47 protein-coding genes and 1 tRNA gene (1 of these 48 running past the window's edge) are annotated in these 57,671 nt (G+C 62.0%); 18 read left to right on the top strand and 30 right to left on the bottom strand.

What is annotated here, in order from left to right; all coding sequences use genetic code 11:
- Window positions 1-171: the 5' portion of a chemotaxis protein gene (locus BLS51_RS16745; protein WP_090184849.1), read on the bottom strand. Its footprint begins 795 nt before the window's first position; 171 of the gene's 966 nt are visible here — the first part of the coding sequence; it begins with the start codon at window positions 169-171; the stop codon falls past the left edge of the window.
- A 134-nt stretch (window positions 172-305) separates the two neighbouring features.
- Window positions 306-381 (bottom strand) — tRNA-Gly (locus tag BLS51_RS16740).
- A 121-nt stretch (window positions 382-502) separates the two neighbouring features.
- Between BLS51_RS16740 and BLS51_RS16735 the strand changes: the two genes are divergently transcribed.
- The 5 genes from BLS51_RS16735 to BLS51_RS16715 all read left to right on the top strand — a co-directional run bounded on the left by BLS51_RS16735 (window position 503) and on the right by BLS51_RS16715 (window position 5,598).
- Window positions 503-2,137 (top strand): Na+/H+ antiporter, encoded by a 1,635-nt coding sequence (locus tag BLS51_RS16735; RefSeq protein ID WP_090184847.1) that lies wholly within the window; start codon window positions 503-505, stop codon window positions 2,135-2,137.
- A gap of 3 nt (window positions 2,138-2,140) precedes the next feature.
- A complete protein-coding gene (locus BLS51_RS16730; RefSeq protein WP_090184845.1) occupies window positions 2,141-3,196 on the top strand; it encodes a sensor histidine kinase in 1,056 nt (351 codons plus the stop codon).
- On the top strand, window positions 3,184-3,900 hold the full coding sequence (locus BLS51_RS16725) for a LytR/AlgR family response regulator transcription factor (RefSeq protein ID WP_090184842.1): 717 nt from the start codon (window positions 3,184-3,186) through the stop codon (window positions 3,898-3,900). Before BLS51_RS16730 ends, BLS51_RS16725 begins: the two co-directional genes overlap by 13 nt.
- 31 nt (window positions 3,901-3,931) lie before the next feature.
- Window positions 3,932-4,294, top strand: coding sequence for a VOC family protein (locus tag BLS51_RS16720; protein WP_090184838.1), 363 nt, complete (start codon window positions 3,932-3,934; stop codon window positions 4,292-4,294).
- Between the two features lie 95 nt (window positions 4,295-4,389).
- Window positions 4,390-5,598, top strand: coding sequence for an acyltransferase family protein (locus BLS51_RS16715; protein WP_090184833.1), 1,209 nt, complete (start codon window positions 4,390-4,392; stop codon window positions 5,596-5,598).
- Here the strand turns inward: BLS51_RS16715 and BLS51_RS16710 are convergent.
- Both BLS51_RS16710 and BLS51_RS16705 read right to left on the bottom strand, forming a co-directional pair.
- Complete coding sequence (locus BLS51_RS16710; RefSeq protein ID WP_090184829.1) at window positions 5,534-7,903, bottom strand: penicillin acylase family protein; 2,370 nt, start codon at window positions 7,901-7,903, stop codon at window positions 5,534-5,536. The genes BLS51_RS16715 and BLS51_RS16710 overlap by 65 nt on opposite strands.
- A gap of 62 nt (window positions 7,904-7,965) precedes the next feature.
- Window positions 7,966-8,916, bottom strand: coding sequence for a bifunctional helix-turn-helix transcriptional regulator/GNAT family N-acetyltransferase (locus tag BLS51_RS16705; RefSeq protein WP_090185908.1), 951 nt, complete (start codon window positions 8,914-8,916; stop codon window positions 7,966-7,968).
- A 153-nt stretch (window positions 8,917-9,069) separates the two neighbouring features.
- Here BLS51_RS16705 and BLS51_RS16700 point away from each other — a divergent pair, with 153 nt between their 5' ends.
- Window positions 9,070-9,573 (top strand): GAF domain-containing protein, encoded by a 504-nt coding sequence (locus BLS51_RS16700; protein WP_090184826.1) that lies wholly within the window; start codon window positions 9,070-9,072, stop codon window positions 9,571-9,573.
- Window positions 9,566-9,985, top strand: coding sequence for a DNA-binding transcriptional response regulator (locus BLS51_RS16695; protein ID WP_090184824.1), 420 nt, complete (start codon window positions 9,566-9,568; stop codon window positions 9,983-9,985). The genes BLS51_RS16700 and BLS51_RS16695 overlap by 8 nt, the downstream gene beginning before the upstream one ends.
- Before the next feature lie 35 nt (window positions 9,986-10,020).
- Here BLS51_RS16695 and BLS51_RS16690 read toward each other — a convergent pair whose 3' ends face one another.
- The 19 genes from BLS51_RS16690 to BLS51_RS16600 form a co-directional block, all read right to left on the bottom strand.
- Complete coding sequence (locus BLS51_RS16690) at window positions 10,021-10,959, bottom strand: LysR family transcriptional regulator (protein WP_090184821.1); 939 nt, start codon at window positions 10,957-10,959, stop codon at window positions 10,021-10,023.
- A gap of 56 nt (window positions 10,960-11,015) precedes the next feature.
- Window positions 11,016-11,957, bottom strand: a complete 942-nt coding sequence (locus tag BLS51_RS16685) for a glycoside hydrolase family 43 protein (protein WP_090184818.1) — start codon at window positions 11,955-11,957, stop codon at window positions 11,016-11,018.
- Between the two features lie 46 nt (window positions 11,958-12,003).
- The gene (yjfF, locus tag BLS51_RS16680; protein ID WP_373994332.1) at window positions 12,004-12,981 is read right to left on the bottom strand and encodes a galactofuranose ABC transporter, permease protein YjfF; all 978 of its coding nucleotides are present in this window, start codon (window positions 12,979-12,981) and stop codon (window positions 12,004-12,006) included.
- An 8-nt stretch (window positions 12,982-12,989) separates the two neighbouring features.
- Window positions 12,990-14,021, bottom strand: coding sequence for an ABC transporter permease (locus BLS51_RS16675; RefSeq protein WP_090185905.1), 1,032 nt, complete (start codon window positions 14,019-14,021; stop codon window positions 12,990-12,992).
- A 112-nt stretch (window positions 14,022-14,133) separates the two neighbouring features.
- The gene (locus BLS51_RS16670; protein ID WP_090184813.1) at window positions 14,134-15,786 is read right to left on the bottom strand and encodes a sugar ABC transporter ATP-binding protein; all 1,653 of its coding nucleotides are present in this window, start codon (window positions 15,784-15,786) and stop codon (window positions 14,134-14,136) included.
- Window positions 15,787-15,791: 5 nt separating this feature from the next.
- The gene (locus BLS51_RS16665) at window positions 15,792-16,757 is read right to left on the bottom strand and encodes an ABC transporter substrate-binding protein (protein ID WP_090184809.1); all 966 of its coding nucleotides are present in this window, start codon (window positions 16,755-16,757) and stop codon (window positions 15,792-15,794) included.
- Between the two features lie 110 nt (window positions 16,758-16,867).
- The gene (locus BLS51_RS16660; protein ID WP_090184806.1) at window positions 16,868-19,336 is read right to left on the bottom strand and encodes a glycoside hydrolase family 127 protein; all 2,469 of its coding nucleotides are present in this window, start codon (window positions 19,334-19,336) and stop codon (window positions 16,868-16,870) included.
- Complete coding sequence (locus BLS51_RS16655) at window positions 19,336-20,349, bottom strand: arabinan endo-1,5-alpha-L-arabinosidase (protein ID WP_090184803.1); 1,014 nt, start codon at window positions 20,347-20,349, stop codon at window positions 19,336-19,338. Before BLS51_RS16655 ends, BLS51_RS16660 begins: the two co-directional genes overlap by 1 nt.
- Window positions 20,350-20,361: 12 nt before the next feature.
- Complete coding sequence (locus BLS51_RS16650) at window positions 20,362-21,936, bottom strand: glycoside hydrolase family 43 protein (RefSeq protein ID WP_090184800.1); 1,575 nt, start codon at window positions 21,934-21,936, stop codon at window positions 20,362-20,364.
- A gap of 4 nt (window positions 21,937-21,940) precedes the next feature.
- Window positions 21,941-23,482, bottom strand: coding sequence for an alpha-N-arabinofuranosidase (locus tag BLS51_RS16645; RefSeq protein ID WP_090184797.1), 1,542 nt, complete (start codon window positions 23,480-23,482; stop codon window positions 21,941-21,943).
- Window positions 23,483-23,498: 16 nt separating this feature from the next.
- On the bottom strand, window positions 23,499-25,511 hold the full coding sequence (locus BLS51_RS16640; RefSeq protein ID WP_229208068.1) for a glycoside hydrolase family 97 protein: 2,013 nt from the start codon (window positions 25,509-25,511) through the stop codon (window positions 23,499-23,501).
- A gap of 90 nt (window positions 25,512-25,601) precedes the next feature.
- Window positions 25,602-26,369 (bottom strand): SDR family NAD(P)-dependent oxidoreductase, encoded by a 768-nt coding sequence (locus BLS51_RS16635; protein WP_090184793.1) that lies wholly within the window; start codon window positions 26,367-26,369, stop codon window positions 25,602-25,604.
- Window positions 26,370-26,404: 35 nt separating this feature from the next.
- Window positions 26,405-27,973 carry an aldehyde dehydrogenase (NADP(+)) gene (locus BLS51_RS16630; protein ID WP_090184790.1) on the bottom strand — a complete coding sequence of 523 codons (1,569 nt, stop codon included), beginning with the start codon at window positions 27,971-27,973 and terminating at the stop codon, window positions 26,405-26,407.
- Window positions 27,970-28,962, bottom strand: a complete 993-nt coding sequence (araD1, locus tag BLS51_RS16625) for an AraD1 family protein (protein WP_090184787.1) — start codon at window positions 28,960-28,962, stop codon at window positions 27,970-27,972. The genes BLS51_RS16630 and araD1 overlap by 4 nt, the downstream gene beginning before the upstream one ends.
- 51 nt (window positions 28,963-29,013) lie before the next feature.
- The gene (locus tag BLS51_RS16620; RefSeq protein ID WP_090184784.1) at window positions 29,014-30,756 is read right to left on the bottom strand and encodes an IlvD/Edd family dehydratase; all 1,743 of its coding nucleotides are present in this window, start codon (window positions 30,754-30,756) and stop codon (window positions 29,014-29,016) included.
- A 132-nt stretch (window positions 30,757-30,888) separates the two neighbouring features.
- Window positions 30,889-31,944 (bottom strand): aldose epimerase family protein, encoded by a 1,056-nt coding sequence (locus BLS51_RS16615; protein WP_090184781.1) that lies wholly within the window; start codon window positions 31,942-31,944, stop codon window positions 30,889-30,891.
- Window positions 31,945-32,037: 93 nt separating this feature from the next.
- Window positions 32,038-32,985 carry a glycoside hydrolase family 43 protein gene (locus BLS51_RS16610; RefSeq protein WP_090184779.1) on the bottom strand — a complete coding sequence of 316 codons (948 nt, stop codon included), beginning with the start codon at window positions 32,983-32,985 and terminating at the stop codon, window positions 32,038-32,040.
- Between the two features lie 16 nt (window positions 32,986-33,001).
- Window positions 33,002-34,354: an MFS transporter gene (locus BLS51_RS16605; RefSeq protein ID WP_090185901.1), complete on the bottom strand. Its 1,353-nt coding sequence runs from the start codon at window positions 34,352-34,354 to the stop codon at window positions 33,002-33,004.
- A gap of 73 nt (window positions 34,355-34,427) precedes the next feature.
- Window positions 34,428-37,070: a TonB-dependent receptor gene (locus BLS51_RS16600; protein WP_090184776.1), complete on the bottom strand. Its 2,643-nt coding sequence runs from the start codon at window positions 37,068-37,070 to the stop codon at window positions 34,428-34,430.
- Window positions 37,071-37,311: 241 nt separating this feature from the next.
- Between BLS51_RS16600 and BLS51_RS16595 the strand changes: the two genes are divergently transcribed.
- Genes BLS51_RS16595 through BLS51_RS16585 form a run of 3 tightly spaced genes read left to right on the top strand, consistent with a single transcriptional unit; the run spans window position 37,312 to window position 41,469 of the window.
- Window positions 37,312-39,414 (top strand): TonB-dependent receptor, encoded by a 2,103-nt coding sequence (locus tag BLS51_RS16595; protein WP_175472601.1) that lies wholly within the window; start codon window positions 37,312-37,314, stop codon window positions 39,412-39,414.
- A 13-nt stretch (window positions 39,415-39,427) separates the two neighbouring features.
- The gene (locus tag BLS51_RS16590; protein WP_229207614.1) at window positions 39,428-41,158 is read left to right on the top strand and encodes a PepSY-associated TM helix domain-containing protein; all 1,731 of its coding nucleotides are present in this window, start codon (window positions 39,428-39,430) and stop codon (window positions 41,156-41,158) included.
- The gene (locus BLS51_RS16585) at window positions 41,155-41,469 is read left to right on the top strand and encodes a DUF3325 domain-containing protein (RefSeq protein WP_229207613.1); all 315 of its coding nucleotides are present in this window, start codon (window positions 41,155-41,157) and stop codon (window positions 41,467-41,469) included. The genes BLS51_RS16590 and BLS51_RS16585 overlap by 4 nt, the downstream gene beginning before the upstream one ends.
- On the opposite strand, the gene BLS51_RS16580 is transcribed toward BLS51_RS16585, so the two are convergent.
- Window positions 41,447-42,949 carry an AMP nucleosidase gene (locus BLS51_RS16580; protein ID WP_090184773.1) on the bottom strand — a complete coding sequence of 501 codons (1,503 nt, stop codon included), beginning with the start codon at window positions 42,947-42,949 and terminating at the stop codon, window positions 41,447-41,449. The two genes, BLS51_RS16585 and BLS51_RS16580, sit on opposite strands and share 23 nt — an antisense overlap.
- Before the next feature lie 126 nt (window positions 42,950-43,075).
- Between BLS51_RS16580 and BLS51_RS16575 the strand changes: the two genes are divergently transcribed.
- The 4 genes from BLS51_RS16575 to BLS51_RS16560 are packed head-to-tail and all read left to right on the top strand — an operon-like array spanning window position 43,076 to window position 49,054.
- Window positions 43,076-47,155, top strand: coding sequence for a Pls/PosA family non-ribosomal peptide synthetase (locus tag BLS51_RS16575; protein WP_090184770.1), 4,080 nt, complete (start codon window positions 43,076-43,078; stop codon window positions 47,153-47,155).
- A complete protein-coding gene (locus BLS51_RS16570; RefSeq protein ID WP_090184767.1) occupies window positions 47,152-47,733 on the top strand; it encodes a 4'-phosphopantetheinyl transferase family protein in 582 nt (193 codons plus the stop codon). Before BLS51_RS16575 ends, BLS51_RS16570 begins: the two co-directional genes overlap by 4 nt.
- A 56-nt stretch (window positions 47,734-47,789) precedes the next feature.
- Window positions 47,790-48,515 (top strand): polysaccharide deacetylase family protein, encoded by a 726-nt coding sequence (locus tag BLS51_RS16565; protein WP_090184764.1) that lies wholly within the window; start codon window positions 47,790-47,792, stop codon window positions 48,513-48,515.
- Complete coding sequence (locus BLS51_RS16560) at window positions 48,512-49,054, top strand: YdeI/OmpD-associated family protein (RefSeq protein WP_229207612.1); 543 nt, start codon at window positions 48,512-48,514, stop codon at window positions 49,052-49,054. Before BLS51_RS16565 ends, BLS51_RS16560 begins: the two co-directional genes overlap by 4 nt.
- A 22-nt stretch (window positions 49,055-49,076) precedes the next feature.
- Here the strand turns inward: BLS51_RS16560 and BLS51_RS16555 are convergent, their stop codons facing one another.
- The 6 genes from BLS51_RS16555 to bla are packed head-to-tail and all read right to left on the bottom strand — an operon-like array spanning window position 49,077 to window position 52,364.
- A complete protein-coding gene (locus BLS51_RS16555; protein ID WP_139168716.1) occupies window positions 49,077-49,652 on the bottom strand; it encodes a DUF6624 domain-containing protein in 576 nt (191 codons plus the stop codon).
- A complete protein-coding gene (locus BLS51_RS16550) occupies window positions 49,639-50,136 on the bottom strand; it encodes a GNAT family N-acetyltransferase (RefSeq protein ID WP_139168715.1) in 498 nt (165 codons plus the stop codon). Before BLS51_RS16550 ends, BLS51_RS16555 begins: the two co-directional genes overlap by 14 nt.
- Entirely contained in the window at window positions 50,133-50,534 is a 402-nt protein-coding gene (locus BLS51_RS16545; protein ID WP_090184754.1) for a GFA family protein, read from the bottom strand. Before BLS51_RS16545 ends, BLS51_RS16550 begins: the two co-directional genes overlap by 4 nt.
- Window positions 50,534-51,271: a hypothetical protein gene (locus BLS51_RS16540; RefSeq protein ID WP_090184751.1), complete on the bottom strand. Its 738-nt coding sequence runs from the start codon at window positions 51,269-51,271 to the stop codon at window positions 50,534-50,536. The genes BLS51_RS16545 and BLS51_RS16540 overlap by 1 nt, the downstream gene beginning before the upstream one ends.
- Complete coding sequence (locus BLS51_RS16535) at window positions 51,268-51,486, bottom strand: DUF7661 family protein (protein ID WP_090184748.1); 219 nt, start codon at window positions 51,484-51,486, stop codon at window positions 51,268-51,270. Before BLS51_RS16535 ends, BLS51_RS16540 begins: the two co-directional genes overlap by 4 nt.
- Window positions 51,483-52,364, bottom strand: coding sequence for a class A beta-lactamase (gene bla / locus BLS51_RS16530; RefSeq protein ID WP_090184744.1), 882 nt, complete (start codon window positions 52,362-52,364; stop codon window positions 51,483-51,485). Before bla ends, BLS51_RS16535 begins: the two co-directional genes overlap by 4 nt.
- A 106-nt stretch (window positions 52,365-52,470) precedes the next feature.
- Between bla and BLS51_RS16525 the strand changes: the two genes are divergently transcribed.
- The 4 genes from BLS51_RS16525 to BLS51_RS16510 all read left to right on the top strand — a co-directional run bounded on the left by BLS51_RS16525 (window position 52,471) and on the right by BLS51_RS16510 (window position 57,531).
- The gene (locus tag BLS51_RS16525; RefSeq protein ID WP_090184741.1) at window positions 52,471-53,973 is read left to right on the top strand and encodes an FAD-dependent monooxygenase; all 1,503 of its coding nucleotides are present in this window, start codon (window positions 52,471-52,473) and stop codon (window positions 53,971-53,973) included.
- Between the two features lie 78 nt (window positions 53,974-54,051).
- Window positions 54,052-55,890: a DUF885 domain-containing protein gene (locus tag BLS51_RS16520; protein WP_090184737.1), complete on the top strand. Its 1,839-nt coding sequence runs from the start codon at window positions 54,052-54,054 to the stop codon at window positions 55,888-55,890.
- Between the two features lie 49 nt (window positions 55,891-55,939).
- Window positions 55,940-57,199, top strand: coding sequence for a D-amino acid dehydrogenase (locus BLS51_RS16515; protein ID WP_090185882.1), 1,260 nt, complete (start codon window positions 55,940-55,942; stop codon window positions 57,197-57,199).
- A gap of 11 nt (window positions 57,200-57,210) precedes the next feature.
- Window positions 57,211-57,531: a tetratricopeptide repeat protein gene (locus tag BLS51_RS16510; protein WP_090184734.1), complete on the top strand. Its 321-nt coding sequence runs from the start codon at window positions 57,211-57,213 to the stop codon at window positions 57,529-57,531.
- Window positions 57,532-57,671: the final 140 nt, after the last annotated feature.

The following is a 57,671-nucleotide window of genomic DNA, read 5'->3' as shown; positions in this document are numbered from 1 at the left end:
AGCAGTTACTTCGGGCATTGCAACGATTTCGCGGATTTTGAAGACGTTAATACCGAACAACTCAGAATGTTCGCCATTGGCGTCGCCGCCGAGACGGAACAGGAGGAGTTCGAATTTGTTGGAGTTGGTCAGGTTGCTACGCTCATCAACTTCCTGTTGCACAGATTTCATGGATTCGTCTCCTTCGGTGGTCCTCACCTAGTATAACGTTTGCAACGGGAAGATGTTGTGTTGGAGAACGATAAACAACAAAAAAGGAAGCCCTTGGGCTTCCTTTTAGGTACTACGCATATGCTACTGAATTCTGGAGCGGGAGAAGAGTCTCGAACTCTCGACCTCAACCTTGGCAAGGTTGCGCTCTACCAACTGAGCTACTCCCGCAGAAGGCATGCATTATGCCAGAAAGATTTCCATTCCGCTAGTGCTGTGGCCCAACTTCTTACCGAACTTCCAATAGTGTAAGCTTAGTCCGTTTTAGTATTTACGTAGGAAAAGGAAGGGAATGGATTCAATAGAAGTCGTGCTGATCATGTTGCTGGCGGTCGTCGCCAGCGCTTACCTGCGCAAGGTGCTGCCCGGTTCGATACCGCTGCCACTGGTACAGATCGGCCTGGGCGCGCTGATCGCCGCCAAATCTACGCATGGCGTGGACCTGGACCCGGAATTATTCTTCCTGGTGTTTCTGCCGCCGCTGCTGTTTCTCGACGGCTGGCGTATCCCGAAAAGCGGCCTGCTGCGCGACAAGGGCACGATACTTGAACTGGCGCTCGGCCTGGTAGTGTTCACCGTGATCGGCGCCGGCTTCCTGATTCATTGGATGATACCGACCATGCCGCTGGCGGTGGCGTTCGCGCTGGCCGCCATCGTCTCGCCGACCGACCCGATTGCGGTCAGCTCGATCGCCGCCAGTTCGCCGATCCCCAAGCGGCTGATGCACATCCTGGAAGGCGAATCGCTGCTGAATGACGCCTCCGGCCTGGTGTGCTTCCGCTTCGCCGTGGCAGCCGCCATGACCGGCGCCTTCTCGCTGCAAAGCGCCGCCCTGACCTTCGTCTGGGTGGTGATCGGCGGCATTGCCGCCGGCGTCGGCGTTACCATGCTGATCACCTGGGTGCAGCGCTGGCTGACGCGCCACTTCGGCGAACCACCCGGTTCGCCCATCCTGGTCAACCTGCTGATCCCTTTCGGCGCCTATCTGGTGGCCGAGCGTCTGCACGCCTCCGGCATCCTGGCGGCGGTGGCGGCAGGCATCACCATGAGCTACGTGGAACTGAGCGGCCACGCAATGGCGGCCACCCGCATCCAGCGTTCGGCCGTGTGGGACACGGTGCAGTTCTCGCTTAACGGCGTGATGTTCGTGCTGCTCGGCGAACAGTTGCCGGAGATCTTCCGCCTCGCCGGCACCTCGCTGGAAGAAAGCGGCCATATGAACCGCTGGTGGCTGCTGGTGTACGCCGTGGCCATCACCGCCGGCCTGCTGGCGCTGCGCTTTGTGTGGGTGTGGGCCTCGCTGCGCCTGACCATCTTCAAGCAGAAGTACCGCCACCAGCCGCGCCACAAGATCAATCCGCGCCTGCTGATGGCCACCACGCTGGCCGGTGCGCGCGGCACCATTACGCTGGCTGGTGTGCTGACGTTGCCGCTGGCACTGCCGGATGGCTCGCCATTCCCGGCGCGCGCGCTGACCATTTTCCTGGCCTGCTCGGTGATCCTGCTGTCACTGCTGATCGCCAGCATCGCCCTGCCTCGCCTGCTGGCCGGCATGACCTTCCCGGCCGAACCGGAAGAACAGCAGGAAGAGGATCTGGCGCGCCGTGCCGCCGCCAACGCCGCCATCTCGGCGATCGAGAAAACCCAGGTGGAGCTGATGGAGTCGGATGCCTGTATCGATCCCGAGGTGTATCCGCAGGCGGCAGCGCGCGTGATCGCCTTCTATGAGCACAAGCTGAAGGAAGTCGATCCGGAAAGCGAACAAGCCTGGCGCAAGACCGACTCCGCCGAGAAGGAACTGCGCCTGGCGGCGCTGGCGGCCGAACGCCGCACGGTATTTGACCTGGCGCGGCACGATCACATCTCCGATGAAATCTCGCGCAAGCTGGTACGCGAAATCGATTTGATGGAAGCACGCTACCGCTGAGCCATGCAAAGAACCCGCACCGTTATCGCGATCGCCTGGGTATTATTCTGGACGCTGATGATTACCACCTCAGTCCAGGAATACCTGCGCGATCACGATCACGGCGTGTGGAAGCCGATCTTATGGGAATCCTCATCGGCGCTGACCGGCACCTTGCTGCTGCTGGCGCAGCGCCGCTACACGCGCAAGCACGATCATCTCTTGCATTCACCGCTGCGCTGGTTCGCCCGGCAACTGGTGTGGCTGCCGGTGTACTGGGTGGCGTTTGTGCCACTGGCCTTTGGCATGCGCCACGCGGTGTACGCGCTGGCAGGCGAGCGCTATCCGCACGGCGGCTGGGCCTCCATCTATCTGTACGAAGACATCAAGATGACGGTGTTCTTCTGCATCTTTGCCACGATTACTTTTGGAGTACTGTCCTTCCACGCCATGCTGGAAGAGAAGCTGCGCGTCGAACGCGCCAACGCATCGCTGCGCGAGGCGCAACTGCTGCGCCTCAGCCAGCAGATGCAGCCGCACTTCCTGTTCAATGCACTCAACACCATTTCATCGCTGATGTACAGCGACGTGCAGCGCGCGGACGCCATGCTGGTGCAGCTGTCCGACGTGCTACGCGCCACTCTGGACGTCGGCGAACGCCACCTGGTGCCGCTGGAAACCGAACTGCGCATCCTGCGCGGCTATGCCGCACTGATGGCCGAACGCTTCTCCGACCGCGTCACCATCAGCTGGCACATCGACGATGCACTAAAGGCTTGTCCGGTGCCGGTGATGAGCATGCAGCCGCTATTGGAGAACATCTTCAAGCATACCGTGGAAAAGCGCCGTCAGCCCACCGCCATCAGCATCACCGCGCAGCGCGCCGGCCATGAACTGGTGCTGCGGCTTGAAGACGATGCAGGTGCGCTGCCGACCACCGGCACGGCCTGCGGCGGCATCGGCGTGCGAAACCTTCGCGAGCGGCTGGATGCGCTGTATGGCGGCCGCGCCGCGTTCGAACTGGTCGCCCTGTCGCCGGCGGGCGTGCGCGCAGAAGTGAGGTTGCCATGCGCGTCCTGATCGTCGATGACGAGCGCCCGGCGCGCGACAAGCTGCGCCGCATGCTGTCGGCAGAACCGGACATCAGCGCTATCGAAGAAGCGCGCGATGGCGTTGAGGCGCTGGAACTGCTGCCATCGTTCGCCCCCGACCTGCTGCTGCTCGACATCCAGATGCCTGAGATTACCGGCCTGGATGTCGCCGCCTCGCTGCCGGCGCCGGCGCCGCTGGTGGTGTTCGTCACCGCCTTCGACGAGTACGCGATTCGCGCCTTCGACGCCAACGCCATCGACTACCTGCTCAAGCCTTACGACCAGTCACGCTTGCAGCGCGCGCTGCAACGCGCACGCGAACGCCTCGCTGCGCAACGTCCGGCAGCGTCCGTGCTGCCGAACGTTGCGCAATTGCTGATCCCTGAACGCGGCAGCATGCGCATCGTCAAGGTCGAGCAGATCCAGTGGATAGAAACGGCCGACAACTACGTCATCCTGCACACAGCCGACGGCGAGCCGCTGATGCGCCAGACGCTGGCCGGCCTGCTCGAAAAGCTCGGCCCGCGCTTCATCCGATGCCACCGCCGCGCCGCCGTGCAGCTGGACTGGATCGCCAGCATCGTCAACCACGACAAGGGCGACGGCGAACTGCTGCTGCAAGGCGGTACACGCGTGCCGCTAAGCCGCCAATACCGCGCCGAGGTCATTGCGGCGTTCCCGCGCCCGGCGTGATAATCTAAGGCTCCAACTTGCGGAGACAATCATGAAACGAGTGACTGGCATCGGCGGCATATTCTTCCACGCGCAAGACCCGGCAGCGTTGCGCGCCTGGTATCAGAAACACCTGGGTGTCGATGTGCTGCCATGGGGCGGCGCCGCGTTCACCGAGCCTGGCACGACCATCTGGTCGGTCAGCGAGGCTGGCGGCGACCACTTCGCGCCGAGCAGCGCGTCGTTCATGATCAACTACCGCGTGCATGACCTGGCCGCGCTGCTGCAAGCCTTGCGCGACGAAGGCTGCCAGGTGCTGGAAAAGACCGAGGACGGCGAATTCGGCAAATTCGGCTGGGTCATCGATCCCGAGGGGAACAAGGTCGAACTCTGGGAACCGCCGCCGGGCGAATAATTCCGGCTCGCCCCACACGGCGCCCATTTCGCCCCACGCCGATGGACGCTGGCAAGTCGCCCGCTTAATCTGGCTTCATACAAAAGGAGCCAGAAATGAATCACCAACGCCTGTATTTCTTCGACTGGATACGCATCCTCGCCTTCTGCCTGTTGATCCTCTATCACACCGGCATGTACTACGTGACCTGGGACTGGCACGTGAAAAGTCCCTACGCCAGCGACGCCATCGAGCCGCTGATGATTTTGTCCTCGCCATGGCGCCTGGCGCTGCTGTTCATGATTTCCGGTGTGGCCACCGCTTTCATGCTGAAAAAGATGCGCATCGGCGCGTTGCTGCGGCAGCGCAGCTGGCGGTTGCTGGTGCCGCTGGTATTCGGCATGTTCGTCATCGTGCCGCCGCAGGCCTATTTCGAGATCGTCGAAAAGATCGCCTATCAGGGCAGCTATGCTGAATTCATGCAGCGCTACGTCGCCGCTTACCATGGCTTCTGCCGAGGCGACGACTGCCTCAGCATGCCAACCTGGAACCACCTGTGGTTCGTCGCCTACTTGTGGGTCTATACCATGATCGGCGGAGCGATCTTCTGGCTACTGGGCGCGCGCTTCGATGCTGTGGGCGCCACGCTGGGCCGGCTGCTGACGGGTTGGCGCATCATTGTCCTGCCAGTCGCGGTGTTGGCGGTGGCGCGCTATGCATTGGTCGAGCACTTCCCCAGCACCCACGCGCTGGCGGGTGACTGGTACAACCATGCGCAATACTTCTTCGTATTCGCCTTGGGTGCGCTGCTGGCGATGCAGACCGAGTTCTGGGCGCGCATCGAAGCAATCCGCTGGACCAGTCTTGGATTATGGCTGTGCAGCTGGGCGCTGATCGTCATTTATTGGTCGATACCGGAAGCGCTGGCCAACACGCCCGATGTCCAGCAATGGAAGCTGCTGATGCGCGCCGTGTACTGCGTCTGCCAGTGGACCGCCATCCTGGCCGTGTGCGGCTTCGGCCGGCGTCACCTGAACTTTGACAACGCCAAGCGCCGCTACCTGACCGAGGCCGTGTTCCCGGTCTACATCCTGCACCAGACGCTGATCGTCACCATGGCGCACTGGCTCAAGCCGGTGAAGCTGGCGCCCGGCATCGAAGGCGTGTTCCTGGTCGTACTGACCTTCGGCATCAGCTTCGGCGTGTTTGAAGTGGTGCGCCGCATCGCCGTGCTGCGCCCACTGTTCGGACTCGGGCCGCTTACTTCACAAACGTCAGCGTATGCTGCGCAGGTCCCGGCAGCAATGGCGACTCCCGCCCGGTAACCCAGTCAACGCGGCCATCCAGAAAGTACGGCGACAGCGGATGGCCGCTCTGCCCGCCCGGCATGTTGAAGATGCCCTGTTCTTCACGTCCCGGCGAAACGGTCAGGCGCTCCGACTGGCCGAAAGTGGGTCCGGCGACGCGCGGCATGTGCTGGTCGCCGGCCAGCATGTCCGGCGCCACTTTCAGGTACTTGCCCAGCAACGGAATCGCCGGCGCCATCGGATGCGCGCTGGCCGCCGTGTTGCGCTGGCCCCAGGTGGCGTTCTTCAGCGGCTGGGCGTCCTTGGTCAGGTCGGCAATCACGCGGTCCAGCGCAGCGAGCTGCAATGCCTGCCAGTCCTTGTACTGCGTTGGCAGCCAGCCCGCCGGCTGCTGGTCCAGCACGCGCGCCAGCACCACCGGCCAGCGCGAACTGACGGAGGCCATGCTCGCCTTGGGATCGATCTTCGCCAGTTCCGCGTTGGCGTTTTCATACATGATGTCGTACATGGCGTACATGAAGCCGCGCGTGATGCGGTAGCCGACCGAATCCACGCTGGCTTTGCCGCTCCAGCTATCCTTCAGCAGCGCCAGTGCCTCGGCGCGTTGCACGTTGCTGGCAATGGCCTTGGCGTCCAGTGCGGTAATGGCGCGCTCGCGCCATGCGCTGAGGAATAGCGCGCGGTCATCCAGGCCGATGGCATAGACCTTCTTCACATCGGTCTTTGCGCCCAGTGCGGCCAGGTTGTCGCGCACCTGATGCGTGCGCGCGCCAAGGTCAAAGCCGCCGTCGCCGATCAGTTCCGCGCCAGCGCCGGACAACTGGCGGCTGTTGGCGGTGGCAATGTGGCCAGCGGCCGGATTCACCACTTTCGGATACTCGGACGCTGGCAGCCATCCCAGCCACAAGCCGGCCGCATCATCCCGCTTGAGCGGATAGGTGGACACCGCACCGGTCGCGGCGCGACGTGGCAGCGGACCTGCGATGGTCCAGCCAATGTTGCCCTTGTCGTCGCCGCCAACAAAATTCTGCGCCGGTATGCCGAGCGTAGGCGCGATCGCCAGCGCTTCGTCCAGCGTATCCGCCAGTTCCAGATGCGCGATGTTGAGATTGACCGCGCCCGGCAAGTGCGCTGCCCAATGCACGGCATAACCACGCCCTTGCACTTCGCGGATCGGGCCGAGCGAGGTTTCGCGCACCGTCAGCTTGACCGACGAAGCGCCTTTGACCAGGATGGTTTCCTCATGCGCTTCAATCTTTTCCGTGCCATCAAGCGCGACGAAATCGAGATAATCACCGTAGCTGTTGGTGAAGCCCCAGGCCACATGGCCGTTACTGCCCACCACGACGAACGGCGCGCCTGGCAGCGTCACGCCAACCATGCGGCGCTGGCCACCCTTCCCATCCGGGAACTGCAAGGCGGCGCGATACCAGAGCGCTGGCAGTTGTATCCCGAGGTGCATGTCGTCGGCGATGATGGCGGCGCCGGTGTCGCTGCGGCTGCCCGCCACCGCCCAGTTATTGCTGCCAACCGTGTTGAGGAATTCAGCCTGCGCCACCTTGGCCGGCGCCGGCGCATCGGCTGCTTTCGGCTTGCCCCACCATGCCGGCGGCGCAGCGGGAATCACCACCTCGCCGCTGGCGATGGTTTGCGCGTCCAGCGGCGCATCCCATGGCGTCGATTCCGGCGACAGGAAAGCGCGCTGCTCCTCGCTGGCATTGTCGCGGAACCAGCCACGCGCCAGTTCGCGCGATTCGAGGTTACCCTGCAAATCGAAGTACATGGCCCACACCACCAGCAGCGTGTCGGCCGGCGACCAAGCGCGCGGCGGCTGGCCGATCAGCGCATATTCAAACGGCTTGGCGCCCAGCGCATTCAGGCCATCATTGACGCCAGCGGTGTAGCGCTCCAGCAGTGCGCGGTCTGACGCAGACAGCGACTTGACCGCCAGCTCGGCCCGGGCGCGGAAGCGATGCAGGCGGTGCGATTTGTCGACCTGCAGCGCACGCTCGCCAAACAGTTCGGACAACTCGCCCGACGGCACGCGACGCAACAGGTCCATCTGGAAGTAGCGTTCCTGCGCGTGAACAAAGCCGGTGGCGTAGGCCACGTCGGTGCGGCTTCCGCCGCTGATGACGGGCACGCCATGCGCATCGCGCGCAACGCTGGCCGTGGTTTCAAGGCCCGCCACCTTGTGCGTGCCATCAAGCTGTGCCAGGCTGCCACGCAAATACAGCCAGGCGGCGGCGATCGCCAGCACCAGCAACACCACTGCGGCAATCAGTATCCGCTTCGACCAGACCAGCACCCCGCTCTTTTGCATAGCATCCCCGTTGTTATACAGATCTCGTTGGCCATAGTGCCAGAGAGCCGGGGCGCGGGCAATCAGCTAGTTGATGACAGATCCAGCTCCCACGTCTCGTTGACCATGTCCTTGCCGAAGGCATGCACCGGCTCGCGGGCCACCAGCTGATAGCCTTTGGCCTGATAAATATGGCGCGCTTCCTGTTGCTGGTCCGTGGTCCACAAGCGCATCTTGCGGTAGCCTGCGGCACGCGCAAACTTGTGGCACTCGTCCACCAGCCGCGATCCCAGCCCCAGGCCGCGCGCCTGTTCTTCCACCAGCAGCAGGCGTAATTTGGCCACGCCTTCTTCGCCGCTGCGCGCCAGCGCAATCGAGCCAACCTGCTGTCCGTTGATCTCCGCGATCCAGCAATGCTCCAGCTTCGGATCGAAGTCGCGTTCAAAATCGGCGCAGATCTGGCCGACCAGCGTTCCGAAGCTGCGGTCCCAGCCCTGCTGGGTGGCGTATAGCTCGCCGTGGCGGCGGGTGATCCATTCCATGTCGCCGACGCGGTGTGCGCGCAGCACGAAAGGCTGGGCGTACTTCATGCCGCTCTGCGCGTCCAGCAGTTCGCGGATGGTGTGCATGGCCTTCAGCATGCGCAACTGGTCGTTTTCATCGAAGCGCGACAGCATATCGCCCACTTCGTCGCGTGAACGGCGGTCCAGCGGCTCATACACTGCGCGGCCCTGGTCCGTCAGGTGCAGCAGCTTGGCGCGGCCGTCGGTGGCCGACGGCACTTTGCTAACCAGGCCCGCGTTTTCGAACTTGGCGACGATGCGGCTCAGGTATCCACGATCCAACCCAAGATCACGGCACAACACGGCCATGGCCTGGTCGCCATGGTGCGCCAGTTCGTACAGCACGCGCATTTCAGTCAGCGTGAATTCGCTATGCAGCAGCCCTTCTCGCAGCACGCCAATCTGGCGGGTGAAAAAGCGGTTGAAGGAACGGACGGCCGCAACGCGGTCGTTAAAAGCAGGGACAGACATGCGCACTCCGGCAATCAGGACGATGCGATTTTGCGACAGATTGCTGACTGAGTCAACAATCTGTCGCGCAACCGCACGGAAATGCGCCATCAGCGGCGGTTAATGTTAGAGTAAGCACAACACGACTACGCGGCCGCCGCGCCGTCTCACGCCATGTTAGCTGCGCCGATTCCACCGTATGACAAGGAGCGCCTCGCCGTCCTGCGCGAAATGCTGATCCTGGATACGCCGCCCGAAGAACGCTTCGACAGGGTGGTCGAGTTTGCGGCGCAGGAGTTTGATGTGCCGATCGCACTGATATCGCTGCTCGATGAAAACCGCCAGTGGTTCAAAGCGCGCGTCGGCGTAGACGTCTGCGAAACCACCCGTGACATTTCCTTCTGCGGCCACGCCATCCTGCAACCGGATATCTTCATTATTCCGGATTCGCGCACGGATGAGCGCTTTGCCGACAACCCGCTGGTCGTCAATCCTCCGCATGTGATTTTTTACGCCGGCGCGCCATTGCGCATGCCGTCGGGCTTCGTCATCGGCACGCTGTGCATTATCGACCACGAGCCGCGCACGCTGGACGCCACCGAAATGGCCATCTTCACCTCCCTGCGCGACCTTCTACTGGAAGAACTGGCCAACCCTGTGGAGGCGCCTCATGCATGACGCATCCTCGAAGAACCTGAACATGCTGCTGGTGGAAGAACAGCCGCTGCTGCGCAAAACTGTCTCGATGACGGCGCGCTCGCTGGGCATCGGCACCGTCCACGAGGCGGCCACCGTGAAGGCGGCCGAACGCATGCTGCGCGAGCATGCGTTCCAGGGTGCGGTGATTTCAATCGATTGCAGTGCCGAGGCGGGCTGCTTCTACAATCTCGCCCTGCTGGACAAGGTCCGCAACGGCATGTCAGCCAGCGACGCGGCCATTCCCATCGCGGTAATGGTTGACCAGGCCACCGCAGACCTGATGCGCGAACTGCGCGACCGCCATGTCAACCGCGTCATCCTCAAGCCCTTCCGCGCCAGAATACTGCTGGAAGCGTTTGAGTCGTTCGGCGGCACGGCCACGCAACGATAGCCAGCGTACCGAGTCGCCGTGCGCTGGCCGCGTAGTCAGTAGATTTCGCGAGCCACTTCGCGCACGGATTTCAGCAGCAGCTCGGCGCCCGGCGATAAAATGTGACCATTGACGGTGATAATGCCGAAGGCATCCATGCGGCATGGCAGCTCGATCGGCAGGATGTTCAGCACACCCTGCGATTCATAGTACTTGGCCACCGCGATCGGCATGACGTTGAGCGCGTCCGTTTGCTGCAGCAGCGGTTTAATCAGCAGCACCGCCGTGGTGTCGACCACGTTGACCGGCACTTCCAGACCAGCGCGGCGGAACATCAGCTCGCAGCGCGCGCGCAAAATGGAGCCTTGCGGCGGCAGTATCCACGGCTGATTGGAGATATCGCGCAGTTGCAGACTCTTCGACTTCATTAGCGGGTGGCCGACCCGCACCACCGCGCACGCCGGCTCATCGCCAAGTTCTTCATAGCTCAGGCCTTGCGCGCTTTCCCGCTCCGGAATGCGACCGATCATGAAGTCCAGGCGGCCGCGCTGTAACTGCTCCAGCAGCACATTCGACAGCTCCATTTCGACGCCGATGCGCAGCTTGGGCGCCAGCTGCTTGGTGCGTGTGATCGCCTGCGGCAGCAGCGCGATCCCCGGCGTCATGATGGTGCCGATGTCCACCTGCCCGGCCAGGCCAGCCTTGATGGCGACGATATCCTCGTGCGCCAGCGAGAGGCTGGTCAGCGCCATGCGGGCATGGCGTATCATCGTCTCGCCGTAGATGGTCGGTTCCATGCCGCGCGGCAGCCGGTCGAACAGCTGCACGCCCAGCATCTCCTCCAGGTCCTTCAGCTGCTTGGACGCGGCGGGCTGCGTCATGTGCAGCTCCTCGGAGGCGCGGTGGATGTTGCGTTGTTCGTCCAGCGCGATCAGCAGCAGCAGCTGGCGCGTTTTCAGGCGCGCGCGCAGGAACCAGTTGGGGTTAGTATCCATACTTTAATGATATCATGATCGATATTGATTATTGGACAATATCGTTTTTTCCGATATCACTTGCATGCAGCACTAGGATTGGCTGCCGGGCCTTCCTTGGTCTGCTTGATGAACGGAATGGTGCCGTCGGCGTTATAGCTGAACTCTTCCACCGCCACCGAACGGCGATACTCGCCGCCGCCCGGCAGTTTGGCGTTATGGTAGAAGATGTAGTTCTTGCCGTTGAATTCGACGATGGCCTGGTGGATGGTTTTCACCTTCTCGTTCTTCGACATGATCACGCCCTGGAATTTCCACGGGCCGGTGGCACTGGGACCGGTGTAGTACGCCGTCTCTTCCGGGAAGTCGCGCGAGTACGACAGGTAGTAGGTGCCTTTGCGCTTGTGCAGATACGGCGCCTCAGTGAAGCGGTCCATGCCAACGGTGTGGATCGGGCCATCGAATTCGATCATGTTGGGTTTCAGCTTGGCGTACTTCATCACCGTGTTGCCCCAGTAGAGGTAAGCCTGGCCATCGTCGTCGATGAACACGCCCGGATCGATGTCGTCCCAGGCGATTGGCGCTTCCAGCGTCATGTCGTTGGTGACCAGTGCCGAGCCGCGCGCGTCAACGAACGGGCCTTCCGGCTTGTCCGATACAGCAACGCCGATGGCGCGGCCTGGAATCTTGGCGTGGTCCACGGTGGCGTAGAAGTAGTATTTGCCGTCACGCTTGGTGATGTCGGCCGCCCAGGCGTCCACTTTGCCGATCGCCCATTTGAAGGCCGACGGCTGGAGAGGTGAACCGCGATCGGTCCAGTTCTTCATGTCGCAGCTGGAGTACATGCGCCATTCCTTCATGACGTAGTCCTTGTCGGTCGGCGATGCCTGATCATGGCCGACGTACAGGTAGACCGTGCCATTCTCGACAAAGGCCGCAGGATCGGCGGTGAACAGTTTCGGGAACAGTGGGTTGGCCGCTTGCGCGGCGCAAGCCAGCAGGCTCGCCGCAGCGAACATCAGACTTTTTTTCAAGGTACTCTCCAGTGTGTAAATATCGTCTTGATTATTTTTTATTTGCGCGCATCGTCATGACGCGTTGTACTACGCAGAAGATGAACAGCAGACCGCCGATGACAATCTTGGTCCACCAGGAGCTGAGCGTGCCATCAAACGCGATCAACGTCTGAATGGAACCCAGCACCAGTACGCCGGTCAGTGCGCCAGCCACGTAGCCGTAGCCGCCGCTGAGCAGCGTGCCGCCGATCACCACGGCGGCAATGGCGTCCAGCTCCGTGCCCTGCGCGTGCAGGCCGTAACCGGACAGCATGTAGAACGAGAACAGCACGCCGGCCAGCGCAGCACACAAGCCGCTGAAGGCGTAGATCAGCACCTTGGTACGCGCTACGCGCAGGCCCATCATCAGCGCCGATTGCTCATTGCCGCCGACAGCGTAGATGGCGCGGCCGAATGGCGTGCAGTGCGCAACATAGATGGCGACCGCCAGCACCGCCACCGCAATCAGCGCGCCCGGCGAGATGAAGCAGTCGCCAACCGGCAGCTGCGTTTGCGACATCGTGACGAAAAACGGGTCTTCGATGGTGATCGAGTTAATGCTGATCAGGTAGCACAGGCCGCGCGCCAGGAACATGCCGGCCAGCGTGACGATGAAGGGTTGCAGTTTGAAATAATGGATCAACGCGCCCTGCGCGGCGCCGAACACGGTGCCGATGGCCAGCGCGATGGCAATCACCAGGATCGGGTTCCAGTGCCAGGTTTGCAGCATGTAGGCGCACACCATGGTGGTCAGCGCCAGCACCGAACCAACCGACAGGTCGATGCCGCCGGACAGGATGACGAAGCTCATGCCGACCGCGATCACCAGCAGGAAGGCGTTGTCGATCAACAGATTGAACATCACCTGCAGCGACAGGAAGCCGGGATAGGCTGCGCCGCCGGCGCCCAGCAGGACCACCAGCAGGAATACGGTAATCAGGGACGTAAAGTATGGCGACGTCGTGAACGACGGCGCTGGAAGGCTCATGCTGCTCATTATGCTTTACCTCCGCGGGCCGCAGGGAAAGCACGGCGCCACATATTCTTGAACTCAGCCGACTGCGAGACGCAGATGACAAACACCACGATCGATTTGACCACCATATTGATTTCCGGCGGCAGGCCGAGGGAGTAGATGGTGTAGGTCAGTGTCTGGATAATCAGCGCGCCGATCACGCTGCCGGCCAGGCTGAATTTGCCGCCGGCCAGCGAGGTGCCGCCCAGCGTCACGGCCAGGATGGCATCCAGTTCCAGCAGCAGGCCGGCGTTGTTGGCGTCCGCGCTCTTGATGTTGGAGGTGATCATTAATCCCGCCACGCCGGCACAGGCGCTGCAGAACACGTACACGAAGAAGATCAGCACTGCAGTCTTCAGGCCGGCCAGGCGCGCCGCCACCGGGTTGATGCCGACCGACTGGATGAACAGGCCGAGCGCCGTTTTACGCAACAGCAGCGCCGTGACGATGAACACGGCCGCCACGATGTACAGCGAGAACGGCAGGCCAAGCAGATAGCCGCTGCCGATGAAGAAGAACGGCTGGTAGTAGACGGTGATGATCTGGCCATCGGTGAACAGCTGCGCCAGGCCGCGTCCCGCCACCATCAGGATCAGCGTAGCGACGATCGGTTGCAGGCCCAGGCCGGCGACCAGTGCGCCGTTCCATGCGCCACACAGCAGTGCCGCGCCCATGGCGACGGCAAGTGCGATCCACATCGGCGTATTGGCGACGTATTCGGGCGTGCCGTTATTCATGACCATGGTGCCGCCGATGAGCATCGCGGCGACGGTGCCGCTGATGGCGACGGTGGCGCCGACCGAGATGTCGATGCCGCGTGTGGCGATCACCAGCGTCATGCCGATGGCTGCCAGGATCAGCGGCGCGGCGCGGTTGGCGATGTCGATCAGGCTGCCGTACAGGTGGCCATCCTTGATCTCCAGGTGGAAGAAGCCGGGAATCATGATGAAGTCAATCAGCAGCAGGATCGCCAGCGCGGCCAGTGGCCGGAATAATGGATGTTGCACAAACATAGGCAGATTCGATTGGGTTGATGCGGCGGGAGGCACGCGCGCGCGCCCAGCGACAGCTGAAGCCAGGGCGGCGGGCGACGGCGGGCGCGCGTCGCTGGCATCGCCTGGCGAGTTATGCATGCTGGTCTCCTGCCGCGATCACGTGCAGCACGGAGGTTTCGTCCAACGCGCCGCGCGGGTATTCGCCGCCCTGCTTACGGTCGCGCATGACAACGATGCGGTCGCTGACGCGCAGCACTTCCGGCAGTTCGGACGAGATGAACAGGATGGACATGCCTTTCTTGCACAGCGCGGCGACGTAGTCCATGATTTCCTGCTTGGCGCGCACGTCGATGCCGCGAGTAGGTTCGTCCAGGATCAGCAGTTTTGGATCGGTCACCAGCCAGCGTGCCAGCAGTACCTTCTGCTGGTTGCCGCCGGAGAGCGAGCCGATAGGCGTCTCGATGCTGGCAGTCTTGATGCCGAGCGCTTTCACGTATTCTTCCGCCAGTTGCTGCTGGCGTTTCAGCGGAATGGCACGCATGATGCCCATGCGGGCTTGCAGTGCCAGGATCAGGTTCTCGCGCACCGACAGGTCGAGGATCGCACCTTCGTGCTTGCGGTCTTCGGAGCAGAAGCCGATGCCTGCGGCGATGGCGTCGCGCGGCGAAGCGAAGTTGCGCTCCTTGCCGTCAATGGTGATTGAGCCGGTGTCCGCCTTGTCCGCGCCGAACAGCAGACGTGCCGCCTCGGTGCGGCCAGAACCCAACAGGCCGGCAAGGCCCAGCAACTCGCCCTTGCGGATCTCCAGATCCATCGGTAGCAACGCCCCCTTGCGGCCCAGGCCCACGGCGCGCAGGAAGGACTGGAAGCGCGATTGTCCCGCCCCGCCGCCCTCACCCGCAGCCTCGGCACCCGCTGCACCCGCAGCAGTCGCGCTTACGTCCCGCGCATCGCTTGCGGTTTTTCCTACCGCCACGCGCTGCGCGCCCGCCCCATCGGCCTGCATAGCTACGCGGGCCGGCGCACTGCTCGCGGCAGCGACTGCACCAATCATCTTGTTCACCAGCTCAACGCGCGACAAATCTGCGGCCAGGTACTCGCCTTCCCGCTCACCGTTTCGCATTACCGTGATGCGATCCGAAATCGCATATGTCTGGTCCAGGAAGTGCGTCACAAACAGAATCGCCATGCCCTGCTCGCGCAGGCCACGCAAAACGCTGAACAGCAGATCCACTTCCTTCTCATCCAGCGACGAAGTCGGCTCATCCAGAATCAGCACCTTGGCCGACACCAGCAGCGACCGCGAAATCGCCACCATCTGCTGGATCGCCAGCGGGTACTGCGCCAACGGCAGCGTTACATCGATACGAATCTGCATCCGCTCCAGCAGCTCCGCCGCCTGCTTCTCCATGCCAGCCCAGTCGATACGGCCAAACTTGCGCGGATAACGGCCCATGAAGATATTCTCCGCCACCGACAAATTCGGGCAGAGATTCACCTCCTGATAAACAGTGCTGATACCATGGTTCTGCGCATCCAGCGTGGACTGCGGCTGAATCGACTGCCCCGCCAACAGGATCTCTCCATGCTCCGGCGTATAAACGCCAGTCAGCACTTTAATCAAGGTCGACTTGCCGGCGCCATTCTGGCCCATCAGCGTATGGACTTCACCCGGATAGAGATTGAGCGACACGCCATTCAAAGCCTGCACACCGGTGAAGGCTTTGCTGATGCCGCGCAGCTCCAGCACCGGGGTCGCGGGTGCGGAAGAATTCATCGTCATCGGTATCAGTATTTACGGTTCGGGAATTCCTTGGCCGCGACTTCGGCCGGGAATACGCCTTCCTGCGTCACAACGCGCTTAGGTACAGGCTTCTTGGCCACGACGTCCTTGGCGATCTGCATCAACTGAGGGCCAAGCAGCGGATTGCACTCGACGGTCACGTTCAGCTTACCGGCGATCATCGCCTCGAAAGCGCCTTTGACGCCGTCGATCGAAATCACCAGGATATCCTTGCCCGGTTTCAGGCCGGCTTCCTCGATCGCCTGAATGGCGCCGATGGCCATGTCGTCATTGTGCGCGTACAGCACATTGATCTTCTTGCCTTCGGCTTTCAGGAAGGCTTCCATGACTTCCTTGCCCTTGGCACGGGTGAAATCGCCGGTCTGCGAGCGCAGTACCTTCAGCTTCGGATTGCCGGCGATGATCTCCTCAAAGCCTTTTTTGCGGTCCAGCGCAGGTGCTGACCCCACGGTGCCTTGCAGCTCAACGATATTCAAAACGGCATCAGGCGTTTTCTTTTGACGCTCCACCAGCCAGCGGCCGGCGCGGCGGCCCTCTTCAACGAAGTCCGAGCCGAGGAAGCTGACGTACAGCGAAGGATCGCTGACATTGACCGCGCGGTCGGTCAGGATCACCGGAATGTTGGCGCGTTTCGCTTCGCGCAGCACGGTATCCCAGCCCGACTCCACCACCGGCGAGAACGCGATCACGTCGACGCGCTGGGCGATGAAGGAGCGGATGGCCTTGACCTGGTTTTCCTGCTTCTGCTGGGCGTCGGCGAATTTCAGGGTGATGCCCTCTTTCTTCGCCGCGTCCTTGATCGATACGGTATTCGCGGTGCGCCATTCACTTTCAGCGCCGACCTGGGAGAAGCCGATTACCAGCGGTTTGGCGGCAAAAGCGCCTGGTGCGCTGAGGGTGATGGCGGCGGCCAGCGCGGTGGACAGTACGGTTCTGCGATTGCATGTCATGGCAAGTCTCCTGTAAGTTTTTTTTATAGTGTTATTTGGATCAATACTATGAGAAACATAAATATCTATCCAATGATATTTTCACACTCTGCAATATCTTTTTTGGTATGTCAGCGCAGCAGGCGTAGTCCATACAGGCCGCCGGCGAGCGAACCCTCGCGTGCGACGAACTTGACTATCAGCTTGCCAGCCCCTGCTACGCCGGGCGGAATTGGGTAATCACGTGTGTACAGTTCGTGCGGCGCGCTGGCGTCCAGACGCACTTCGGCCAGCAGTTGGTCGTTGATTAAGATATCGAAGCGGCGGCCGGCGTCGAGTTTTGAATATGTCAACCGCAGCACGCGCGCCTCTCCTTTTTTGTCGGTGAGGTCGTAGCTGAACCAGCCGGTTGCATGGCGCCAGTGCTTGCCTTTGTTGATGCCAGCGTCCGCGCCTTCGGCATTGAAGAAGTGATCGGATTCAGGCTGCTGCTCACCGGGCGCCACCTGGTCGATGGTCTGGGCGTCCAGCGCCAGGCGCTCTTTCTCGTCCGCAGCTGCTTGCGCGCGGCGTTTGGCCAGCTCACGCGGCGTCGAGTAAGGCCAGTAGACGACGTAGCGGGCGTCGTGCACGCGGAAGAATGGCACGAAGGTTGTCGGGCCGGTGGTTGCGGCTTGCACCAGTCCCGGCGCGGTGAAGGTCAGTGGACGGCCTGGCACGGCACGGAAACGGCCGGCAAACGCCGTGCTGTCGCTGACCAGCACCGGCGCCTGCTCCAGAGGCACCACCGGACCGCTGGCGATGTGGCCCATGCGGCTGTCATCGGCGAGGTAGTTGAGCTGCTCGCCAGGGAAAGGATCGCTTTTTGCCGCCAGCACCACAGGGCCATGCAGCACGGCGTAATAATCAGATTTGTCGGGCATCTGCTCAATGCGCGTTTTCATCGGCAGGTGGATCTCGACCTTGTCGCCATCGCGCCATGCACGGCGCACGTTGACATAGCGGTCGGCACCGATGGCCGCCGCTACTGGCTTGCCGTTGACGGCGATACGCAATGCGCCCTGCTCCACCCACTCCGGGTAGCGGATCTTCAGCGTGAAGGTCTTGTTGCCCTTGACTGTGATGGTGCTCTTTTCTTCATCCGGGAAGCGGTTGGCCTGGCGGATTTGCACGCCCTGTTCGCGCCAGTCCAGCGTTGACGGGATGAACAGGTTGACGTACAGGTTATCGCCTCGATGTGCGTAGATGAATTCTCCGTACTTGGCGTGGCTTTCGATACCGGAGCCAACGCAGCACCACATGGCCTTCTGCGGCTGCGAGTAGACGCGGTAGTGATTCGGCCGCATCGGCGTGAAGTAGACGAAGCCTCCGCTGTCCGGGTGCTGCGACGACAGGATATGGTTGTACAGCGCGCGCTCGTAATAGTCGGCATAGCTTCCCTTGGCGTCGCCCTGGAACAGCAGCTCGGTCAACTTGAGCATATTGTAGGTGTTGCAGGTCTCGGGGCCTTCCACTTCGTCAATCATGGACGAGAAGTCCTTATCGTCGTGGAAGTGCTCTTTGACGCTGTTGCCTCCGATGGCGACAGTGCGGTGATCGTGAACGGTCTGCCAGAAAAAGGCGGCGGCCTTTTGCCAGTCCTTGCGGCTGGTGATGTCGCCAATGCGCTTGAAGCCGATGACTTTCGGGATCTGCGTGTTGGCGTGCAGGCCGGTTAGCTGGTCCTTGCCTTGTTCCAGCGGTTGCAGGATAGCCTGATGTGAAAAACGGATGGCCAGGTTCATGTATTTCTGCTGGCCGGTCATCTGCGCGACGTCGGCCAGGACTTCGTTCATGCCGCCGTGTTCTGCGCGCAGCATGGATTGCATTTGTTCGTCGTTCAGGTGCGCGGTGAGGCGGATGGTCCATTCGCAGAGGGCGATCAGCATGGCGCGGGCGTCTTCGTTGCCGGCGTAGACGTACGCGTCACGCAGGCCGGCGTAGGTTTTGTGGAGGTTGTACCACGGGACCCATTTGCCGTTGACGGAGAAGTTGTCCGCCTGAAGTTTGCCGTTGGCGATATCCTGCCATACGGTTGCGCCGCCGGGGATGCCGCCGATGTAGCCGTTGCCGTTGGCTTGCTGACAGCGTTTAAGTTCGGCGACGGCGTAGTTCAGGCGTTGGTGGATTTCCTTGTCGCCAGTAGATGCGTACATCAGCGCCAGCGCGGACAGGTAGTGGCCGCCCATGTGGCCATCGAGGCCAGTGGATTCCCAGTTGCCGTAAGTGGGCTGCTTGAGCGGCAAGCCGGCTTCGCGCAGGAATGGCGCCAGCAGGCGGTCCGCATCCAGCGAGAGGATGTAGCGCAGGTCGGTCCGTTGGGCATCCAGGAAAGGACTCGGTCCGAGCCGCACGGCGCTCAGCGGGAACAGTGCCACCGGGCCGTCCTTCAGCGCATCCGGCGTAGCGATAGCCGTGCCCGAGGCAGCAAACGCGCCGTGAGACGCGACCGTGGCAGCCGTGCCAGCGGCCAGCTTCAGCACCCGCCGACGCACCGGACGCCGAGGAGAAAGCGATTCCGCAGCCTGCGCTGGGCCGATATCCGTGCGCGAGGCAGCCATTATTTTGCAGGCAGCTGGACGCTGCGATATTTGTTGAGATCAGCCTTGTCAACAGCTGGCCAGCCAGCGGCGTCAAACTGCATCGGCATGATCTTCAACTTCTGCAGGTAGTTATCCGCCGTCTCATAGGCGTGCAGCACCAGGTATTCCTTGCCGTCGAAGGTGTAGGCGCTGTTGTGGCCGAGGCCCTTCCAGTCCTTGTCGCCGGCAATCACCAGCGTGCCGCCGCCCTTCATCATGTCGACGCCGTTCTTATCCACATACGGACCAGTGACCGATTTCGAGCGTCCCACCATTACGTGATAAGTGCTGTCCGCCTTCTTGCAGCACAAGCCGAATGACACGAACTGATAATAGTAATCGCCCTTCTTGAAGATGTACGGCGCCTCGATCTCGCCAGCGCCAGCCTTCTCGCCCGAACCGGAAGCACCATTGGTGCGGCTGGCGATCGCATGCCATTCCTGCGGCTCGGCCAGGCCAGTCCACTCCTTATTCAGCTTGACGATTTTCAGCCCGCTCCAGAAGGAGCCGAACGACATCCATGCATCGCCCTTCTCATCCTGAATCACATTTGGATCGATGGCGTTCCAGTCGTCGCGGTTAGGCACCGACTGGAGTACCATCCCTTGATCTTCCCACTTGTAATCAGACGAACGAGGATTCAGCGTTTTATTGACGGTGACGCCGATACCGGACGTGTTCTTGCCAAAGCCCGAAACGGAATAGTACAGATAATATTTCCCGTTATGGAACTGAACATCGGGCGCCCAGATATGATCGTCGAACGTTGGCGCAGCCTTCTTCGCCCACACCGGCTGGCCCTTGAAAACGCGGCCCTCCGGCGTCCAGTTCTTCATATCCTTCGAGCTGTAGAAAGTGATACCCGGCCCCGTGCTGAACACGTAGTAGGTATCGCCCTCTTTCGCCATCACCGGATCATGCACGCTCACTTCCTTGGCCGTGCTGCCCGCTGCCGCCAGCGCGAACGCCACCATCGATAAAACATACTTCATATCTCGCCTCTCTTAATTACCAGTACGCGCGCCCCAGATGGACACACCATCCACCGACTGCGCCGTCCACGTCACCACAAACGCGCTGGCATTGGTGTTCCACTGACGCGACAACACGCCAGCGAAAGTCCCGGCCGTGCCCAGCGTCAGGGTGATCCTGTTGCTGCCATCATGCTTCCACGTTCCGCTGGCCGCGCCCGACACCGTACCATCCGCCGCCAGTACAACATTCGAAGACGTCTTGATCGTCGTCGAAATGTCCTTGCCGTGGTTAATCATCTTGTACGTGCCCACCACGTCGGCCGCCGTCACTTCCGCCGACAGCGACGTCGCGTTTTTGCTTAGCGGTGCGTAACGGAACGGCGCCACCACCGGCCAGCCATCCGCATTGATGAACATCTCATGCACGCGGATCTGATGCAGTTCGCCGGAATTCGGGAAGCGCGTATGGAAGATCAGGAAGTACTGCCCGGTCGACGCCTCATAATAAGCCGAGTTGTGGCCCGGCGACACATAGCCAAGCGGCACGCCCGTCTCACCCGCCGCCAGCGCGAACTGGTGATTGCCCATGATCTTCTGGCCGAATGGCGCGATGGTTGCATCGTCAAACAACGGCAGCGCGGGATTCGACTTGACGTTGGCCATGTCGTTGCCCTTTGCGTCCAGATACGGACCATCCGGATTCAGCGAACGCGCAACGCGCATGTTGTAGGCGCCATTCGCATCCAGCCCACCAAAAGAGGTGAACATATAGTAGAACTTGGACTGCGCGCTATACATCACGTATGCGCCTTCGATGCGGCTGTGATTCCCGCCGATCAGGTGCTTGCCATAGCCCTGTCCGGGCTTCTGCAAGCCGGTGGCCGTGTCCATCTCCAGGATGAAGATGCCGCCCGAGTACGACCCATAGATCATCCACAGCTTGCCATTCTGGTCGAAGAAGGTGTTCGGATCGACCACGTTCGGCATCGTCAGTGCATCGTAGATGGTCACGCCGTCTTCGCCTGGCAGGCCCCACATGCCGGACTTCAGCAGGATCTGCTTGTTGATGTACGGGCCTTCCACCTTGTCTGCCACAGCCAGGCCGAGCGCCGAGCGCGGGGAGTCGCCTTTGCAGGCGCAGTAGTAGTGATAGAACTTGCCATCGGCAAGGCGGACCACGTCCGGCGCCCAGGTATCGGTAACCTGTGCCCAGGCGAAGGTGTCTGCCAGTGCGGTCACCACATTGTTGAACAATGGATTTGCCGCGTTGACGCCGTCGGCGATCTTGGTCCAGTTCATCAGGTCCGTCGATTTGGCCGCCGCCAGGTGGGAGCCGAACACGTAGAACGTGCCGTCCACCTTGATGACGGATGGATCGTGGACCGATGCCTCGCCAAACGTGACGGTGGTTGGCGTTGGAGTCGGCGTCGGTGTCGGTGTCGGTGTCGGCGTTGGTGTCGGCGTTGGCGTTGGTGTCGGCGTTGGAGCAGGCGTCGGCGTTGGAGTGACGCTGCCGCCACCTCCCCCGCCGCCGCAACCGGCCAACACCAAGGCCACACCGCCCGCAGTAATTACCTTGCGGCGGGTGAGCTTGATGTCATCCATGCGTTTACTCCACTGCCACCACGATCACGGCCTTGGCCGGAACCTTGACAGTCAGCTTGCCATCCGCACCAGCGCTGGCGCTGAATGCTGCCGGCTTGATCGCTTGCGGCGCAGCGAAGGTGTTGTGCGCATCCATCGCAGCAGCAGTCAGGACACGGCCCTTGACCGACTTCACAGCCTGGCCAGGAATATTCACCGCCACATCGACAGCCTTGTTCGGATTCGTATTCACCAGTGCCACATACACCTTGCCATCCTTGGCGCGCGCCGCCGATGCACTGATCTCAGGGACCTTGAAACCGCCAGCCGAATAGTCCGGATTATCCTTCAGCGAAATCGGCAACGAAGTCGCGCCCTGGAACGGCACATACATCTGGTACGCGTAATAGGTTGGCGTCAGCAGCATCTTGTCCTTGTCGGTGATGATCATCGCCTGCAGCACATTGACCATCTGCGCGATATTCGTCATCCGCACGCGCTCGGCGTGAGCGTGGAAGATGTTGAAGTTCAGCGCCGCCACCACCGCGTCACGCAGGGTGTTTTGCTGGAACAGGAAGCCAGGGTTGGTGCCCTTTTCCACGTCATACCAGGTGCCCCACTCGTCGACGAACAGACCCAGTTTCTTCTCCGGGTCATGCTTGTCCATGACGGCGCTGTTTTTCTGGATGTGGCTTTCCATGCGCAGCGTGTTGGACAGGGTCGAGATCCACTCGTTTTCCTGGAAGCCGGTCGACGCTCCCTTGCCTTCCCACTTGCCAGTCGGGATGGTGTAGTAGTGGAAGCTGATGCCTTCGGTTTGCTTCTTCAGCTCCTTGCTCAGCACATCCGACCAGGTCAGGTCGTTGTCGTTACCGCCGCTGGCGATGATCTTCGGACGGTACTGCTTCGGCGCGCGCAGGAAGGTCTCGACCTGCTTGTACAGGTCCGAGTAATACTGCGGGCTCATATTGCCGCCGCAGCCCCAGGCCTCGTTACCGACGGCGAAGTAAGCCACCTTGAATGGCTTGTCGTGGCCGTTTTTGCGGCGCAGGTTGGCCAGCGTCGATTTGCTGTCGGAGGTCATGTACTCGACCCACTCCGACATTTCCTGTGCGCTGCCGGTGCCCAGGTTGCCGTTGACGTAGGCGTCCGCGCCCAACAGGTCGACCAGGTCGAAGAACTCGTGCGTGCCGACGGCGTTGGATTCATCCACGCCGCCCCAGTTGGTGTTGACCTTGACCGGGCGCTTCTCGCGCGGGCCGATGCCATCGCGCCAGTGGTATTCGTCGGCAAAGCAGCCGCCCGGCCAGCGCACCAGCGGCACCTGGATGTCTTTCAGCGCGCCGACCACGTCGTTGCGCCAGCCCTTGGTGTTAGGGATTTTCGATTTCGGGCCGACCCAGATACCTTCATAGATACCGGTGCCCAGGTGTTCGGCGAACTGGCCGTACACGTCCTTGTTGATCACCGCGCCCGGCTTGCCGGTGTCGATGGTGATTTCTGCTGCGAATGCGCTGCCCGAGGCCAGCATGCACAGGGCGAGTACGCCGCGTTGGATTGGGTTCATTGATTAGTCTCCTGTTTTATAGTTGGATGACAAAGCCGCCATGCGGCTTGACGGTGACGACTACTTTTTTGCCGGCGGCGATGGCGCGCTGGTTGAAACTACGGGCTTCCTTGCCATCGGTGATGATGACGCCCTGCTTGCTGCCGACGAAGGACAAGTCCAGCGTCAGCGTTTTCTCTTTGTCGGCGCCGTTGATGCCGGCGATGTACCAGGTATCGCCGGAGCGGCGCGCGACGACGGCGTACTTGCCGGGATAGCCGTCAACCAGGCGGCTGTCGTCCCAGCTGCGTGGTACGTTCTGCATGAATTTCTTTACGTAGTCCGGCGCGGTGGCCATGCCTTCTGGCGTGTCGGCGAAGTGCTGGATGCCGGACAGGTAGAGCACCGAGGTGGCCAGTTCAAAGCCGTTGGTGCTGGCGCGCTTGATCTTCGGGATATCGCCGAAGACGACCGGCGTGAAGTCCATCGGATCGAACAGGTTGCGGGTGAACGGCAGCATGGCGGCGTGGCTCGGCATCGCCTCCTGATCCTTCTGTTCGAAGGTGGTGAACTCGAAACCTCTGATCGCTTCCATCGTCATCAGGTTAGGCCAGGTGCGATGCCAGCCGCGCGGCAGCGTCGAGCCGTGGAAGTTGACCAGCAAACCGGCTGCCGCAGCGTCGCGCAGGATGTCGTTGTAGTAGGCGATCATCGATTGGCCATCGCCGGCAAAGAAGTCGATTTTCAGGCCCTTGATGCCGATGTCGCTCAGGCGCTTGAATTCCTTGACGCGCTGTTCGTGCGTGAGCAGTTGGCCTTTGGGGGAATATTCAGTTTTATTCCATGGGCCGGAGGAGTTGTACCAGAGGATCAGGCCGACGTTTTTCTTTGCCGCGTAGTCGGCCAGTTCCTTGATCTTGTCGTAGCCGATGTTGCGGTCCCAGTTGACGTCGATGAGGGTGTATTCCCATTTCATGTCGGCGGCGTAGTCGATGAACTTCTTCTGTACGTCGTAGACGATGGAGTCATCTTTCAGGATCGCCCAGCTCCACGAGGCGCGGCCCGGCTTGATGCGGGTGGCGTCGAAGGCGACGGCCGGTGCGGCCAGGTCGGTGCCCAGCGTGGAGTTGGTGACGGTGCTCAGCGAGCCGAGGGCGATGATGCGCCATGGCGAGGTAAGCGTACCCTCCACTTCGGCCATCAAGCCGCCATTGGTGTAGACCTCCGGCGCCATCGGGTTCCCGATGCGGTATTCGCCGCCGCTGGAATCCTGCGCCAGGCGTGAGGCTTGCCAGCTGCCGTCCATATTGGCTTCGGAGATGGCGAGCCAGTTGGCGCCGGTGCGGAACAGCGCGGGGAATACCCAGCCAGCTTCGGTTGGTGATTTGGCGCCTACCGGGATCTCCATCTGGTAGTGCTCTTCGTAGGATGGATTGGTGTTGCTCCAGCCGGTTTGGGCAACGGACATCGGTTGCAGCCAGGCTTTGGCGCCGGCGGGCAGCGCGAAGGTGGTGTGTTCCTGCACCAGCTTTTTCAGCGGCAGCGATGGCTCGGCCACGACGTAGCGGAATGCGACGCCGTCGTTGGAGACGCGGAAGACGACGTCGATCTTCTGCTGTTTGGCGTTTTGCAGCGACCAGATTTGCTCATTGGCGCGGTAGGTGATGTCCTTGCGTTTGCCGACCGCCATCTGGTAGTGGTCTTCCACCGCGCGCGGCGCGGAGGCGGCCACCAGCGACAGGTCGTTGGCCAGGTCGGCGCCGGCGAGTTGCAGGCCAAGTTCCGAGGCCAGCAAGACAGGCTTGCCATCGCGCGCAATCGTGTACGTCAGCTTGCCATCAGCGGCACGCACCGTAACAGCGATATGGTTGTCAGGGCTGCGCAGCGCCGCAAAACGCGCGGCGGACGACGCGGAGCCGGTTGCAGCGGCGGCCAACGCGGAGGCGGTTGCGGCGCGGGTAGGCGACGCGGTATTAGTTTGTGCGGCGGCCGGGCCGGCCGCGAGGATTGCAGCGGCGCAGGACAGCGCCGTGACTACGGTTGTATTCACCATGTTCCTACCATTTATCTATGGTTGAGATACCCCGCCGCATCGTACGTGCGGTTGTCTCCGGGGGCGAACAGTGTTACTGCAAGCGGTTTATACCCAGCCTGCGTCGACGATAAATTCCTGCGCGGTGCACATGGCGCCGTCCTCGGCGGCCAGGAAAAGCACCATCGATGCCACGTGCTGCGGCATCAGCTTGTTCTGCAAGCACTGATTGCGCTTGATGTCTTCTTCACCGGCATCGTCCAGCCACAGGTCGATCTGGCGCTGGGTCATCACCCAGCCTGGCGTAACGGTGTTGACGCGGATGCCGTGGGCGCCGAATTCGCGCGCCAGGCCACGGGTCAGACCATGCGTGGCTGCCTTGGTGGTGGCGTAGGCTGGATAGCCTGCGTTCTTGACGTGCCAGGAGATCGAACCGACGTTGATGATGGAACCGGCGCCCTTCTTCTTCATGCCTTCCAGGACAGCCTGGCAGGTGAAGAACATCGGGCGCTGGTTGACGGCGATGCACTTGTCCCAGAATTCTTGCGTGACTTCGGCGGTTTCGTGGCGCTGGTCATTGGCGGCGTTGTTGACCAGGATGTCGAAGTCGCCGACCAGGCCAGCCAGTTCAGTGATGGTGGCTTGCAGCGCAGGGATGTCTGTGATGTCACACTGGCGGAACAGCGGCTCAGGATAGCCGGCTTCCTTCACGCGGCGCACCAGCGCCAGGCTTGGATCGCGGGCGATATCGACGAAGGCAACTTGCGCGCCTTGCTCTGCGAAAGAGATGACCATCGCTTCGCCGATACCGGTACCGCCGCCGGTGATGAATACGCGCTTTCCGCGCAAGCTGCCGAACTTGGCCAGTTGTGTCATACAGTCTCCATTATTATCGTCGCTCCGGCGACTGTTTAGTTGCGGGTCAATTCGCCTTCGCGGCGCAGCCAGGTGGCGCTGCCGTTATCGCGCAGGACTTCCGGCAGCAGCGCCTGCGACAAGTTCTGGTAGCACACCGGACGCAGGAAACGCGTGATTGCGCCGGTGCCGACCGAGGTGGAACGACCGTCCGACGTCGACGGGAACGGGCCGCCGTGCACCATGGCGCTCGCAACTTCCACACCGGTTGGATAGCCATTGGCCAGGATGCGGCCCACTTTACGCTCCAGCACAGGCAGCAGCGACTGCGCCGCCTCAAGGTCACCTTCGTCCATTTGCAGCGTGGCGGTCAGCTGGCCTTCCAGTTTTTCCGTCACCTGGCGCAGTTCGGCCACATCCTTGCACGCGATGACCAGCGACGCCGGGCCAAAGATTTCCTCTTGCAGCGCATGCTGCGACAGGAAAGCCGATGCCGACGACACGAACAGCGCAGGAGCGCCCTTGCCTTCTGCCTGCGGCGCCAATGCCAGCGTCTTCACATCCGCATGTTCCGCCAGTTGGCTGACACCGCGAGCGAAGTTGCCAGCAATACCCGGCGACAGCATCGAGCAGGCTGCGCCGCCCACCAGCGCTTGCGAGGCAGCGGCGGTGAAGCGTTGCAGATCCGGACCATCAATCGCCAGCACCAGGCCAGGATTGGTGCACATCTGGCCCACGCCCAGCGTCAGCGACGCGGCGAAGCCGGCGGCGATATCTTCAGCGCGGTTCTTCAATGCGTTCGGCAGCAGGAAGACCGGATTGATCGAGCTCATTTCAGCGTAGACCGGAATCGGCACCGGACGTGCCGCAGCGGCGGCCATCAGCGCCATGCCACCACCACGCGAGCCGGTGAAGCCGACCGCCTTGATGGCTGGATGACGCACCAGCGCTATGCCCAGCTCATTGCCCACGCCGGTCAGCAACGAGAATACGCCAGCTGGCAAGCCGCAGATCTCCACCGCTTTGACGACCGCGCGGCCGACCAGCTCCGAGGTGCCAGGGTGCGCAAAGTGCGCCTTCAGCACTACCGGGCAACCGGCAGCCAGCGCCGATGCGGTGTCGCCACCGGCGACAGAAAAGGCCAACGGGAAGTTACTGGCCGCGAAAACAGCCACAGGGCCGAGGCCGATCATGCGCATGCGCAGGTCCGGACGCGGCGGCGTACGGTCTGGCAGAGCTTTGTCAAAGCGCACATCGTGCCACGAGCCTTCGCGCAGCAGGTTGGCAAACAGTTTCAGCTGACCGACAGTGCGGCCACGCTCACCTTCCACGCGGGCGCGCGGCAGGCTGGTTTCTTCCATCACGCGCTCGACCAGCACATCGCCGATCGCCATGATCTGATCGGCGATGGTGTCGAGGAAGGCCGCACGCTTCTCGTCGCTCAGCGAACGGAAGGTGTCGAAGGCTTCGTCGGCCAGGCGGCAGGCCTGGTCGATCTGCGCCGCGTCCACGGTACGGAACTCAGGCTCGATGACCTGGCCCAGCGCCGGGTTGAAAGCGCGGACGCCCGCGCCCGTGCCTTTGACGGCCTGGCCGCCAATGAGTGCATCGCCGGTAATGATCATAAGGTTTTCACTTTCGCGACTTCGGTTTTGAATACGGCCAGCTTGTTGCGCAGCGCCGGGCCGAATTGCGGCGAATCGATTTCAAAGGTTTCGCCAGGCTGCACCACGATGTTGTCGGCCACGCTCAGCGTGGCGGTGCCGAAGAAGTGCACGTGCACGTCGCCCGGACGCTTGAACAGCGGGTACTTGAAGTGGTGGTGCTCCAGGTTGGCGATGGTGTGCGACATATTCTGTTCGCCGCTGAAGAATGGCTTCTCCCAGCGTACCTTGCCTTCCTTGTCGTAGATGCGCGAGGTGCCTTCAATGCTGGCAGGCGCTTCGCCGACCAGCAGAGCCGGGCCCAGGCCGCAGACGCGCAGCTTGGAGTGGGCCAGGTACAGGTAGTTCTGGCGCTCGGTCACGTGGTCCGAGAATTCGTTACCGATGGCGAAACCCACGCGGTAAGGCAGGCCGTCGTCGCCGATGACGTACAGGCCAGCGACTTCCGGCTCTTCGCCGCCGTCCAGCGCGAAGTCCGGCATGGCCAGGTCCTGGCCGCTGGCGGCCACGATCGAGCCGTCACCTTTGTAGAACCATTCCGGCTGCACGCCAGCGCTGCCGGCGGCTGGCTTGCCGCCTTCCACGCCCATGCGGAACATCTTCATGGAGTCGCTCAGGGATTCGACATCGCCGCCGATTTTCTTGTGCATGGCGTCGCGGGTGTCAGCGGAGCCCAGGTGGGTCAGGCCGGTGCCGGTGACGTAGGTGTGGGCGTCGTCGGTGTGATCCAGTGGCGACAGCAGGCGGCCGGCTGCGGCTACAGTGTCGAAAGCAGCAGTTTGTGCACCGACGGATTTTTCCACCAGCGCAGCCAGGCCGACGGATTTGCGGATCGCATCCTGGGCCAGCGCGTAGGTGGTGCTGTAGCCGTCGATGATGCGGATGGTGTTCTGTTCCAGCACGCCGACCTGGCGCGCGCCTTGTTCATTCTTGAATTGTACGAGTAGCATGGGAGTCCCCTTGGAATCGCGCCCTCCGTAGAGGGCGCAACGAGATGATGATTAATGCGAGTGGCGTGGTACGGCGGAGCCGCGGTTACCGACCAGGAAGTCGAAGTCGCAGCCTTCATCGGCTTGCAGCACGTGCTCGATGTACAGCTGCTGGTAGCCGGTCTTGGGACCTGGCGCGCTACCCGCCACGCGGACCGCCTGACGTGCAGCCATTTCCTCGTCCGAGATCTCCAGATCCAGCTTGCCGCCAGCGCAGTCCAGCGTGATCCAGTCGCCATCCTTGACGATGCCCAGCGGGCCGCCAGCCATGGCTTCCGGCGCCACGTGCAGCACCACGGTGCCGTATGCAGTTCCCGACATGCGCGCATCCGAGATCCGCACCATATCCTTGACGCCAGCCGCCAGCAGCTTCGGCGGCAGGCCCATATTGCCCACTTCCGCCATGCCTGGATAGCCTTTCGGGCCGCAGTTCTTCATCACCAGCACGGAATCCTTGGTGACTTCCAGGTCCGGGTCCATGATGCGCGACTTGTAGTGTTCAAAGTCCTCGAACACCACGGCCTGGCCGCGATGCTGCATCAGCTCAGGCGTCGCCGCCGATGGCTTCAGCACCGCGCCGCGTGGCGCCAGGTTGCCGCGCAGGATGCAGATGCCGCCATCCTTGCGGATCGGGTTATCCAGCGTGCGAATCACTTCCTCGTCATAGATAGGCGCATCAACGCAGTTTTCCCAGATGGTCTTGCCGTTGACGGTCAGCGCGTTCGGGTGCGGCAGGATGTTACCGTCGCCCATGCGGCGGATCACGCCTGGCAGGCCGCCGGCGTAATAGAACTCTTCCATCAGGAAGCGGCCCGAAGGCAGCAGGTCGACGATGGTTGGCGTGCCGCGACCGACACGGGTCCAGTCTTCCAGCTCCAGATCGACACCGATACGGCCGGCGATGGCTTTCAGGTGGATCACGGCGTTGGTCGAACCGCCGATGGCGGCGTTGACACGGATCGCGTTTTCGAAATTCTCTTTGGTCAGGATCTTCGACAGCTTCAGATCCTGCTTCACCATCTCGACGATGCGGATGCCCGACATGTGCGCCAGCACATAGCGGCGCGCGTCAACTGCCGGGATGGCGGCGTTGTGCGGCAGCGAAGTGCCCAGCGATTCGGCCATGCAGGCCATCGTCGATGCGGTGCCCATGGTGTTGCAGGTGCCGGCGGAACGCGAGTGACCCGCTTCGGCGCCGATGAACTCGTGCATCGAGATTTCACCAGCCTTGACCTGCTCGTGCAACTGCCAGACGGCAGTGCCGGAGCCGATATTCTTGCCGTTCAGTTTACCGTTCAGCATCGGGCCGCCGGTCACCACGATGGTCGGGATATCGACCGAGGCCGCGCCCATCAGCAGCGCAGGGGTGGTCTTGTCGCAGCCAACCAGCAGCACGACGCCGTCCATCGGATTGCCGCGGATCGATTCTTCCACGTCCATCGACGCCAGATTACGGGTCAGCATCGCGGTTGGGCGCAGATTCGATTCGCCGTTGGAGAATACCGGGAATTCAACCGGGAAGCCGCCGGCTTCGTAGATGCCACGCTTGACGTGTTCCGCCAGTTTGCGGAAGTGGGCATTACATGGGGTCAGCTCGGACCAGGTATTGCAGATGCCGATAATCGGCTTGCCTTCGAATTCATGATCAGGGATACCCTGATTCTTCATCCAGCTACGATACATGAAGCCGTTTTTATCTTGGGTACCGAACCACTCGGCGGAGCGCAGCTTCACCTTTTTGTCATTCTCAGACATGCATTTCTCCTCAGTATTTTCCTGTGCGGAGACGTGAATGTCATGCCTCCGCATCGATAAGGCATACTAAGTGGTACTGAGATAACTTTCCAATAAATTGTTTATCGATATCGATATCGAATTTGGTATAGCTCAGGCGATGCTGAACCTGTACGCCATCACCGTCGAGTATTCCTCGTTTGGACGCAGAATCGTCGATGGGAAGTCGGCGCGGTTCGGCGAATCCGGGAAGTGCTGCGGTTCAAGGCAGAAGCCGCTGCGATAGCCGTAGATGCGCCCTTTTCCACTCACGCCGTCATGCAGGAAGTTCCCGCTGTAGAACTGGATGCCCGGCTCCTGGGTCAGCACTTCCAGCACGCGGCCGGACGATGGCTCGACCACGCGCGCAGCAACCGCCAGGGCGCCCGGCTCTTTGTTCAGCACGAAATTATGGTCGTAGCCCGAGCCATAACCCAATTGCTCATCGTTTTGATCGATACGTTCACCGATGGTATGCGGCGTGCGGAAGTCGAACGGCGTACCCTCTACTTTTGCCGGCGCGCCGGCTGGAATCAGGCCGCTGTCGACTGGCGTATAGGCGTCGCCGAGGATGGTCAGCTCGTGGCCCAGGATATCGCCCTTGCCGGCCAGGTTGAAATAGGCGTGGTTGGTCAGATTGATCGGCGTCGCCTTGTCCGTGATGGCATGGAAAGCGATTCGCAGTTCATTATCGTTGCGCAGTTCGTAGATGACCGTGACTTCGGCGTTGCCTGGATAGCCTTGCTCGCCGTCCGGGCTCACGTAGGTCAGGATCAGACCCACGGATTTCGGCGTATTGAAGGTTTCGGCATTCCACAGGCGACGGTGGAAGCCGTCCGCGCCGCCGTGCAGGTGATTGACGCCATTATTGACATCCAGCTGATAGGCGACGCCGTCCAGCGTGAATCGGCCATTGCCGATGCGGTTGCCATAGCGGCCGATCAGCGCGCCGAAGTAATGCGAGTCGCCCATGTAGGGCGCGACGTCGTCGAAGCCATGGCAGACGTCGGCCAGCACGCCGTCGCGGTCCGGCACGTGCAGTTCGGCGATGACACCGCCGAGGTCACTGATCTTGGCGATCATGCCGTTGGCGTTGGTCAGGGTGTAGAGGGTGGCTTCGCGGCCGTCCGGCAGCGTGCCAAATGGGGATTCAGTGATCGTTGCTGACATATCGATTCTCTCATGGCGCGACGGCCGGCGGGATCTGATTCCTCGCCGGCCGTCGCAGGTGTTCTATGGGCTCCGGCTTGCGCCGGAGCGACGTTATGCTATCGATGGCTTGCCGAACACCGGCATGCCCTGCTCATCCCATTTAAGCGGCTTCACAAACGTGTGACGGTCCGGATTCCACAGCGGGTCGCCGATAATTTCGGTGTAGGTGCGAGCATGATAAACCAACATCACGGTTTCGCCATCATCCGCTACGGTGAAGCTATTGTGGCCTGGACCGTAGACTTTGTGGTCGAAGCAGGTTTGCAGCACGGGTTCTTTCCCCTTGGTCCACGATTTCGGATCCATGACGTCGGCGTTTTCGTCCGCCCACAGCAGGCCCATGGCATAGTTCTCATCGGTGGCGCTGGCCGAATAGCTGAGGAAGATCTTGCCGTTCTTTTTCAGGATCGACGGACCTTCGTTGACCCAGAAACCGCGAATCTCCCAGTCGAATTCCGGCTTGGTCAGCATGACCGGCGCACCGCCCAGCTGCCATGGCGTTTTCATCGGCGCGATGTAGATGTTGGAGTTGCCTTCGATGGCGTTGTCCTTTTGCGCCCACACGTAGAACAGCTGCCCCTTGTGGGTGAAGGTGGTGGCGTCCAGGCAGAAGGTGTCGATACCGGTATCGATCTGGCCCATGAACTCCCACTCGCCTTCCAGCGGATTGGCGTTGGTGTTACGAATCGCGTACATGCGGTGCTGGAACAGCTTGTACTTGATCTCGCGGCTAGGTGCGGCGGCGAAGTAGACGTACCAGGCGCCGTCGTTGTAGTGCAGCTCCGGCGCCCAAATCAGTTCGCTGTACGCACCAGTGTCCGGCTTGTGCCAGACATCGACCTTCTCGGCATCCACCAGACCTGCGATGGTTTTCGCGCGGCGCAGTTCAATGCGGTCGTACTGCGGCACCGAAGCGGTAAAGTAATAGTAGCCGTCGGTGTGACGATAGATATGTGGATCGGCGCGCTGCTCGATCAGCGGAGTGAGTACGTTTTCCATTTCATCTTCCAAAAAATTAGACTGCCACATGAGCCTTGGCTCCCATCTGCTCTTTGACCTCGCCATAGTATTTATCGTTGATACGATATTTGAACATCAGCAGGCCCATCACGGTATGGAAGAAACCAGGTATCAGTGTCAGCATCAATACGATACCGTGCATGGCGAACGCCGTCTGCTCCTGATTCGGATGGTATTCGAAATATGTCAGCAGCAGGCCCACCAGCGCGCCGGCGATACCCATGCCGGCCTTTTGGCAGACGGAGATACCGCCGAAGGCGAAGCCGGAAACGCGCTTGCCGGTTTTCAGCGTGCCATAGTCGATGGTCTCGGCGATCGCCGACCAGAACACCGGCGCGTGCAGGTCCACCACGAAGGACAGCAGGAAGTACAGCGCGAAGGCCAGCGCCACATCGCCCGGCTTGACCAGGAAGTACATTGCCACGCTGATCACGCCAACGGCGATCTGCGTCCAGCGGAACAGCTTGACCTTGCAATAGAACTTGGTGATCCAGGTCGAGGCGACCATCGACAAGATGGCAGCCGCCACGCCGGTCGACAGGAAGGCCGATACCGTTTCGGTATTCGCGCCCAGGTAATACTTGGCGTAGTAGATGGCCACCGAACCGCGCACCACGTAACCGATGGTGCCGACCACGCAGACCCCGCACAGGATCAGCCACTGGTCATTCTGCGCCAACACCTTGATCTGTTCGGTCAGCGGCTGGCGTTGCACCTTGTGCACCACGCGTTCCCTGGTGGTGAAAAAGCAGAACAGGAACAGCACCACGCCCATCGCGGCCATCACGCCCATTGCGGCCTGGTAGCCGACGGCAGCATTGCCGCCGCCCCAGCGCTCGGACAGCAAGGGCACCACCACCGTCACCATGAAGGCGCCGACCTTGGCCAGGAACAGGCGGTAGCCGTTGGCCGACAACACCTGCTGCGGGTCATTCGACAAGGTGCTGGGCAATGAAATATACGAGACGCCGACGCCGGAGGTCATCAGTGTCATGATGATGTAGGTCGAGTAGGCCCAGATCAGCTTTGCGCTGTAGCCCCAGTCGGGAGTAGAGAAAACCAGGAAGACGCTCAAGCCATAAGGTACGGCGAGGAACAGCAGCCACGGGCGGTAACGTCCCCAGCGCGTCATGACGCGGTCGGTGATCTGACCCATCACCAGGTCGCTGGCAGCGCCGATGATCTTCACCAGCACGAACAGCAGCGCCAGGTCGGTGGTGGCCAGGCCATACACGTCTGTATAAAAGAAGGTGATCATCAACATCATCGACGAGATCACCACGTTCAGCGCCATGTCTCCTGCACCGAATCCGATCTTCTCCAGCACCGGCATTTTTTGATTTGACATCTTGATTACCTCAATGTGCGAGGCCGCGCCCTCGCTCAAGCGGGGGACGCGGCCGTATGAAACTACAAACTACTTAGATCTTCCAGTTCAGGAACAGACCAACCGAGCGATCATAACGACGAGTGTCACGCGGGTACAGCGATTTATTGCTCCAGTAGTCGGTGTACTTGAAGTTCAACAGGTTGGCGCCGGTCAGCGTGATCGACGTGCTCTCATTGATCTTGTAGCCCAGCGAACCATCCAGCGACGACATCGGCGACGCGATCAGATCCAGGCCCGTATCGCTGTCGTTGTACACCTGAGTGAACTTCGAGCGCCAGTTGTAAGCCAGGCGGCCCGAAATGCCATTCTTCTCATACAGCGCCACCAGGTTGTACGACCATTTCGACATGCCGGCGAACGGCTTGCCGTTGGCGACGTTGCCAACCACGGACGAGGAAGTAGTCTTGCCTTCGGTGTAGGTAGCATTCGCCTCCACACCAAATCCACCCCACCAGCCAGGCAGCTTGTCAAAGAAGGTGCGGTACGATACCTCGGCGCCTTGCAGGTAGCCGTCATCGGTGTTGAACGGACGCGTGGTCAGGTAGGTCTCGCCATTGAACACCTCTTTGGTCTGGGTGTTCATGATGTAGCCCTTGAACTCGTGACGGAACAGCGCAACGCTGGCCATGCCGGTCGACGAGAAGTACCATTCCAGCGAGCCGTCGTAGTTACGCGCGGTGAACGGCTTCAGGTCCGGGTTGCCGCCCGATGCGGTCGGGTCGACAGTGGCGCTGGCTTTCACATACGCGGTGCCAGGATTCAGCTGGGCGAAATCAGGACGGGTCAGCGTCTTGGTCACCGAGAGGCGGCCAATCAGGTCATCGCGCAGTTGCAGCTTGAAGTTGGCGCTCGGCAGATAGGTGGTGTCGCTGCTCTTCTTCGAGGTCAGCACATAGCTGGTGCCCACCATCGAATTACCCAGCAGGTTGGAGTCGGTCTTGGTGACACGCATGCCAATCACGCCATCTACCGGAATACCGGCCACTTCCCAGCCCACGTGGGCTTTGCCGTACAAGGCGTAGTTCTTCTCTTCGTCGGCGAAGTACGACCCTGGGTCCAATGCACGGGCAGCGCTCGAACCGGTGACGGCATTGCGTACATCGGCGGTATTGGAAATCAGGTAGCTGGCGCAAGGCGTGTACCACGACGTAGTGCCCCAGTTGTTCGACATATCGGCGGTGCAGTTCAGGCCCGGCAGCGTGCTGACGCCCACGCCAGGCAGCGCGGCGGTCGAGCCTTCGAAGGACTTGATCGAATCGGCGCGACGCTTGGCAACGCGGGTGCCGAAGCTGAAGTCCTTGAAGAAGCCATCGCTTTCCAGCGCATAGGTGCCGTCGGCGCGCCAGTCGGTCGAAGAGCCGGTGTCGTGGCCATAACGGTCGAACAGTGCATTGAACTGGTAGTTCTTCGGATCGTTCAGGTCAATGCCGCCGTAGGCAACGTTGGCCGAGCCATTCAGATTGGTGTTGACGCTGGCATTCGGCACGGTGGTCAGCGTATCCAGAATAGGATTCTGCCAATCGAAGCGCGACAGTGTGCGGGCGATCTCGGTGCTCAGGCGCAGGCCCGGCGCGGCGTTCCAGCGGGCGCCAACAGCGTGCTGCTGGGTCACGTTGTCCTGACGATTGGCCTGGGTCGACATGATGGTGTTGACGTTGTGCGAATTCAGCGTCTGCAACTGGTTCGAGCCAGGAATCTTGGTGCCGCTCATGGTGTCGCCAGGGCCCCACCATGGCAGCGCCACCAGATAGTCAGTCTCGAAATTACTCAGGAAATGGGTACCCAGGCCTTCGGCATAGACTTCCAGGTCCTTGTTCGGCTTCCATTGCAAGGCGTAGTTGCCGGCGGCGCGGCGACGGTCGCCTTCGATATTCTGCAGGCCAAGCAAGTCCGGGCCGGTCAGGTTAGGCAGCAACCAGCTCTTGTCGATCGGCTTGGTGTTGAAGACGCGCTCTTCCGAATAGTGATTACGCACGTACGACACGCCGAACAATGCGCCGAATTCGCCGATGTCGGTCTTCCAGCGGTTCGAAATCATGCCGCTCAGGTTAGGGTCGGTGCGGCTGGCCAGCGAGTTATTGGTGGCGCCGCCATTGACCACGGCAGTGAAGCCCTTGAAGTCGAACGGACGGTTGGTGCGCACGTCGATCACACCGGCGATGCCGCCGTCGATCAGGTCCGCGCTCTGCGATTTGTACACGTCCACGCGTTGCAGCATGGTCGATGGAATATCGGCCAGCTGAATATAACGGCCGGTGGTGGTGAACAGCTCACGGCCATTCAGCATGGTGGCGATGCCGGGCAAGCCGCGGATCAGCACCGTGTTGGCTTCGCCGCCATCGCGACGCACCTGCACGCCGGTGACGCGGGCGATGGTCTGGCCGACGTTTGTATCCGGGAACTTGCCGATGTCATCTGCAACGATGGAATCGATAACGTTATCGGCATCCTTTTTAATCTTTTGCGCGCTTTGGGCTGCGCGGCGCACGCCGGTCACGGTCACCGTCGCTTCTGCCGCCACTGGCGCGGCTTCTTCGGTAACCGGGGTGGTTTCTTGCGCTACAACCGGGAATGCGCTCAACAGGCCAGCGGCGGCCAGGACGGCGACGCCGGATTTAAGGACGAGGCGATGCATCGCCTGGGACTCGGTGGCCCCGGATACGGTGTGTTTCATAAGTCTCCAGTGTGTCGTTTTTCTAGAGAGCTGCGTCAAAGCAGCCTTCTGGAGCCAAATGGTAGGGGCTGGCGCGCAAACAAACCAATCAATTTTTTAGGGTTTTTGATATCGAAAAAGGTATGACTACCACACTGCGAGTCAGCCGATTGCGTTGTTGACAACGGCAAAGCCGATAAATGATAATGATAGACATTCTCATTTGATTCAGGAGCCCGCAGTGCCTCAGCACCAGTCCACCATGTTACGATTCCGCCCCCTGTTTGCCGCCATGCTGGCCGGCCTGAGCGCACACGCGCAGGCGCAAGAGCAAGAGACGCCAATTAACAACGCTGTTGTCATTTCAGCCTCGCGTTCCAACATCGAGGTGGACAAGGCGCCACAAACAGCAGTGGTCATCAAGCGCGAGGACATCGAACGTCAGCTGACCATCTCCAGCAATTCCTCTGATGTGCTGAGCAACATCCTGCCCTCCTATACGCCCAGCCGTGGCAAGATGAACGGCTCCGGCGAGACGCTGCGCGGCCGCACGCCGCTGATCCTGATCGACGGCGTGCCGCAATCGAATCCGGTACGTCCTACCGGCCGCGAGGCGCATACCATCGACTACGCCATGGTCGACCGCATCGAAATTATCCAGGGCCCAAACGCCATCAACGGTCTGGGCGCCACCGGCGGTACCATCAACATCATCACGCGCAGACCTGAAAAAGGCACGCTGAACCAGCGCATCGACGTTCAGGTAACCGCGCCAACCACCCAGGTGGAAGGCGAGACGCTGAACTACAAGACCAACTATCGCCTCGACGGCCGCCTGGACAAGCTGGACTATCTGTTCGCCGTCGGCTACGAAGACCAGGGCTTGTACCTGGATGGCAAAGGCCGTGCCATCGGCGTCGATGTCACCCAGGGCGACCTGATGGACTCGCGCAGCTATGACGTGCTGGCCAAGCTGGGCTACCGGCCGGACAACCGCCAGCGCCTGCAATTCTCCGTCAACCGTTACCGCATCAAGTCCAAGGCCAGTTACGTCGGCGTGGCCGGCAACCGCACGCAGGGCATTCCATCAACCTCGCGCGAAGGTACGCCACCCGGCACGCCGGCCTGGAACGACGTCTGGACCTCCAGCGCCAGCTACCAGCACGACGACCTGGCCGGCATGGAATTGTCGGCGATGGTGTTCAACCAGGAGTTCGTCGGCCTGTTCGGCGCCGACAATTCAGCCACCTTCCAGGACGTGACCATCGCCCCGCGTGGCACGCTGTATGACCAGTCGCGCGCTGTGGCGTCCAAATACGGCAGCAAGCTCGGACTGAGCAAGGCCGGACTGCTGGACGGCCGCCTGAAGCTGACCATCGGTTTCGACAGCCTGTTCGACCAAGGCAAGCAGGATATGTATGGCACCGGCCGCACCTTCGTGCCCGAGTCGAAATACAGCAACCTGTCGCTGTTCACGCAAGCCGAATACAAGTTGCTGGACTCGGTGATGCTGCACGCCGGCGTACGCCGCGAAAACGCCGATCTGAAAGTGGATACCTACCGTACGTTGGCCGCTTATAACAATACCCTGGTCCAGGGCGGCAAGATCAAGTTCAATGAGACGCTGAATAATATCGGCCTGGTGATCACGCCAGTGCGCGGCGTCACGCTGTACACCAGCTATTCCGAAGGCTTTGGCCTGCCCGACATCGGCCGCACGCTGCGCTCGATCAACACGCCGGGCCAGAGCATCAGCAGCCTGCGCGCGCTGGAGCCGATCCTGACCAAAGGCGCGGAACTGGGCGCCCGCGTGCGCCGCGATCAATGGGAGCTGGACGCGTCCTACTACCGCTCCGACTCGGACTTCGGCACGCGCGTGGTATCGGTCAACGGCCTGTTCTCGATGGCGCGCGAGAAGACGCGGCTGGAAGGCTATGACGCCAGCGCCACCTACCGCTTCAGCAAAGCCCATCGCGCCAGCCTTGCCTATGCCTATACCAAGGGCCGCTACGACAGCAACAGCGATGGCAGCCTGGATGCCCGCCTGGATGGCCTGAACGTCGCGCCGAACCGCGTGATCGCCAACTGGAACGCCAGCTGGAGCGACAAACTATCGTCCTTCATCCAGGTACAGCATGCGTTCAGCCAGAATTTCGACGATGCGGCCAAACGCTTCAGCGGCTACACGCTGGCCGACGCCTCGCTCAACTACAAGCTCGATCAGGGCGCGCTGCGGCTGGGCGTCTCCAACCTGTTCGACAAGGACTACATCACGTATTACTCGCAAAGCGCGCTGGTCGAGCCGACCCGCTACTTTGCCGGCCGTGGCCGCACCGTCACGCTGGGCTATGCGCTGAAGTTCTGATCAGGGAAACACCATGCAACGCAAGCCGACGCCACGCCTGTTGCTGTTACTCGCCGCCGTTCCAGGGGCCTATCTGCTGTCCGCGCTGGCGGTGGGTGGCATCGGCGCGGCCCTCGCATGGGCCGGCCTGGCGCGCCCGGAAGCGGTGGTGCTGGGCGCGATGCTCGGCTTCGTCATCTGCCTGACGGCGCTGCTGTGGGGCTATCGCACAGCGCTGGGATGGCTGCACACCTGGGCCGGCGTGGCGCTGGGCGGCGTGCTGTTCGCGGTGTTCTGGATGGGGACCTTGAGTGTCTTCGATCGTGAAATCGACCGCTGGATGATGCCTGCCACCCGCCTTCAGCCAGCGCCGCCGCAGTTGTCACTTGACCGCATCGCTGCCGCTGTGAAGCCAGCGGTGCCAGCCAAGGCATCGCAATGGCGGGTTGACCTGCCGACCGATCGCGTGCCGGTGCTGCGGTTTACCTACAAGGCCGGCGCCGACGAAGCGCCGGTGCGTCAGCTCGATCCAGCACTGTTGACGCTACTGCCAGAGCCGGGCAGCCTGGGTGCCAGCGGTTTCATTTTTCCCTTCCACTATGGCCTGCACCTCAAATGGCTAGACCTGGGCAAATGGATCGTCGGCCTGGCCGGCATGGCGATGCTGGTGTTGCTGGTGTCCGGCGTCATCATCCACAAGAAGATATTTGTGCAGCTCTTCACCTTCCGCCCGCACAAATCGCTACAACGCAGCAGCCTGGACCTGCATAACCTGACCGGCGTGCTAGGTCTGCCGTTTCACTTCCTGATCACGCTGTCAGGGCTGATCATCTTCATCACGATTTACTATCCGCAGGCGCATACCAGCGTCTACGGCGACAACAAGGCCGCCTTCAGCGCCGAGGCCTACGGCAAATTCTCGCGCCCCAAGGCCAAGGCGCCGGGCACACTGGGCTCGATCGACGCCATGGTCGCGCGGGCCGAACAGGAATGGGCCGGCGGCCGTCCCTACTTCGTGCGCGTCTGGCATCCCGGTGACGCCAACAGCTATGTCGAGTTGCGGCGCTCCTATGCGCACGACGTCACCATGAACCTGGACCAGATCTATTTTGACGCCGCCAGCGGTGCGATCCTGAACCGTTTTGAGGCCGGACCGGTCATGTCGGTCCAGCGTTTCATCTCCGGCATGCACTTCATCCAGTTCGAGCACTGGCCGCTACGCTGGCTATATTTCCTGGCCGGCCTGAGTGGCTGCGTGCTGATTGCCACCGGCTTCCTGTTCTGGCTGGAAGCGCGGCGCGCGCGGCACGCCAAACGCGGCCTGGCCGGCGTGCGCGTAGTCGAAGGCATCGCCGTCGGCAGTGTGACGGGCATCCTGATCGCCACGCTGGCACTGTTTGCCGCCAACCGGCTGTTGCCGGCAAACGCCAGCCTAGCCAGCGCCGACCGCGCCTCATTGGAAATGTGGGCATTTTTCCTGACCTGGCTGGCCACCCTGGCACATGCCTGGATGCGCGGCCGCGCCGCATGGCGGGATCAGGCCTGGATCATCTGTGCCGGCGCCCTGGCCTGCGTGGCCTTGAACGCCATCACCACCGGCGATCACCTGCTGCGGACCATCGTGGCCGGCCTGTGGGCGGTGGCAGGCATGGATCTGATGCTGATGCTTGTCGCCGCGCTGGCCGCCCTGGCGGCGTGGCGCCTGCGCGTGCCGGCCGGCGCTGCACGCGCAAGCGCCAGCATCGCATTGGAGGGCAGCCCATGAGCACCCTATTGTTACTGCTGGCCGGCGCCGCCAGTTACGCTGGTTTCGCCGGCCTGGCGCTGGCCATGCCGGATTCCTGGGAACGCGCCGGCGGCGAGACTGCTGCCCATGCACACCACCGCCTCCGCCTGCGGATCGGCGGCGTAGTCTTGCTTGCTGCATCCCTGGCTGCCTGCCTGTGGCGCGACGGTCCGGGCTTCGGCGCCCTGCTATGGGGCACATTGCTGACTGCGGGCGCCATTGCCGTCGCCTTTACGCTGACCTGGCGCCCGCAGCTGCTTGGCAGGCTTACTGGAAGGCGACCTCGGTAAAGCTACGCAGCTTGCGGCTGTGCAGCTTGTCTACACCCAGCGCCCGCAGCAGCTCCATCGCGCGGATGCCGATGCGTAAATGCTGATCCACCCGATCGCGGTAAAACTGGTTGGCCATGCCCGGCAGCTTGATTTCACCATGCATCGGCTTATCGCTTACGCACAATAACGTACCGTAGGGAACGCGGAAACGGAAGCCGTTGGCGGCGATGGTCGCGCTTTCCATGTCCAGTGCAATCGCCCTGCTCTGGCTGAAACGGCGCTCCGGCGTACGTTGCGGCATCAGCTCCCAGTTGCGGTTGTCGGTGCTGGCGACGGTCCCGGTGCGCATCACGCGCTTCAAGTCATGACCGGTCAGCTGCGTGACCTCGGCCACTGCGGCCTCGATCGCCACCTGCACCTCGGCCAGCGGCGGGATCGGCACCCACAGCGGCAGGTCTTCGTCGAGCACGTGATCTTCGCGCACATAACCGTGGGCCAGCACATAGTCGCCCAGTTCCTGAGTGTTGCGCAAGCCGGCGCAATGGCCCAGCATCAGCCACGCGTGCGGACGCAGCACGGCGATATGGTCGGTGATGGTCTTGGCATTGGCCGGGCCGACGCCGATGTTGACCATCGAAATACCAGTGCCGTCGGCGCGGATCAGGTGATAGCCCGGCATCTGCGGCAGGCGTGGCAGCGGCGAACCGTGGGCGTCGCCCGGTTCCACCGCCTGCCCCACGCGGCGCATCACCAGGTTGCCTGGTTCGACAAAGGCGATGTAGTCGTTGCCAGGCTCATTGGCGGGACTGGCCATCAGCTCATGTCCCAGCTTGATGAATTCGTCGATGTAGAACTGGTAGTTGGTGAACAGGACAAACTTCTGGAAATGCTCGCACGAGGTGCCGGTGTAGTGCCGCAGGCGCTGCAAGGAGTAGTCGACACGCGGCGCGGTGAACAGCGACAGCGGCTGCGCCTCGCCCATCGGTGGCTCGTGCGTGCCGTTGGCGATGCCGTCGTCCATGGCCGCCAGGTTGGGCAGGTCGAAGACGTCCCGCATCAGCAGGCGGCGCTCGGAGGTCAGGCTGCCTTCAATATGTTCATGTTCGGCAAACGAGAAGTGAATCGGAATCGGCTGCGCGCTGACACCGACTTCGATCTTGACGTGGTGGCTGCCGTGGTTCTTCAGCAGCAGCTTGAATTGCTGAAGATAGTATCGGGCAAACAGGTCGGGCCGGGTCAGCGTGGTTTCAAAGGTGCCAGGACCGGCAACAAAGCCGAAGGCCAGACGCGAGTCTGCGCGGGCTACGGTGTCCGTATGCACGCGCACAAACGGGTAGCAGGCGCGCACATGGTCACCGATATTTTCGCCGGCGACAAAGCGTTTCATGGCGTCGCGCAGATAGGCGATATTGGAGTCGTAAATCGCCCGCACCTGGTCGAAAGCGGCGTCGGCGTCGTCAAACTGCATCGGGGCGATGAATGGTCGGGTGGAAGACATGCTGCTCCTTCAGTTTTGGCTCGTATTTCCTATTGTAAAGGCTGTAAGCAGAACTTGCATTCTCACTCTAGGGGAACGATCTGCCGTACCGTACAATGACGCTCTGACACCAATAAAAGTTCCCGCATGACTCAGCCAGCAACACCGCATTCCGACGTTCTTTTTGGCCCACAGCAGGAAAGCCTGCTGCGGGAGGAAATCCTGGCCGATCTGCTGGAAGCTACCGCCGCACGCGTGCCGGACCAGCGTGCGCTGATTTTCGGCGACCGTACGCTGACCTATCGCGAACTGAATGCGCAAGCGGACCTGGTCGCGGCCCGGCTGATTGCCGCCGGTGTGCAGCCGGGCCAGATCGTCGGCCTGTGGCTGCCGCGCGGGATCGAGCTGCTGGTGCTACAGGCGGGCATCGCCAAGGCCGGCGCGGCATGGCTGCCGGTGGATGAGGATACCCCGGTGGAGCGCCTGCAAGTCTGCCTCGACGATGCGTCCGGCGCCGGCGTGCTGACTTGTGCCGCCTTCGCGCCACGCCTGGCCGCGCTGGGCGAATTCGCCGCCTCGGGCCGTCCGGTGTGGACCGCCGAGGCGCTGCTGGCCGTTCCCGCCGCCGGCGAAACGCTGCCCCGCCGTGGTGCGGTGTCGCCGGATGTTCCGGCCTATGTCATCTACACGTCCGGCTCCACCGGCAAGCCGAAAGGCATCCTGATAACCCAGCGCAGCATCTGCCACTTCCTGCGCAGCGAAAACGAAGTGCTGGGCGTGACCGGCGCGGACAAGGTGTATCAGGGCTTCTCGGTCGCCTTCGACATGTCGTTCGAGGAAATCTGGATTTCTTATCTGGTTGGCGCGACGCTGTGGATCGGTCCCAAGGAAATCAGCGGCGATCCGGAGACGTTGCCGCGCATGCTGGAGCAAAACCACGTGACCGTGCTGCACGCGGTGCCTACGCTGCTCGCATTGTTCAACCAGGAGGTGCCGAGTCTGCGGCTGATTAATCTCGGCGGCGAAGCCTGTCCGGAATCGCTGGTCACGCGCTGGTCGCGCGACGGCCGGCAGATGTTCAACACCTATGGCCCGACCGAAGCCACCGTCTCCGCCAGCCTGGCGCGCCTGCAACCTGGCTATCCAGTCACCATCGGCCGCCCGTTGCCCAACTACGGCCTGCTGGTCATCGACGCCAACACCGATCCCGCCCCAGCCGACGCGATGGCGAGCGTGGCCGCTGGCGCGCCAGCAGGCCCGATCCTGCGTCTGCTGGCGCACGGCGAGGTCGGTGAATTGTGCATCACCGGTCCCGGACTGGCTGCCGGCTACCTTGGCCGCCCCGACCTGACGGCCGAGAAGTTCCTGACCAATCCCTGGTCCACCGGCCCGCACGATGCACGCCTGTACCGCACCGGCGATCTGGCCCGCATCGGCCCTGACGGCGAAGTGACCTGCCTTGGCCGCGCCGACGACCAGGTTAAAATCCGCGGCTTCCGCGTAGAACTCGGCGAAATCGAAGCGCTGCTCGCGCAGCACCAAGGCGTAGGCACCGTCGCCGTCCTGCTACGCAAGGACGACGGCATCGACCAGCTGGTCGCCTACCTGGTCGCCGACACCGGCATCACACTCGATCCGCGCGCCTTGCGCAACGCCCTGGCGGAAAAACTGCCACCCTACATGGTCCCCGGCCGCTATGAAATGCTGGACGCCATGCCGCGCCTGACCTCAGGCAAAATCGACCGCAAGACGCTGAAAGCCACGCCGCTCAGCGCCCCATCAGCCGGCAGCGCCGAAGACTCCGACCTGCCCGAAACGCCCGCCGAAGCTGCCCTGTTCACCGCATTGGCAGCCCTGTTCCCCGGACAGGCCATCCTGCGCAACGCCGACTTCTTCAGCGATCTTGGCGGCCACTCCTTCTTCGCCGCCCGCCTCGCCTCCTCGCTGCGCGCCGACCCGCGCTACGCCCACATCACCGTGCGCGACATCTACCAGCAGCGCCAGATCGGCAAAATCGCCCAGGTGTTGAGCGAAGCGGCCGGCGCCAGCGCCGAAGAACAGGACTGGACACCGCCATCCACACTCAAACGCTGGCTCTGCGGCGTCGCGCAAGCCGCCGCCATGCCGCCGCTGGTCACGCTGCGCATGGCGCAATGGCTGGCGCCCTTCTTCACCTACCACTTCTTCACTGGCGATCCGGGCGACTCGGTGGGTCGCGCCATCGCCGCCTCGGTCGGCGTGTTCCTGCTGGCCACCATCGGCGAATTCGCCATCGCCATCATCGGCAAATGGCTGATCGCCGGCCGCCTCAAGGCCGGCACGTATCCGCTTTGGGGACTCACCTACTACCGCTGGTGGCTGGCCGACCGCCTGGTCGAATCCGCGCCCGCTTATCTGTTGAGCGGTTCATCACTGAATGTCTGGTGGCTGCGCGCACTCGGCGCCAGGGTCGGCAAGGATGTCACCATCGGCTCGATGACGCTGCGTTCTCCGGACCTGCTGGACATCGGCGACCACGTCAGCATCGGTAACGCCGTCAACTTCGAAAACGCCCGCGTCGAACGCGGCCAACTACACCTGGGCCGGATCACGCTGGAGAAGGACGCCTGCGTCAGCTCCTTCGCCATCATGGAGGGCAATACGCGCGTCGCCGCACTCGGCCACCTCGAAGGCCAGTCCGCGCTCAGTGACGGTGGCGTGGTGCCGGCAGGCCGCGTCTGGGCCGGCTCGCCGGCGCGCGATGTCGGTGCTTTCGACACCAGCAAGCTGCCACCACGTCCATCGGTCAGCGCCGCCCGCCAGGCCGGCGAAGCCGTGTTCTTCGTGCTCGGCATCCTGCTGATCGTTACGCTGTTCTTCATGCCGGTGTTCCCGAGCTTCGTGCTGATCGACTGGTTCGACGAAGCTGGCTGGATGCCGTGGCTGCAAGGCGACGACATGCGCATCCAGCTGCTGCGCTACTTCGTGCTGGCCTTCCCTGCCAGCGCTGTGCTGATCGTGCTGACCGCGCTGCTGTCGGCCGGCATCCGCTGGAGCGTGCTGCCGCGCCTGAAACCGGGCCGCTTTCCGGTCCACGGCAACACTTACTGCGCCAAATGGCTGGTCAGCCAGATTCAGGAATCGAGCCTGAACGTCCTGCACGGCATCTACGCCACCGTATTTGCGCCCTACTGGTATCGCCTGCTCGGCGCCAAGGTGGGCAAGGACGCCGAAATCTCCACCGCGCTGGGCGTGGTGCCGGACATGCTGACGCTGGGCGACGAAACCTTCATCGCCGATGCCGTCATGCTGGGCGACGAAGAAATCGACGGCGGCTGGATGACCATGCAACCGACAGTGATCTCGCACCGCAGCTTCGTCGGCAACGGCGCCTACATCCCGGACGGCACCACCTTGCCAGAACAAGTCCTGATCGGCGTGCACTCGCGCGCGCCGGACAACGCCCAGATGAACAATGGCGACACCTGGCTTGGCTCCCCGCCGATCAACCTGCCGGCGCGCGAGCAGACCAGCGGCTATCCGGAGCGGCTGACCTTCCATCCATCGCCATTGCGCCGCCTGGGGCGCGGCCTGATCGAAGCCTTCCGCATCGTCGCGCCGCACGCGCTGGTGATCGCGGTCGGCTACACGCTGGTGCTGGCGGTGATGCCGGCGGCAGGTGCCGGCCGCTGGGGCGAAGTCATCTGGGACCTGACAGTGGCTGGCCTGATCTACGGCGTTGGCAATTACATCTTCGTGGTGGTGCTCAAGTGGCTGCTGCTCGGCCGCTATCGCAAGCAATCGGAGCCGATGTGGACACCGTTCGTGTGGCTGTCGGAAGCCGTCACCAATCTGTATGAAGGCATCGCCGTGCCGAATTTCATGCGCTACCTGCGCGGCACGCCATGGCTGCCGCTGGCGTTCAACTTCCTCGGCACGCGCATCGGCAAGGGCGTCTACATGGACACCACCGACATCACCGAATTCGATTGCGTGCAAATCGGCGACAACAGCGAACTGAATGCGCTGACCTGCCCGCAGACCCACTTGTTCGAAGACCGCGTGATGAAGATCGACCACGTCATCATCGGCGAAAAGGTTTACATGGGACCGCGTGCCGCAGTGCTGTACAGCGCCGCCGTCGGCAACAACGCCCGCCTTGGTCCGCTGACGCTGGTGATGAAAGGCGAAACCATCCCCGCCAACGGCAACTGGGCCGGCTGCCCGGCCGCTCCGGTGCGCAAATGAAAGCGCTGGCCGTCCACCGCTGGCCCGGCACCACGCCGGTGCCGCAGGACGGCTTGTTCGCGATCCTGATCTCGACCGGTGCTCCCACCGCGCCGGACGCAGGCACGCACCGCGATGCCGCCCGCCGCCAGTTGCGCCACGCCGCATGCGAGGCCCTCGCAGCAGTGCTGTGCATCCCGGCTGATGACATCAGCATTGTGTCCCGCCCCGGCCAACCACCGTCTATCCTGCTGGGCGGCCATGCCAGCACCATGGGTATCTCCCTCAGCCACGACGACCATTACTCGCTGGCCGCCATCAACCTGCAAGGCCCCGTTGGTGCGGACATCCTGCGGGTGCAGGATATCCCCGACTGGCAAGCAGTCGCCCGCGACTACCTCGGCGCGGCGCTGACAGAAGCCTTGCTGGCACTATCCGCAAGCGAAAGGCCACAGGCCTTCTCACAGGCATGGGCCAACCGCGAAGCCCAGCTCAAACTGGAAGGACGCCACCTGGCCGAATGGACCGCGTCAACCACCGCAAGCGAAGTACGATCGCTTATACTCCCAACGGGGATAGTCGGCGCGCTCGCCACATAAAACACCAAAATCAGCATGACCACTCCCTTCAACCGCCGTAAAGCAAGGAGACAAGCATGATAAGAGCACTACTGCCAATGCTATTGATATCAGGCGTCGCAAGCGCCGCCGAATGTGGCCCCGACAGACTGCAAACCGAGCGCACCATTGTCCTTAAACGTGAAGGCGCGGCTTACGGCGCCCACCAGCATACCGCGCTGTCACTGGCGAAAGGAGAAGTTGTCCTCACTTTTGACGACGGTCCTTCGCCGGAAAATACGCCGCTGGTGCTCAAGGCATTGGCGGATCAATGCGCCAAGGCCACCTTCTTCATGGAGGGCCGCAATCTACGCCGGTCGCCAGAGCTGGCGCGCCGCGTGGTCGGCGAAGGCCATTCGGCCGGCATCCACAGCGACACGCACCCGAACCTCTCGACGCTAAGCTCTGAACAACAGCTGGACGACCTGACGCGCAGCCGCGCCGCTTACAAAGCCGTCTTCGGCAGCGAAACGCCGGCCTACCGCTTCCCCTTCCTGGAAGAGACGCCCACCATGCTGGCCGCGCTCAAGCAAGCCAACATCACCGTCGCCTCGATCGACCTTGGCATCAACGACTGGATACCTGAAGACACCACCGCCGTCCTCGCCCAACGCCTGAACGAAAGTCTCGACAAAGCTGGCCGTGGCATCATCCTGATGCACGACGCGAACGGCCCTACCGCCAAAGCCCTGCCGACGCTGCTGAAAGTCCTCAAGGACAAAGGCTACAAAGTGGTTCATCTCGAATGGGAGCAAGCACCATGAACTGGGAAACAGAGTTCGCCGCGCTGCGCGCGATCATCAGCAGCTGCGGGCTGGAAGAAACGGTAAAGTGGGGGCAACCCTGCTTCACGCTGGATGGCCGCAACGTGGTGCTGATCCACGGTTTCAAGGAATACTGCGCGATGCTGTTCTTCAAGGGCGCCATCATGAAGGACCCGAAGAACATCCTGATCCAGCAAACAGAAAACGTGCAGGCCGCGCGCCAGATCCGATTTACCAGCATCGACGACATCAAACGCCAGGAGAAAACTTTAAAAGCCTACGTCAAGGACGCCATCGCGCTGGAACAATCCGGCGCCAAGGTAGAACTGAAGAAGACCGCCGAATTCTCCTTCCCGGAAGAACTGGAGCGCAAGATGGACGAGGTCCCCGCCTTGCGTGCCGCCTTCGAACAATTGACGCCCGGCCGCCAGCGCGCCTACCTGCTACACTTTTCCTCGGCCAAGCAGGCCAAGACCCGCGAGTCCCGCATTGAAAAGTGCGTGCAGCGCATCCTGGACGGCAAGGGCATGGACGACTAGACAGTCTCCGTTCCGAAACTGATCAGTGTTCGCTAAAAGGTGGCAAACCCATTTTCTTGCGGCGCGCGTTGAGGTTGTCCGGATCGGCGATAGGCGCCACCCTGTTGCTGCCATATTCAAACTCTGTGCCGTAGAGTTGCGGTTTTCCCTGCTTGACCAAAATCCGGTCTACCAACCAAGCGAATTTATTGCTGGGTATCTCGCCACGTTCGTTGGCAGCCTTCACGAAGTCAAAGTGCTTCAGTTGGTAGTCCAGTGGGGCGTGCTGGATAATGATGAAGGCCGAGAATGCCGCGCGCTTGCCATCCAGTTTTCCCGGCCAGCCGCATTTGGCTAGCAGCCGGTCCAGCTCTCGCTGATTGGCTTCGTCGATGTCCGAGATTTTGATTTCAAGCTGCTCTTTCTCGTTCGGATCAATTGTTTGTTTGCGATGCTCTGATTCGAGGATCTTGATGTAGCGGCCTCTCAGCGCCTGATCCTCACTGTGCATCTGCGCGTATTTTCTGGCCAGCGCGGTTTTCTCGCATTCATCGGCGTGCGCAAATATCGGGAGAAGTAGCGATGCAAGCACCAATGCGCACGGGCTAACGATTTTCATTGTTGATCCATTCCATCTTCTGCACCTGAATATGAGGATGGCTCTCCAGCGCTTCCCACTGAGGCAGGAAGGTGAAGCCTAGTTTTTGGTAGAAGGCTGACGCGCGGGCGTTTTCAGGGGAAACGTCGAGCAGCACGCGCTGGCAGGCGTTGGCGATGGCGTCTGCTTTCACTGCGGCGACCAGACGCGTGGCGGCAGTTGTGCCGCGCTGCGATGGCGCTACCCACATGGCGATCAGTTCCAGCACTTGGTCAGCCTTGGGTAGATGGGCAATGATGCCGACTGCCTGCTGGTCCTCAAATGCCAGGATATAGCGCGCTGGGCCACGACCGGCGGCGCGGTCGCGCCACGCGTCATCGCTGTAAGCGGCTGCGGAGGTGTAGGTAACACCGAAGGCTGTTGGCGCATCCTGCAGGGCCGCCAGGCGCACGCGTTTCAGTTCTTGCCAGTCTTCCTCGCTGGTGTAGCGGATTGCCAGGGTCATAGATACCGTGTTTCTTGAGGCGGAGTTTCCCAGTTATCGTTTTTGCCGTCGAGGTAGGTGATGGGCGCCGTTGCGAGTTCTTCCTCGCTGACGTCGTCCAGGCACGTGACATTGACTGCATAAAATTCGCCCCAACGTGGCGACTGCCCGATACCGAACGGGCGCACGCCGCAGTGGCGGCAGAACAGATGCCTGTCTCGCTTGGTGAGGAACTGATACAGCGTCAGCTCACCTTCGCCCGACTTCAGGCGGAACGCTTCGGGCTTGACGATCGCCGGCCAGAAACGCGCTTTGATGCAGATGGAGCAATTGCAGCGCAACGTCCCTTCACTTAAATCGATGTCGGCTTCAAAGCTGACCGTGCCGCAGTGGCAGCTGCCGTGGTAGGTTTTCAGCATCACGTCTCGCTCTCTGCGAGATAGTTACCTATCTCGCGATTCATCAAACCAGGTTCGGCCATTTCGCGCTGTGCCAGTGTGCGCAGCGCTTCGCTTTCCAGTCCGGCCAAGGCTGCCGTATGCAGAGCCAGCGCTTCAGGCTCGCGCCCACGGCTGCGGCGCACGGCCATCAGCAGCGTGACGCTGCGGACAAAATTGAATAGCTCGGCCCACAAGCGCGGCGCCTGCCCGCGCGGTGGATACAGCGGAAATTCGCGCGCCAGATCATTCAGCCTGCCGAGATCCGCCAGCGGATCGCCAAGATAGCTTTCGGCCAGCGTGTAGTCACCCACTTCCACCATCGCCGGCACGACGCTGAACGCGCTCCGGCGTGCTACATCAGGCGCGATGTCGAGCAGCTGTTTGAAGGTGTCATAGCTTGAGCGGCTGTCATTCAGTTTTTGGTTCATATTGAGGACGACCTGGAAGCGCGAGCGCGGCCACACTTGATCACTGGCGCCGAAAGTTAGTTCTCCCGTCAGCAAACGCGCGCGCTGTGCATCGCGCACCCGTATCATCGCCTCGCGTGCAGGAACATAGCCGTCGTTGAGCATTAAGTGCCATTTATACGTCACGATAAAGTCCAGCTCCGGCTCCCCCTCGCCGGAGGCAGCGAGCTCGAATGCCTCCAGTATCAAACGCAGCGCTTCGTCATAGCGCCCCTCGTCGTAGGCCGCACCGATCAGATCCGTGCTCATGACAACTGAACCGCAGTATTGTTGCGCGGTGTGGCGTCTTCGTGAAACAGATCGGCGAGATAGTCGCACAGGCCATCGGCGGCGACATCGCCGGGAATGACGAAGTCCGCCGGGCGGCGTTTGCCTTCGGCGCCGAAGTAAAACGCGCGCCATGCCCCCGGTTGGCCGCTGACGGCGATGAAGGAGCCAAAAATCTTGAACCTGAACTCTTTCATTTGAACGCCTCGATAACGACCTTGGCGACTTCGCCATGGATCTCGGCACGGTACTTGTCGTCCTTGTTCGGCTGCGTGAGATACACCGCCAGCACGATGGGCGCTTTACCCGCAGGCCAGATCACGGCGATGTCATTGACGGTGCCGTAGTCGCCGGCCCCGGTCTTGTCGGCGACCGTCCAGCCAGCGGGCACGCCGGCACGGATGCGCGTGGCGCCGGTGGTGTTCCCGATCATCCAGTCCTTGAGCTGGCGACGCTGCGATGTAGGCAGGCTCTCGCCCAGCACCAGCTTTTGCAGCGACAGCGCCATCGCCAATGGCGTGGTGGTGTCGCGCACGTCGCCTGGCAGCGCGGTATTTAACTCCGTCTCCCAGCGGTCGAGGCGGAACTCATTGTCGCCGATGGAGCGTGCGTAAGCGGTGACGGCAGCCGGGCCGCCGATCTGCTTCATCAGCAAGTTGGCGGCGGCGTTGTCGCTATATTGCAGCGTAGCCTCGCACAACTCAGCCACCGTCATGCCGTCCGCCACGTGCTTGCCAGTCACCGGCGAGTGCGGCACCAGATCGCCCTTGTCGTACTGGATGCGCTTTTTCGTCAGCGCGGGCTCGCGCGACAGCACGGCTGCCGCCAGCATCATCTTGAAGGTGCTGTACAGCGGGAAGCGCTCGTCAGCGCGATGCAGTATCTGGCGGCCGTCAGCGGTATTCAGCGCCGCCACACCGAGCCGGCCGCCGGACTCCTTCTCCAGCCGCGCCAGCAACGCCGGCGACGACCACGGCGTGGTGGCCGGCGCCTGGTCCAGCAGATCGGCTGCGCGCGCAAGCGGCGTGCAGGCCAGCGCCAGCATCAGCGCACGACGGGTTGTGAAATCGCTCATCGGACCAGGTATCAAAGTTAAGTAAAAATAAACATAACACAGCGTGGCAAAAAAGCCAACCTCCAACCGGGCGCGCCGCAATTTTCCGTGGCAGTAGACTCGCGACATGGCTACTCAAGTGCTCATCGTCGGCGCCGGTCCCACCGGTTTGGTGCTTGCCATTGCACTGGCAAGACGCGGCGTATCCGTTCGCATCATCGACAAGAACAGCGAGCCAGGACTGGCCTCGCGCGCCATGGCGGTGCATGCGCGCACGCTGGAATTCTACCGCCAGCTAGGCTTTGCCGACGCGGTGATCAATCAGGGCATCAAGATCGAAGCCATCCATCTGCGCGAACATGGTGAAGAGATCGCCGAACTGCCATTGCACGACATTGGCGCCGGCCTCAGTCCCTATCCCTTTGTGCTGGCCTACCCGCAGGACGACCACGAACGACTGCTGACCGCGCAGCTTCAGGCTGAAGGCGTGCAAGTGGAATGGAACACCGAACTGGAATCCTTCACGCAGGATGAATGGGGCGTGCGCGCCGTGCTGGAGTCGAACGGCGAGCGTCACGCCTGCAGCAGCGTGTACCTGTGCGGCTGCGACGGCGCGCGTAGCCGCGTGCGCGCATCGCTGCAACTGGAATTCACCGGCGGCACCTACAAGCACCTGTACTACGTGGCGGACGTGCAGACCAGCGGCCCGCCCAACCGCGATCTGATCGGCCACCTGGGCGCCAACACCTTCGCGCTGATGCTGCCGGTGCGCTCGCGCGGCATGCAGCGCCTGATCGGCATCATGCCGGAGGACGCGCCCGAATATCCAACCTTTGAAACCATACGCCCGACGCTGGAGCCGCTGCTCGGCATCCAGGTGGAACAGGTGAACTGGTTCTCCACCTACCGCGTGCACCATCGCGTGGCGTCGCGCTTCCGCGTCGACCGCAGCTTCCTGGCCGGCGACGCCGCCCACCTCCACAGCCCAGCCGGCGGCCAGGGCATGAACACCGGCATCGGCGACGCCATCAACCTCGCGTGGAAGCTGGCCCACGTGCTGCAAGGCCGCGCCGACCTCGCGCTGCTCGATACCTACGAGGCCGAGCGCATCGTCTTTGCGCGCAAGCTGGTCATCACCACGGACCGCGCCTTCCAGCTGATCGTCTCGCAAGGCACTGGCGGACAATTGTTGCGCAGCTGGCTGCTGCCGCATGTGTTCCCGGTGCTGAGCGGCTTTGCCGCCGCGCGCCGCACCTTGTTCAGGACATTATCGCAAGTGCTGATCCACTACCCCGATAGCGCGCTGAGTGGCGGCCGCGCCGGAGAAGTCATCGGCGGCGACAGGCTGCCGTGGGTGCCGGACAATTTCACGCCGCTGCAAACGCTGGACTGGCAATTGCATGTCTACGGCAAAACCGATCCGCTGCTAGCCGCCACCGCGCAGGCGCTGCGCCTGCCCTTGCACGCCTTCCCGTGGAGCGAAGCGGCCGAGCACGCAGGCCTGCTGGAGGATGCCGCCTATCTGGTGCGGCCGGACATGCACGTGGCGCTGGCCCTGCCGCGCCAGGAGGTGGATGTATTGCGGGACCTCGCGGCGCGCCTGCAACTACGCTTCAGCGGCGATAGCTAAAAGCCATTGACATCCCGCCGCAGGGCAAGCTAAGGTCAGCATCGCGCTGATTCTTTACTTACCCATTCAAAGGATGCCATGACCAGTTCCCGCCGCGATTTTCTGCTGACCGCCCTCTCCGCCGCCGCTGCCGGCGCCGTCCCCACCCTGGCCTGGGCCAACGACACCGACGCCGCCTTCAACAAGCTGCTGGCCGATATCGCCGAGGAAGTGCTGGTACTGTCGCCAACCAGCGCCACCGGCCTGGGTCTGGACAAGGACCAACGCGCCGGCCTGAAATCGCGCCTGGAAGACCTGTCGCCTGCTGGCGAGGCAAAATGGGCTGATGAGGTGAAATCGATCGAAGCCCGCCTGCGCACCATCGACCGCAAAGCGCTGAGCGCCGATGCACAAGCACGCTACGACACCATCGCCTACGCCGCCGAATCAGGCAAGCAAGGCGTGCGCTTCCCGTTCGGCGGCGCCGCCAGCGGCTTCTTTGGCGGCACCGCGCCCTTCCCTGTCACGCAGCAGGATGGCGCCATCACGCGCGTGCCGGAATTCCTCGATTCGCAGCACCAGATCAGCAACGCCGCCGATGCCGAAGCCTACATCGCCCGCCTGCAAGGCCTGGCGAAAATGCTGGACCAGGAAACCGCGCGCATCGCCGAGCAAGCCGCCAAAGGCATCATGCCACCGGACTTCATCTGCAAGACCGCGCTGGGCCAGTTAAAGGATTTTCGCAAGACCGCAGCCGCCGAGCAAAAGCTGGTCACGTCGATCAGCGAGCGCACGAAGAAGCAAAACATCGCCGGCGACTGGCATGCACGCGCCCTGAAACTGGTAGAAGGTTCGATCTATCCAGCGCTGGAACGCCAGATCGACACCTTCAGCAAGGCCGCCACCAAAGCCACCAACGTCGCCGGCGTACACCGCCTGCCAGATGGCGCGGCCTACTACGAGTGGGCGCTGCGCCTCGGCACCTCAACCACCCACAGCGCCAAGGAAATCCACGCCATCGGCCTGGAACAGAACAAGCAGCTGCAAGCGCGCATCGACGCCATCCTGAAAAAACAGGGCATCACCAACGGCACCGTGGGCCAGCGCCTGCTGGCCTTGTCGAAAGACCCGTCGCGCTTCTACGCCGACAACGACAAGGGCCGCGAACAGCTGATCGCCTACTGCAATGACCGCATCGCCGACGTGCGCAAGCTGATGCCGCAGATTTCGCACCTCGACCTGAAAGTACCGCTGCAAATCAAGCGCGTACCGGTCGATATCGAATCCGGCGCACCGCTGGGCTATATGAACTTCGCCTCGCTGGACGGTTCGCGTCCGGCTATCTACTACGTCAACCTGAAGTCGACCACGCTGTGGCCGAAGTCGGAACTCGCCACGCTGACCGCGCACGAAGGCCTGCCAGGCCACGCCTGGCAAGGCGCCTACCTGGCCGAGCACCATGGCGAACTGCCGCTGATTTCCTCGCTGATCGGCTTCAACGCCTTCATCGAAGGCTGGGCGCTGTATGCGGAACAGCTGGTGGACGAATTCGGCCTGTACGCCAACGATCCGTTCAGCCAGATCGGCTATCTGCAGGCGCAGCAATTCCGCGCCTGCCGTCTGGTGGTGGACACCGGCATGCACGCGATGAAATGGACACGCGAGCAGGCGATCCGCTTCCTGGTCGAGAACACCGGCCGTGGCCAGCAGGCGATGACCAGCGAAATCGACCGCTACACGGTATCGCCGGGCCAGGCCTGCGGCTACAAGATGGGCCACAACGAAATCATCCGCCAGCGCGACCGCGCCAAACAGGCGCTGGGCGGCAAATTCGACCTGGCCGGCTTCAACGACGCACTGGTGCAAAGCTGTGGCGTGCCGCTGACGGTGCTGCCATCGGTGATCGACCGTTACATCGCTAAACAACAGAAGGCATAAAAATCCTTTTGAGGGGCCATGGTTTTCTTGTAAGATTGTTATGTACATCATGAAAACCATCGCCATCATCGGCGGCGGCGTCACCGGCGTGACGACCGCCTATGCCCTCGCCAAGCGCGGCTTCGCCGTCACCCTGCTGGAGCGCCATCGCTATGCGGCAATGGAAACCTCCTATGCCAACGGCGGCCAACTGTCGGCCTCCAATGCCGAGGTATGGAATCACCGCTCGACCATCAGCAAGGCCCTGCACTGGATGCTACGCCGCGACGCGCCGCTGCTGGTGCACCTGCATCCAACCTGGCACAAGCTGTCCTGGTTCAGTGAATTCATCGGCGCCATGCCGCAGTATCACGACAACACCATCGCCCTCGCCCGCATGGCGGTCGGTGCGCGCCAGCACCTGTTCCAGTGGGCCGACGAAGAAGGCATACAGTTCGACCTGAAACAGCAAGGCATCCTGCACCTGCACCGCGACCGCGAGGAATTCGAACACGCGGTGGCAGTCACCCGGCTGCTGGAACGCGCCGGCGTGCCGCGCCGCGCGGTCACGCCGGAAGAGATGCGCACCATCGAACCGGCGCTGCAAGGCGATTACTACGGCGGCCATTACACCGAGAGCGACAGCAGCGGTGACATCCACAAATTCACCACCGGCCTGGCCGATGCCGCACAACGCCACGGAGCGCAGTTGCGCTACAACCAGCAGGTGGTGCAGCTGAATGCCGGCAGCGCCGGCGTGGACGTTACCATCATGCAGGGCGACGGCGCCACAACCAGCCGCTATGACGCGGTGGTGATCTGCGCCGGCGCCGCCAGCCGCGACCTCGCCGCGCAAGTGGGCGACAACGTCAACGTCTATCCGGTCAAAGGCTATTCCGTCACGCTGCAATTGGACGATGTGGCCAGTCAGCAGGCGGCGCCGCAGGTAAGCCTGGTCGACGACACCGTCAAGCTGGTGTGCAGCCGGCTGGGGACGGACCGTTTGCGCGTGGCCGGCACCGCCGAGTTCCACGGCCATAACCGCGACATCCGCGCCGACCGCATCGCGCCGCTGACGGATTGGGTGCAGCAAAACTTCCCGGATGTCAGCACCCGCAACATCACGCCTTGGGCCGGCTTGCGGCCGATGATGCCGGACCTGATGCCACGCGTCGGCCCCGGCAAAGCGCCCGGCGTGTTCTACAACACCGGCCACGGCCACCTCGGCTGGACACTATCCGCCGCCACAGCGGAAACCGTCGCCAGCGCTATCGCCGCCAGCATGGACTCCGCCCAAACGCAAATCGCCTCGCCCCTACAGCTGGCATAAACAGGCATCGTATGAAGAAATCCATTTTCGCGGCTGCCGCACTGGCGCTGACCTTCACCGCATCTGCTGCCGAGCCGACAGTCGAAGAAGTATATGCCGCCGCCTCAGCAGGCAGATACGCTGAAGCCCAAACCTTGATAGAGCAAGTGCTGAAAGCGCATCCAAACAGCGGCGCCGCCTATTTCGTTCAAGCTGAACTACTCACAAAACAAGGCAAATTCGCAGCCGCACGAGCAGCCCTGAACAAAGCCGAAGAGCTTTCCCCAGGCCTGCCAAAAGTGAAGCCTGAAGCCCTGAATAAATTGCGAGCCGTATTGGCGCGCACTCCTTAAATTGGCCAAGTAGTTTTGACTTAGCGCCCAACGGCCGGCTGCTGACGCCCCATTGCGGACATTTAGATGGTGACCGCGCTTCATACGAAAGCGTGACTCTCGGCATGGCTCCCACTCGCAAGAAACGTAGTACATCTCAT

Source organism: Duganella sp. OV510 (assembly GCF_900100205.1).
Taxonomy (GTDB): Bacteria; Pseudomonadota; Gammaproteobacteria; order Burkholderiales; family Burkholderiaceae_D; genus Rugamonas.
The sequence above is the reverse complement of the archived record's forward strand: the minus strand, read 5'-3'. Positions and strand labels throughout refer to the sequence as shown.

Bases quoted from the DNA above. Each gene is read 5' to 3' on its own strand.
- BLS51_RS16595 (WP_175472601.1), top strand. From the start codon at position 37,312: ATGTTACGATTCCGCCCCCTGTTTGCCGCCATGCTGGCCGGCCTGAGC.
- BLS51_RS16600 (WP_090184776.1), bottom strand. From the start codon at position 37,070: ATGAAACACACCGTATCCGGGGCCACCGAGTCCCAGGCGATGCATCGC.
- BLS51_RS16655 (WP_090184803.1), bottom strand. From the start codon at position 20,349: ATGAAGTATGTTTTATCGATGGTGGCGTTCGCGCTGGCGGCAGCGGGC.
- BLS51_RS16630 (WP_090184790.1), bottom strand. From the start codon at position 27,973: ATGATCATTACCGGCGATGCACTCATTGGCGGCCAGGCCGTCAAAGGC.
- BLS51_RS16695 (WP_090184824.1), top strand. From the start codon at position 9,566: ATGCATGACGCATCCTCGAAGAACCTGAACATGCTGCTGGTGGAAGAA.
- BLS51_RS16580 (WP_090184773.1), bottom strand. From the start codon at position 42,949: ATGTCTTCCACCCGACCATTCATCGCCCCGATGCAGTTTGACGACGCC.
- BLS51_RS16520 (WP_090184737.1), top strand. From the start codon at position 54,052: ATGACCAGTTCCCGCCGCGATTTTCTGCTGACCGCCCTCTCCGCCGCC.
- BLS51_RS16535 (WP_090184748.1), bottom strand. From the start codon at position 51,486: ATGAAAGAGTTCAGGTTCAAGATTTTTGGCTCCTTCATCGCCGTCAGC.
- BLS51_RS16700 (WP_090184826.1), top strand. From the start codon at position 9,070: ATGTTAGCTGCGCCGATTCCACCGTATGACAAGGAGCGCCTCGCCGTC.
- BLS51_RS16560 (WP_229207612.1), top strand. From the start codon at position 48,512: ATGAACTGGGAAACAGAGTTCGCCGCGCTGCGCGCGATCATCAGCAGC.
- BLS51_RS16635 (WP_090184793.1), bottom strand. From the start codon at position 26,369: ATGACACAACTGGCCAAGTTCGGCAGCTTGCGCGGAAAGCGCGTATTC.
- BLS51_RS16705 (WP_090185908.1), bottom strand. From the start codon at position 8,916: ATGTCTGTCCCTGCTTTTAACGACCGCGTTGCGGCCGTCCGTTCCTTC.
- BLS51_RS16590 (WP_229207614.1), top strand. From the start codon at position 39,428: ATGCAACGCAAGCCGACGCCACGCCTGTTGCTGTTACTCGCCGCCGTT.
- BLS51_RS16515 (WP_090185882.1), top strand. From the start codon at position 55,940: ATGAAAACCATCGCCATCATCGGCGGCGGCGTCACCGGCGTGACGACC.
- BLS51_RS16550 (WP_139168715.1), bottom strand. From the start codon at position 50,136: ATGACCCTGGCAATCCGCTACACCAGCGAGGAAGACTGGCAAGAACTG.
- BLS51_RS16565 (WP_090184764.1), top strand. From the start codon at position 47,790: ATGATAAGAGCACTACTGCCAATGCTATTGATATCAGGCGTCGCAAGC.
- BLS51_RS16570 (WP_090184767.1), top strand. From the start codon at position 47,152: ATGAAAGCGCTGGCCGTCCACCGCTGGCCCGGCACCACGCCGGTGCCG.
- BLS51_RS16575 (WP_090184770.1), top strand. From the start codon at position 43,076: ATGACTCAGCCAGCAACACCGCATTCCGACGTTCTTTTTGGCCCACAG.
- BLS51_RS16610 (WP_090184779.1), bottom strand. From the start codon at position 32,985: ATGGAAAACGTACTCACTCCGCTGATCGAGCAGCGCGCCGATCCACAT.
- bla (WP_090184744.1), bottom strand. From the start codon at position 52,364: ATGAGCGATTTCACAACCCGTCGTGCGCTGATGCTGGCGCTGGCCTGC.
- BLS51_RS16710 (WP_090184829.1), bottom strand. From the start codon at position 7,903: ATGCAAAAGAGCGGGGTGCTGGTCTGGTCGAAGCGGATACTGATTGCC.
- BLS51_RS16685 (WP_090184818.1), bottom strand. From the start codon at position 11,957: ATGTTCGCTGCGGCGAGCCTGCTGGCTTGCGCCGCGCAAGCGGCCAAC.
- BLS51_RS16645 (WP_090184797.1), bottom strand. From the start codon at position 23,482: ATGAACCCAATCCAACGCGGCGTACTCGCCCTGTGCATGCTGGCCTCG.
- BLS51_RS16675 (WP_090185905.1), bottom strand. From the start codon at position 14,021: ATGTTTGTGCAACATCCATTATTCCGGCCACTGGCCGCGCTGGCGATC.
- BLS51_RS16615 (WP_090184781.1), bottom strand. From the start codon at position 31,944: ATGTCAGCAACGATCACTGAATCCCCATTTGGCACGCTGCCGGACGGC.
- BLS51_RS16510 (WP_090184734.1), top strand. From the start codon at position 57,211: ATGAAGAAATCCATTTTCGCGGCTGCCGCACTGGCGCTGACCTTCACC.
- BLS51_RS16555 (WP_139168716.1), bottom strand. From the start codon at position 49,652: ATGAAAATCGTTAGCCCGTGCGCATTGGTGCTTGCATCGCTACTTCTC.
- BLS51_RS16725 (WP_090184842.1), top strand. From the start codon at position 3,184: ATGCGCGTCCTGATCGTCGATGACGAGCGCCCGGCGCGCGACAAGCTG.
- BLS51_RS16650 (WP_090184800.1), bottom strand. From the start codon at position 21,936: ATGGATGACATCAAGCTCACCCGCCGCAAGGTAATTACTGCGGGCGGT.
- BLS51_RS16620 (WP_090184784.1), bottom strand. From the start codon at position 30,756: ATGTCTGAGAATGACAAAAAGGTGAAGCTGCGCTCCGCCGAGTGGTTC.
- BLS51_RS16730 (WP_090184845.1), top strand. From the start codon at position 2,141: ATGCAAAGAACCCGCACCGTTATCGCGATCGCCTGGGTATTATTCTGG.
- BLS51_RS16605 (WP_090185901.1), bottom strand. From the start codon at position 34,354: ATGTCAAATCAAAAAATGCCGGTGCTGGAGAAGATCGGATTCGGTGCA.
- BLS51_RS16720 (WP_090184838.1), top strand. From the start codon at position 3,932: ATGAAACGAGTGACTGGCATCGGCGGCATATTCTTCCACGCGCAAGAC.
- BLS51_RS16545 (WP_090184754.1), bottom strand. From the start codon at position 50,534: ATGCTGAAAACCTACCACGGCAGCTGCCACTGCGGCACGGTCAGCTTT.
- araD1 (WP_090184787.1), bottom strand. From the start codon at position 28,962: ATGCTACTCGTACAATTCAAGAATGAACAAGGCGCGCGCCAGGTCGGC.
- BLS51_RS16715 (WP_090184833.1), top strand. From the start codon at position 4,390: ATGAATCACCAACGCCTGTATTTCTTCGACTGGATACGCATCCTCGCC.
- BLS51_RS16525 (WP_090184741.1), top strand. From the start codon at position 52,471: ATGGCTACTCAAGTGCTCATCGTCGGCGCCGGTCCCACCGGTTTGGTG.
- BLS51_RS16735 (WP_090184847.1), top strand. From the start codon at position 503: ATGGATTCAATAGAAGTCGTGCTGATCATGTTGCTGGCGGTCGTCGCC.
- yjfF (WP_373994332.1), bottom strand. From the start codon at position 12,981: ATGAGCCTTCCAGCGCCGTCGTTCACGACGTCGCCATACTTTACGTCC.
- BLS51_RS16665 (WP_090184809.1), bottom strand. From the start codon at position 16,757: ATGACATGCAATCGCAGAACCGTACTGTCCACCGCGCTGGCCGCCGCC.
- BLS51_RS16540 (WP_090184751.1), bottom strand. From the start codon at position 51,271: ATGAGCACGGATCTGATCGGTGCGGCCTACGACGAGGGGCGCTATGAC.
- BLS51_RS16670 (WP_090184813.1), bottom strand. From the start codon at position 15,786: ATGACGATGAATTCTTCCGCACCCGCGACCCCGGTGCTGGAGCTGCGC.
- BLS51_RS16660 (WP_090184806.1), bottom strand. From the start codon at position 19,336: ATGGCTGCCTCGCGCACGGATATCGGCCCAGCGCAGGCTGCGGAATCG.
- BLS51_RS16690 (WP_090184821.1), bottom strand. From the start codon at position 10,959: ATGGATACTAACCCCAACTGGTTCCTGCGCGCGCGCCTGAAAACGCGC.
- BLS51_RS16585 (WP_229207613.1), top strand. From the start codon at position 41,155: ATGAGCACCCTATTGTTACTGCTGGCCGGCGCCGCCAGTTACGCTGGT.